The following is a 57,671-nucleotide window of genomic DNA, read 5'->3' as shown; positions in this document are numbered from 1 at the left end:
AGAAAGCTATGAAAGCTCGTGTCTCGGTGCATGTGCAATTGGGAGTCGCGCGATTGGCAAACATAATGACTATAGCATGATTGCTGATTGGGTAGGGAAAACACATGCACATGAACCAAACCAAGAATATGTTCAATGCTATCAGGAACTGGCATCTATTTTTATTCAAGTGAGTCGCGATTTGGTGGCATCTTACGAGTCGATTGCAAAATTTCAAAGAACGTATTATAAAGTTGAAGAATAGAGGGATAACATGATACATGAATTTTGGCCGATTATAAGTGTTGTATTAGGGATTTTAGTTTTACTTGTATTGATTATGGCATTTAAATTAAATACATTTGTGTCATTAATCGTAACAGCAATTGTGACAGGGCTGTTTCTGGGCATGCCATTCGACAGTATTATTAAAACGATTGAAACTGGAATGGGCGGTACATTAGGACATATCGCATTGATTTTTGGACTAGGTGCTATGTTGGGGAAACTACTTGCTGATGGTGGCGGTGCAACACAAATTGCAGATACACTGATCAAGCGATTAGGTGAACGTTACGTACAATGGGCAATGGTCATCGCATCATTTATTATTGGTGTGGCACTCTTTTTTGAAGTGGGACTTGTCTTATTAATTCCACTTGTATTTACAATTGCAAAGCGTATGAACATGTCACAGTTAAAAATTGGCTTACCAATGGTGACAGCATTATCAGTAACACATGGATTTTTACCGCCACATCCAGGTCCTGTTGTTATCGCGACAGAATTAAATGCGAGTATTGGTGAAGTGTTATTATACGGTTTCATTATTGCCGTTCCTGTTACATTACTTGCCGGTCCATTATTCGTGAAAATTGCACCTAAATTATCTCCAACAGCGTTCAATCGGGAAGGTGATATCTCAACATTAGGTGCAAGCAAAACATTTGAAAGAGATGCATTACCTAGCTTTGGATTGAGTACATTTACAGCATTATTACCAGTTATTTTGATGTTGTTTGCGACGGTATGGCAACTTGTTACTGGCCATACAGATGGCGCAACAAATGCTTTTGAAAGCTTCATTTATTTTATTGGAACAGCCGGAACAGCAATGTTAGTCGCAGTACTCTTTGCGATTTTCAGTATGGGATTAATGCGTGGTATCGCAATGAAAGATGTAATGGATACATTGACACAGGCGATTTACCCAATCGGTATGATGATCTTAATCATTGGTGGAGGCGGTGCCTTCAAACAAATTTTAATTGATGGTGGCGTTGGTAAAAGTATTGAGACATTTTTTACAGGTTCACATATCTCTCCATTATTACTCGCATGGCTCGTTGCAGCTGTTCTGCGTTTAGCATTAGGATCAGCGACTGTTGCAGCCATCTCAACAACAGGTATCGTATTACCTTTATTACAAACAGTGGATGTGAACTTAGCACTTGTCGTATTAGCTATCGGTGCAGGAAGTGTCTTCTGTTCACATGTCAATGACGCTGGTTTCTGGATGTTTAAAGAATACTTCGGCTTAACGATTAAGGAAACATTCTTAACATGGTCATTAGTTGAAACTATCATCTCAGTCAGCGGTCTTGTATTTGTTTATTTCTTGAGCTTATTTGTTTAAATGATCAAAAAACAACATGCTAAGGTTAGTAGTAGCGTAATCTTAGTATGTTTTTCTATATTACAAACAATTAATTATATGACATTTACAATACAAATGTGACTTAGATATTTTAATTCGTGTTCCTAGTAATTATAATGGAATATAAATTTATATAATTAAACTAGGTGTAAAAAATGGATAAAATTACTTTTTTGAATGAATTAGAATATCAATTACATAAGTTGCCACAAGATAAAATTGATGAAGTAATGACGAAGTATGAAAATCATTTTTATCAAGAAGCGCAAAAAGGACATTCGGATAAAGCAATTGTTGCGGCGTTAGATTCCCCAAAACAAATCGCTAAACGAAAGTATGCGAAATACGCACTTAATGATGCAGAGAGAAGACCTAATATCCCGCATATGATGCGAGCAGTTGTTGCGACAGTAGGTGTGAGTATTATAACGCTTTGTTTTATACTCATTCCATTGACCATTGTGTTAATCGTTATGGCAGCAGCGACTTTTGTCTCATTAGGGATGATACTAGCACCTTTAATATTGTTTATTTGGAATATGTGGGCGGGCATTCAAAATTTTTCACTTAGTAATTATCTATTCAGCTTTGCATACCTTGGATTGGGGACAATGTTTTTAGTGATTATTATCAAGTTACTCATAGCGATTCGTCATTTACTAATACGCTATATGAAGTGGAATGTTAATTTTATTAAAAAAGGAACAATGTAAAAATGAAGAAACTATTTATATTTGGCATGGGATGTTTCATTGTTTTTTTTATTTTAGGAACAGTTGTGTGGTTTTTTATAGAGGATCGAAAAACCGAGATGACGCAACTAAATCAAACTTTTGATGCAGCACATATCGAGCAGCTTGTGGTGAACACGGACAACATCAATGTGACTTTCAAATCAGGTGAACACTTGAATTTAAGTTACAAAGGCAAGGACAAGCTTAATGTGACACGTCAAGGTCATACATTGCAACTTACTGAGCAAATGTTATCCAAGCGCAAAATGCTTAATTTGAATCCTTTTGCATCGAAAGAAGGACACCTTACTGTGACGATTCCCGCTCACTCGATTCAAAACTTAAATGTGACAACACGTATTGCTAATATTGCATTAGAAGGGATTAAGTTAGATAACGTGATGCTTTGGAATGATTTGAATGGACAAGTGAGAATTCGTAATAGCCATTTTAAAAACACGCAGATTAAAGGCTATGAAACATTTGTTAATATTCATTGTAGTGAATTATCAGAGAGTGATATTCACGTCGAGAGAGGCATAATCAACACAAAAGATACAACAGTACAGAAAAGTTTATTCAAATTAGGAGAAGGCGATATGCACTTGTTGAACATGGCACCACATTGTGATCTTAAAGGTGTCGTGAATAAAGGGGATATAGAGATGTCATATGCCCAATTGCCACAAAATGTGCGCTTAAGCCTCCACCCATCGAATGGGAAAGCCATCATTAACCATCGACATTTAAAAGAAGGCGTTAATGGAAAAGGGAAGCACCAAATTGAACTGTATACGAATGATGGCAATATTGTCATCAATCCATAATAAAAAAGCCATCAAGCGTGCACAATCGTCCGTTTTGGTGGCTTTTTGTTGAGTCAATTTTCAGTTTGTTGTGAGGGAGTGGGTATCAGTAGCACCCATAACCATATAGCTGAAAGAGCTGTGATGAGGCATACTTTTTGCCGATATGACGATAATATTTTAAGATAGAGAGCCAGCTATATAACACCCATAACCATTTATGAGCTTTTACGATGCATAAAGATTATGTCATTACAAGTCCAAGTTTATATTCATTCCGACTTCTGTTATTTCCTGACATCGTCTTAATTTGAACATAGCTACCATTAGTTGGTGAAACAATCGATAACGACTATCGTATAGATAGGATGCTCATCATCATTGTGCACGACTGCAAATGCATTACACCACTATTAGAGAGGGTGGTAAAACAATAATATGTAAAGTTTAAGATGGCTTGTTACGTTGGAATATTCAGTGCATCTTGTATGCCTCGAATTTCATCCCAAATAGATGGTGCATATTGTTGAAAATTGAATGGCAATATCAAATTATAGTACGCGCTTAAGCCGCTCTTTTTCGCTGTTTTTGAGCATTTGTGTACTTTTGATCCAATGACTAACAGCGACAGCATAGTCATCATGCGTCCCTCTATATGTCTGATTTGACTTGCTATATGTTTTAACGTCTCCTCTGCAATCTAATCTACATAATTTGTTACGATGTTGTAACGCGAGGTTAATGGCTTTCTAACTTCTCCATCACTATAATAATTAATATCATTAAAAGAATGATAAAAATAAATGGGGTGTGAAGCACATGATGTATGAAGCTGTAATCAAAGTGAAAAACTGGTTTTACCGTAATTTCACATCGTAATCTAGTTGTTTTGATATGAGTATTATCATCTAGGGCAAAAGGGATGTATGGATGTGTATCGTATGCAGGTAAAATACGTTGATCAATAGCTATGCCTATAGACAATCATCTTGTTCAATTGCTTTCATGACTATATGATAGAGTTATTTCACGTATCAAATCGGTGAGAAGTCTCAGGTGATTAATTGTGGAAATCTTTGATGTGTGGTGTGATATGAATAGATTTGATTCGACCGATATTATTAGAAGTTCGAGAGTTAAAAGTCATCATAATCATCGTTTTTTCAGTCTCTTGATAGTTGGGATTTTCAGATGAGTACGTATAGAAAATAACAAGCTGTTTGTCATGAATGCGTGCGCGTTGAACGACCTCAAAATTCCACTGTAGATGTGTATCGGTTTCAATCTGTTTCATACGTTTACGGAGCATTTCAATCAACACAGGCTTGTTAAGCGCAACAGGTTCGCCCAATTCGTTAAAATAATATGCTGCCACGTGATCATCTATCATGTTTGATACGTTCTCAATATCATGGTTTTTCCAATAATTGAGTAATGAAATGAATGGCATGCAACTTACCTCTTTCTTAAATTATTTAATCATAATGTACCATATTTATTTGAATAATTGAATATTTTTTGATTAGACTGTTTGTACTTTGGGTATTTCTTTAACTGAGTGGCGAGTAGTTCACATAAATACGTTATTTATGTTATGATAATAATGTATATATTTCGTAAACAGAGGTGATTATTAATGTGGAACTTCATCAAAGGCGTATTTAAATTTATCTTTGCATTAACATTCTTTACTACTTTAGCAGTAGGTGTAGGTGCAGCAGTATTAGCGTATGTTTTCAAGAAAGACTTTGAAGAAATTGAAAGCAAGACAAAAGAAATCGTGTCAGATATTGAAAATAATATCGGATAATTAATGGGACTGAAGTAGGATATTTACTATTCTATGACAGTCCTTTTAACATAGAAGATTGGAGGCAATAGTATGGCGACAAAAGGTTACATAGGTTCATATACCAAAAAAGACGGGAAAGGTATTTATCGTTTTGAGTTAGACGAACAAACTGGGAAAGTTACGACAGTTGAAACAGCGTTTGAGTTGAATGCATCAACATATTTGAGCCAGTTTAAAAATACACTTCTAGCAATTACAAAAGATGATACGAATGCAGGTCTAGCCACATTCAACATTAAAGCCGATGATACTTTGGAAGAAACGGGGCGCTGTTTATCATCTGTCAAAGGTTCAGCTTGTTATGTATCTGTATCACCAGATGGCGAATTTGCTTTTGAGGCAGTTTATGGCGATGGCTTGGCACGTATTTATGAATTCGATGCAGATAAACAACAAATTGTTAAACTGATTGAAGAAGTCTATCATGAATATACACCGGGACCTAATGTTGCTCGACAAGAAGCACCACATGTGCATTATATAGAAGTAACACCGGAACAAAAATATGTTGTGGCGGTTGATTTAGGTGCAGACTTGCTCGTAACGTACCACTATGGCAATCAAGGCTTAGATGTGGCATATCGTACACAGCTACAACCAGGAGACGGACCGCGTCATATTGCTTACCATAAAACAGGTCGTTATGCTTACGTCGTGAATGAATTGTCGAATACTGTAGTTGTGATGGACTATGAAGATGGGCGTTTTACAGAACGTGAACGTCATTTAACGATTCCAAAAGACTTTTTACAACCGACAAAATTAGCAGCTGTTCATTTATCGCACGATCAACAATTTTTATATATTTCAAATAGAGGTCATGACAGTATTGCGATTTTTAAAGTATTAAATGATGGTGCCAAACTTGAATTAGTTGACATCGTACCATCTGGAGACGTATTTCCACGTGATTTCAATATCACGCCATCAGATGATTACCTCGTTGTTGCACATGAACAAGGGGACTCAAAAGTTGTTGTATTCAAACGTGATAAAGCAACCGGCTTGTTAACGTTAACAGATAATAGTCAACAAGCAGCTGAAGGCGTTTGTGTGAAATTTGAACAATAATGATAATAGCCACGGAGCGCTGTTTTGTACATGCTGCTTCGTGGCTTTTTATATGGCGCCATTTTCTGTTATCAAAAATTTTTATGTCCCTACTGGTATTACAACGATACTACGTGTTTGATACATCAATTTCGAAGTTGCATTTTTATAAAATAAATCTAAAAATAAACTAATAATAATAAACAAAGTTGACTATGTTTTTTGAAAACGATAACATTAATTATAGAAGTTGTAATTTTCTAAAAAAGAAAGGATTTTGATAATGATGAAAATGAAGTTATCTAAATATCAAGTACTAGTTCTGATATTTCTACTAGTTGTTTATACAGTTACAATTCAAATATCAACGAGATCCATTTTACAATCACAGATCAATAATATGCCAGGAGATATACATTTAGATGCTGATGTAGCATTGTTTTGGATGAATATTGTGATGATTGTTTTTGGGGTGTTCTTAGTCTTTTTTCAATCCATAATTTATAAATTTATAGTAGGATTTATCGGCGTACAGCGGTCGTTTTCTATTGGATTTAATTTATTTTTATTTACATTATCAATTCTTCCAAGTTCAATTGTCATAGCTTTGGTTACATACTTAAATAATGGAATAAGTGTCTCACAAAATATATGGATAAACATGTTTTCAATGTTAATTTCAGCTGTTTTATATGGAATGTTACTTGTCTTTTATTCAATAATAGAAAAGAGAAAAGCTTTAATTATAGTGCTGATTGTTATATTACTGAATACTATTATTAATATGTTGAAATTCTTTTAATGAGTTAAATTAAAAGCCGGGAGCAGAACAGGAAGCTCAATTTCTCAGGATGTTCAGCTTTTGAGATGGAAAGATAATAATAAGTACCTAGTTTTATTTATCATATAGTTCCAGCTAAGTTGCTGTTATCATTTAGCGTACAGTCCTTTGTGATTGGGCGCTTTTTGAATATCATTGTTTCACTTGTCAGTTGGATAGGGAGTAAGCACGAGGTATCTTTTGTCTTCAATCTATTGTCATGGATGATCACAGTATTAACTAGTCGTATCAGCGTCTTTCAAAATGTCTGGTTCAGTTTCTTCACAGTTATTTTATTAGCACCAGTATATGAATTACTGTTTGATATATTAGAGAAACAAAAAGTAATGCTCGTTATTAGTATACTAGATAATATTGTTAACTTTTTTTAGATTTTATAAATGACAAAGACAATGAATATAGCACTATCAAGGAAAAGTCCTGATTAAGCGTATCAATTGATTAATCAGGACTTTATTATATTCTATCTTCTTATGATAAATAATGTTATTGATTTTAAAAGGTAATATGATGGTATAGCACTCAACACTAAAATAATAATTAATATTTTATTTGCAATAATTATTGGGATTACGTGATCGTTATTAGCTAACAACGTTGTCATTCTAGAAGACCAAGAAAATGGAACAAGCAACCAAAAACTATTTCCTAAAGATGTCAATCCTACAATTGCAGTTAATAGTGATCCAGTAGCGGCTATAAGCATCATGGTCGTAAAACTAAAAAGGATGTTCATAAAATAAAATATTACAAAAGTGGTTAAGAATAGTGCCCAACAAATGAGATAGCCAAATATGAAATGTACGATAACATCAATACCGGTTTTCAATATAATAAAAATAATAATAGTAAAAAATAGGTTTACTAAATACATCAAAGTAATAGTAAGAAATGCAAAAATAAATTTTAAACTTATTAACTTTTGATGGTAGCCACCTAAACCCAAAATATTTTTTAGATTACTAGGTTCTTTTTCGATATCCCATAATAACGTCATTAAAAAGCATACTACTGCTGGGAGTAAGAAAGTTAGTATTGAAAAGTAATTAAAAAAAAACTTATCGTTAGTTATACTTTGCTTTGTTAAAAATATATAGCCTAGTATCAAAATATTAAATGATATTGGAAAAATAATTAGAAATCTTTTAAAGGAAGATCTTTTTATTTTAAGATATTCTGCGTGTATTGAATAGTTAATCATGATTGATCTCCTCGTTTCCCTTTTAATAACATGATTGCAGCAATTGTTAGTATGGAAAAAGCGAAAATTGCGAGAAAGCAACCAGGTAAAATGATTGTTGTATCATTTAGAACATCATTCTCGGGTAATAAAGTGCCGTTTGGTCTGGTTTTGACAATTGGTGTTATGATTCTTAGAGACCAAGACCAAGGTATGAAGTACCAGTATGAATTTGATACAGTAAACATTGATACACACATACCAATAACGTTAAAAATAATTATGGATAGTGGTCTAAATAATCTGCCAATCATCATCGACAACGGAATAATAAATAGTGTTGTAATCCATAAGACTAAAGATGCAAATAAAATGTTAAGTATCTGAACATTAGCACCGTATAGTACAAACTGGATAATAATTGAAAATATAGCTATATTTAAATTTCCAATCAAAGAATAAACAGATATTAGCAAAATTTTTGATAACCAGATTAGCCGTGTATCTAATAAAAAGAAATACTTGTCCGAAGATGCTTTGACTTCTTTATCTAAACTTTGATAAACCAATACACTTAAACCAATCGGAAGGAATAAAGTCGGCCACCAATTATAAATTAACGGAACAAAATAATTTATATCTGAATACATTAATTTAGTAAACGGAATACACAAAAGAGAAATTAGTAAAGGATAGATAATGATGAATTTATGACTAAAGGTTCTTTTCCCTTTTAAATGCTCTACAAAAATATAGTTAAACATTATTTTCACACGCCTCTCCGTACAATATATTTAGGAAGAAGTTTTCTAAGTCTAAATTCTCTGGGATTTGACCCTCGTATTTTAGGGTACCTTGATTGAGAATACCAACGAATTTTGTCATATGCTGAATTTCTGCTAAATTATGGCTGGATACGATAACTGTTATTCCGATTTCTGGAAAAGATTTTATGAGTTCTCGTAATTCTTTAATTCCAACTGGATCTAACCCATTTGTTGGCTCATCTAAAACTAATAATTTAGGACTAGTTAACAATGCCATAGCGATACCCAATCTCTGTTTCATTCCTAATGAAAATTGAGCAGTCTTTTTATTTTTAGTGTTTTTTAAATTAACTATTTTTAAAACTTCTTGAATTCTGTTTAATGGGACGTTAAAAAGTTTTGCAAAAACCATTAGATTTTCCTCGGCAGTTAAGTTTTTATAAATAGCAGGCTCTTCAATTAATGATCCAATAGTTATAGTTTTAATATTTTGTTTTCCCATGTAGAGAATGCTGCCGTGTGTGTGTTTAGTATTGCCTGTTATCATTTTTAAGATAGTAGACTTACCTGCACCATTAGGTCCTACTAAACCATATATGGTGTTCTCTTCTACATGAATATTAACATTGTTTACGACGAGTTCTTTGCCATATTGTTTTGAAATATTTTTTGCTTCTAATATATATCGCATAAAAATTCCCCTCATTTCTATTTTGGTAATATTCACTTTAAAGTAGAAAAATAAAGAATTTATAAATTGATAAGAAAATATAGGAATTCATTGTATATTTTCGAAAAATTCGCAATTACTTTATAAAAAGTTTATATTCAAATATTATTCTTAAACTGTAATCGATTACAAAAAAATTAAAGGAGAAGAGAATGATGCCAAAGTATGACGATTTTGATTTGGATTTAAGAACTAGTGATAATTCTAACAGTGAGGAAGAAGCTAAAAGAATAAAAGATATTGGTTGGACATATTATGATGATGAAATCCCTTTTGTTTTTTAATATTGAAAGTATTCTAGGTGAAAGTAAAAAGAATATTAATACAATTGGACTTTTAGATGGAGCAACTAGCATATCATTAGATTTACTAACCTTAGAAGAAAAAATTTAATGATTGAGACATACCATTATTGTTAAATTAGACTCTTTATTTTATCTTAAATATAACAGAGGAGGTGGAGGTTGAGATAAAAGAGACCGGCGTTTTGATTAGAACTGGATGATAAACGAAATCAATTTCTCAAGTTGCTGAATTTGAGCAGTTCTATCAAAATTTCTTCTTTTGGATATATTTGATTGGATCCTACACTAATTAGTTATGTCTCAGCCGCTTAATAATGAGTAATATTATTTATGTTGAAGATGATGATAGAATTTCGAGTGTTGTATCTGAGTATTTAGAGTCATTTGGTTACAAATTGACTATAGCACATTCATTTGAGGAATTTTGTAAGTATAAAAGTAAAAAAATTGATTTGATACTTTTAGATGTTATGTTGCCTGATATTAATGGTATTGATATATGTAAAAAAATAAGAGATAACACGAATATTCCAATTATTTTTGTGAGTGCTTTAGGGTTAGAGGATGACATAATTAATGCTTTGGAATGTGGTGTAGATGACTATATAACTAAGCCATTTAGTTTAAGGCAACTAAAAGTTAAAGTCGATGTTCATTTAAGAAGAGAAAAAAGAACTAATTACTCAAAAGGAACAAAGTTAATCACTGGAAATTTAGTTATCAATACTGAAAAAAAAGAAATAATGGTTAATGGTAAGGTATGTGAATTTACTAAAAAAGAGTATTTGATAATTGAAAAATTGGTAAGAAATAAAAGGCAATCAATTAGCAAAGAATTATTATTCGAAAGTATATGGGGATATAATAATGAAAGTAATATAAGCACTGTTACAGAGCATATAAAAAAAATAAGAAGAAAGTTATTAGTATCCGATCCCAATATGACATATATTCAAACTAAATATGGATTTGGCTATTTATGGGAGGCAAAGAATGAAAAATAGATCTTTAAGAAAACTATTTATTTTTAATACAATAAAAATCGTAATAATGACATTAATATCAATAGTTATATCTATACTATTATGGGTTTTATGGGTTAATATTTACCCGAGAGATTATTATGAGCGGATACATTATGAAAATATTAAAAAAGAAGTTGAAAAAAATAAAGATCTTATCAGACGAAATGAAGAAATAAAAATAAAACAAGAAGATTCTAAGTTCATCTATGCTATTTATTACAAAAACAAATTAATTAAAAATAGTAAGGGTTATGGAATAAAGAGTCATAAGGAACTAGAAAAAATTGGGACATCGAATTCCTTTGTTGATAAAAACATAAAATATAAAGTGGAAATTTTAGATAATGAAATAAAAATAATTGCTATTTACCCCGCATTTTCAACAGGAAATATGTACGTAGATAAATTTAATAGTATTGCTCAAAATTTGTTATTAATTACTCCAGTATTTTGGTTCACTGTATTTCTAGTGTATTATACTTCGCGATTGTATAGAGAAATAAGTAGTAACTTTTATGAAGTGACATCCTATCTAAAGTATATAGAAAAAGGGATTTTTGATAAGAATTTGAGAGAATTTAAAGAAGAGGAGTTTCAAGAATTAGCAAATAGAATTAATTTAATGAAAGATAAATTAAAAATTCTTTTAGATAAGCAAGTAGAAAAAATAGAGGTACAAAACAATTTATTTTCCTCTGTTGCGCATGACATAAAAACGCCGTTAACAATTATAAGCGCTGAAACGGAAATGATTATGTTATCTGAGTGCCAAAATATAAATATTCAGTCTCGTTCCAACATTATATTATCAGAGATTTCTAGAATAGATAATTTACTTACTGAATTATTAACAATATCAAAATTAAATCTACACAACTACTCGAGTACAATAGAACCTATAAATATACAGGATGTAATATTTTATCAATTGAAAGAATTTCAGTCTTTGATTGAGAAAAAAAATGCACAGGTAAAATTTCTTTATAGTAATGAAAATTACTATGTAAATGGTGATAATATGATGCTAAACAGAGTGCTACAAAATATTATTTCTAACGCATTAGAGCATATAGATGTGAGTGGTGAACTACAAATAGACTTGAAATCATACGATAATAAAATATCTTTACAAATAGCAAATACCGGTTCTCAGTTTCCTGATGACTATTTGAGACAAGAATTTATCCCGTTCTATTCAAAAAAAAATGAGAGAGATAAAAACCATTTTGGACTAGGGTTGTATATGTCTAATATTATGTTGAAAAAAATGAATTCCGAATTATTTATAGAAAATAAGGAAAATAAAGCATGTGTAACCATCTTTTTTAGAGGGGAAAATAATCCAGAAAATAAAAGGTGAAGAAATGAAAAAATTTTCACTTTTAACGGTCATATTTATTTTATTTGGGTCAGTGCCTTTATATGGCCATGGTCAAGAAATTCCTAGGGAAAAAAGTTATACGTTTTTGTTGGAAAATAATATAGAGTGGAAAGAAAAATTAAAAGATATAGAAAAAATTAGTAATAATAAAATTGAAACTTCTATAAAAGAGGTAAACTTAGTAGATGTAATAACTACTGAAAACAAAGCTAAGAAAATAGAGAATTTACCATTTGTTCAATCATATAATACGACGTCAATGGTTACACCTCCGAAAGTTAGTTGAAATGATGTTAAATCATTATTACCGAAAGCTTGGGATTTGCAATGGGATATGAAATTAGTGACTCATAATGGTGAATCATACGCTATTACAGAGGGAAATAAGAATACGATAGTAGCAATTATAGATTCTGGAATATATAGTGAGCATCAAGATCTTAAAGAGAACTTTCTATATGGTAAAAGTTTTGTTCCTAAAAAGGTATTGATGGTCAAGAAAGTGACGAGAGTGGTAATATAAATGATTTAACAGATAAATTAGGTCATGGTACTCTTGTTGCTGGTTAAGTGGCTGCAAATGGTAATATGAAGGGGGTTGCACCTAATATTGGTATTTCATCGTATAGGGTATTTGGCACTAAATCGGCTAAATCATCATGGATTATAAAAGCTATAATAACAGCTGCTAATGATGGTGCGATGTTATAAATTTAAGCTTGGGAGATTATTATATAAATAACAATGCTAATAATCAGATAGATAATAAGCCTGATTTAATTGCATACAGAAAAGCAGTAAACTATGCACACAAAAAAGGTTGTGTTATTGTTGCAGCAGTTGAAAATGATGGATTAAATGTAAAAAATAAGAAAGAGTGGACATTAGAATTCATGACAGAAGTAATATACACTTTAAATAAGGAGGATCTATGAGAGTTAGAGAAAGTTCTAGAGCTTTTATAATTAATGAAAAAGATGAAGTTTTATTGCAACAGTTTATTTTTAGAGAGGTCATTGATGAGAAAATTTTATGGGTTACTCCAGGGGGAGGGATTGAAATAGGGGAAAGCTCTGAAGAAGCATTGAAGAGAGAAATATATGAAGAATTAGGAATAGTAATAATTCCAGACAATACCGATATAAAATTAGAACTAGATGTTAAAATTAACGGAAAAAATGAAACGTTTATTAGTAGAGAAACATATTATAAGATTTTTTTGAACTCAGATACACCTATTAATATAGAGTTAATGTCTCAAAATGAAAAAAGTTCTTTTAAAAGCTGGAAGTGGTTCAATAAGAATGAAATACATGAACTAGAAAGTAAAAATATAGTAGCACCTAAAAATATAAGTAAGTATATTTGGGAAAAATGCTAGATTTTTATTAGAATGGAGCATTGGGATTTATGTCAATATTACGGACACAGTAAAAAAGAATTCTACCGTTCTTCGCTTGCCTTGTCACTTTGGTTGACAGGAAAAGTCGTTTTCTTCTAAGTTCTAAAGCCAAGAAGAAAGGTTCTACCTCTGTAAAAGACAAGATGATTTCCTGTCTTACGGGGCAACCTTGTCATTCAATTACACCTGATAGAGGGATGGAATTTGCAAAATATGCTGAAATTTCTGCTACACTCGAAAAAGTTAAGTTTTATTTTCCACTGCCCCATCATCCTTGGCAACGAGGAACGAATGAAAATACAAATGGACTTCTTAGAGAGTATTTTCCTAAGAGTTGTGACCTTGATGATTTGATGATGTATCAGAAGCGTATATACAAAGTAAAGTGGATGAAATGAACAAACGACCACGAAAATGCCTTGGGTTCAAAACATCCTATGAAGTATATTATTCAACTGTGTTGCACTTATCTTGACAATTCAAGATTATAAAAACGCTAATTAATGAAATTAATCCTGCTATAAGCATTAAATATTTTACATTTACATACAATGAAAGAAAAGCAGCAAGCAATGATCCTAAAGGGATTAATCCTCTCCCTGCCAGTCTCCATATAGAAGTGGTTCTTCCTAGTAATTCATTTGGAATAATTGTCTGTCTTATAGAAAGCACACAAACATTGTACAAAGGCAAAGCAAAACTTATTAGTGTTTGCCCAAAAAATATTAATAAATATGTAGTGTCCTTAGCTAGAAAATATAAAATGAATCCTAAAAAATAACAGAATAAAGATAATGCAATGGTAATTAAATCTCCTAATTTATTAGATATAAATTTAGATAAGAAAGCACTAAATATCATTCCAATATTTCCTAAAGATAAGATTAGCCCGATTGTAAACGTATTTAAATGCAAATCTTTTGATAAGTAATATATTTGTAACGACTGAAATACACCAATGGATAAAACGAGAACTGAGTAACTAATTAATAAAGTTTTTAATAATAAATTACTCCATACATATTTATAACCCCGTGAAATACTTTTAAAATAGCTTTCATTTTCTTTGTAATCAAGTACTTCTTTATTGCTTGGGATAAGAAAATGTAACAATCCACTTATCAAGAAGGAAATACCATCAATCAGTACTAAAATGGATGTTTTGAATAACACCGCAATTTGTCCACCTATGGCCGGACCAATTGATTGAATTATACTATTACTAATCTCAAGCTGATAATTTGCAGATTTAATATTATCTTTTTCAACAATAATAGGTACGTAAGAAAAGAATGCGATTCCGGAAAATATCATAACAGAACTTATAACAAAAATAAGTAAAAAAAATGCCATTATATTTATGTTATCAATAAAGACATACATAGATATAGCAATTAAAAAACATACAATATTCGAGTATATTAGAATATATTTTTTTCTATGTTTATCAACAAAAACACCAATATGAGAAGAGAAGAGTAAATTTGGTAAAAATATAAAAAGGGTAACTAAGCTAGTTAATGATGAATCAGCATTAAAGTATTCAATTGCAATCAAAGGAAAAGCAATTATCGAGAGTTGATTGCCCAATGCATTTATTATAGAAGAACTATAAAGAATCGAAAAATTGTTATCAAATAGATATTTTTTCTTCACAGTACTGATTCACCTCATTTATAACTAATTTTCCTTTTAAACCGAATAGATTGATATTAGACTTTAATACTGATAATAAATATGCAAAAAATTTTCTGCTTCGCGCATAGATTCATTGAAAAAGAAAAATATATCTTCTCTGTATCATCCAAAGTATTTAAAAGGCTTTTTCTAAATGAAATTAAATTAACATACACTACAGTAGCATGAAAAACTCTATCAATTTCCCAATCTTTATTTCTAGTTTCTTTTTGTTTTTGTCTCCAAGGAATAGTTATCTTTAGCTTTCATAAGTATATCCTCCTTATTTAGAGTAATCTAAATTATCAGATTATACAAAATATACCATGTAAATATTTTGAAATCAATGAAAATTTACACATTTTAATATTTAAAATAAATAACTAGTGCCACATAAGAATGTTTAAACTTTAGTTATCCTAAAATTTTCTGTAAATTAACTTCAAGCATAAAAAAATCCTTTATACTGGTTGGAGGTAGTAATATATCCAATCCAATACAAAGGAAAACACGTTATGGATAAAAGTTTTCCTAGTAAATCATCATTTGGACAATGGATTTCATCTATACATAAGGATAAATGAAAAGCCATTAAAACTCTATTTGTGAATTCTAATGGCTTTTCCCATATTATTTCTTCAATAGCTGTTTGACATAGTTCAATTTCCCTTTATATGGTGGGAATAATAATCCTGTTTCAAGTTTTGTTGTTTTGAAAATATATGATTTTTTATGTGTAAAGGTATCGAATGAGTATTTGCCGTGATAGTGGCCGATACCTGATGCGCCGACTCCGCCAAATGGTAGATTTGGATTGGCAAGGTGTAATAATGTATCGTTAATCGCGCCACCGCCAAAGGAGATTTCATTAAGAACACGGTTAGTAACGTTTTCATCTTCACTAAATAAATACAATGCCAACGGTTTGGGTCGTGATTGGACAAACTGAATCGCATCATCGAGTTGTGTATAAGTCATGATTGGCAGTAGGGGACCAAAGATTTCATCTTGCATCAGCGGCTCATCTGCTTTCACGTTGTCATATATGCTCGGAGCAATACGGCGCTGTGCCACATTACGTTCTCCACCGATTACACATTGTGGTTGTTGGGCGTCCATCATTGCTGCAAGGCGGTCAAAATGACGTTCATTGACGATGTGTCCTAAGTCTTCACTACTCAATGGATGTGCGCCATAAAATTCCTTCAGTGTCGTACGTAAGGCACGAATAAAGTCGTCTTTCACGGTCTCGTCAATTAAAATGTAGTCGGGTGCAACACACGTCTGTCCGGCATTGATGAACTTCCCGAAACAGATGCGTTCGCTAGCAACTTTCAGGTTAGCTGTGCGGTCAATCATAACAGGTGATTTACCACCCAATTCAAGTGTAACGGGAATCAGTTGCTCGGCTGCCGCTTGATACACGATCTTACCGACACGCTCACTACCTGTAAAGAAAATATGGTCGAAAGGTTGTTTGAGTAATGTTTGAATGGCGTCTGCACCACCTTGAACAACGGATACATATTTAGAGTCAAATGTTGCTGTAATGATGGCTTCAATGACTTTTGCGACATTTGGTGTGAGTTCAGATGGCTTTACAACGGCAGTGTTACCAGCTGCGATTGCACCAATCAGTGGTTCAAATACTAACTGAAAAGGATAGTTAAATGGCCCAATAATTAAAATAGTGCCCAGCGGTTCTTTCACGATAAAACTTTTTGCTGGGAATAACCATAGGGGCGTATCGACCGCTTCTTTTTTACTCCATTTTTGAATAGATTTCTGCATCTGTTTAATGCTGCTCAATGTATAGCCAATCTCAGTGGCATATGCTTCAACACCATTTTTGCCAAGGTCTGTCTTGAGTGCTTCTAACAGCTCAGATTCATGCTGCTTTATACTTTTAGCTAACTGCTTCAATTGCTTTTTCCGAAATTTAATTGACTTTGTTTCATGCGTTTGAAAATAGGCTTTCGATTGTTGGACTTGTTCAGGGATATTTGCCATGGATTCAGTCCTTTCTAATTGATTGTATAAAAGGACTGAGCGTTAAATGCCCAGTCCTTCAATATGTTACGCCTTCAGTGGCGAAAGTGATGAGTCTTTATCAAACTGTCGTTTTACATAGCTACATGTTGGAATGATTTTTAAATTTTCGCGTTGTGCTTTATCAATCACGCTGTTGAACAATTGTTTGGCAACACCGCCACCGCGTAACTCAGGGGACACATACGTATGATTAACATCAATTGTATGTGCGTCACGATAGATAAAGGTAATTTCTGCTTGTGGTGCACTTGCGTCTTCTCCGATATAGAACTTGTTATCCATTTCTTGAATATCGTATGACATACTCATTCACACCCTTTGAAATAAATTATTGTGTTAATGCTGTTGTAATAGGTGGTACGATTTGTTTTTTACGTGATACAACACCTGGTAAGAATGCTGTGTTATTTTCAAGTTTTGTATCAAATGCTGCTGCGACTGTATCTTTTTCTGCACCGACTACTAAGATTTTAGAGTCGCTGTTAATAATATCAGTAATGGCTAATACGAAAATGTCATAGCCGTTTTCCGCACTTGCTTTGTTCATCGCATTTTCAAGTGCTTCTTGACGTGCGAATACTTCGTCGATATCGACTGTGTTTACTTGACCGATACGAACTGTGTAATCACCCATGTTGAATGATTTAGCATCAGCATCTAATAATTGTTCTTCAGACTTGTCAGCTGTTGATGCACCTGCTTTTAACATATCAAGACCATATGCATCAAGGTCTACACCAGCGATTTCTGCTAATGCTTTTGCTGCATTCACGTCTTGTGATGTACATGTTGGTGATTTGAATAATAAGCTGTCAGAAATAATCGCTGAAATCATTAAACCTGCAATTTCAGGGCGAATTTCATAGCCTCTTTCTTTGTACATTTTGTAAAGAATTGTTGCTGTACAGCCTACAGGTTCTGCACGGTAGTACAATGGACCAGCTGTTTCAAAGTTTGCGATACGGTGGTGATCGATGACGTGTTTGACAGCTGCTTTGTCAATTGTTTCCGCACTTTGTTGGAATTCGTTGTGATCGACTAAAATAACATCTTGATCTGTTAAGTCGTCTGTTAATAATTCTGGCGCTGATACTTTGAAGTAATCTAAGGCATATTGTGTCTCAGGGCTTACATCGCCTAAACGATATGCTTTTGCTTCAGCGTTACCATTTTGTTGTTCAAAGTCTGCCATGATAATTGCTGATGAAATCGCGTCAGTATCTGGGTTTTGATGACCAAAAATATATGTTGTCATAGTTTCAATCTCCTTATATAGGTTTCTCACTCATATTTTAGCACGCACATGTAGTTTTATTCTACCTCTGCGCCTAAAGTATCTTTAAAGTGTGATAGTGCCCATTCGTGACCAGCTTGGTTAAAAGAAGCCACACCCGCTGATGGAATAATCATATGGTAGCCAAGATTGTATGCACTTGCAGCGGTATGCAAAATACAAATATCTGTACAAACACCTACAATTTCAACTGTATCGATATGACGTTCTCGTAGTAAGGCATCAAGTGGTGTGCCATAAAATGCATCGTAACGGCGCTTATCAACATAATGTACGTTGTCTTGTGTTTTGATAGTGTCATACAGTACTTTTACTTTGCCATATAATTCACGTCCATGTGTTCCAACGATATTATGAGGCGGGAAGTGTTTCGTTTCTGGATGATACGAGTCATTCTTAAAGTGTAAATCCATCAAGAAAAAAATATGGTCGCTATGTGCAACATAATCTTGAATACGTTGGACAATGTAAGATTCAATGTGTTGCCCAGCTTTTCCGCATGTTAACTTGCCATCATCAGCAATAAAATCATACGAATAATCTACAATTAACAATGCACGTTTTGTCATGTGGTTCCTCCTAAAATTTGGGTATATATAACAAAGAAGCTATTATTATGTATAGTATAACTTTTATATAGGAGGCGTCCACACAATTGGTTATAAATGTTTTAAATTTTGGTGCAACAACTCAAAATAAATGGCGAGATACGATAGGGATACAACGAGCCTTGAACCAAGCGAAGAAAGGGCCAGTTACGGTGTATATTCCTGCAGGGACATATCATATCGTTAAAGCGTTAAAAATATATGCGGGTACAACGCTATTGTTAGACAAAGAAACAACATTATTGCGTAAGGGGCGAGATGCGTTACTCAAAAATGGTTCAAGTTTGAGACGTTATCATCATTATGACGGACATGGCAATATTCGTATTATGGGTGGAACGTTTGATATGAACGGCAATCACTATCCTTACAATAATACTGCGATGTGTTTAGGTCATGCGCGAGAAGTAGAAGTGAGTGGTGTAACTATTAAGAATGTAGTAGGTGGTCACGGTATCGATGCTTGTGGGCTTGATGGTGTACATATTCATGGTTGTGAATTTCTCGGTTTTTACGATGTCAATGGTGACCGTTCTTTCTCAGAGGCGATCCAGCTGGATTTATTTGTAAAAGGTGCGTTTCCAAAGTTTGGATATAATGACGGAACAATTACACAACATGCGATAATTGAAAATTGTTATTTCGGAAATTCTCATGAAGGGCATATGCAGGCATGGAATCGTGCAATTGGTTCTCATGCGAGTCGTGTTGACCATTTTTATAACACAGTCGTCATTCAACACAATGTATTTGATGGTATGCAAGACTATGCGTTAACGCCACTAAAAGGGAAACATACGCTGATTCATCAAAATGTCTTTCGCAACTGTGCGGGTGGTATTCGCTACTTAGGTGTTTATCAAGGTAAAAATTCTTGGACGCTCGACGGCAATACACATGTGAAACAAGGGGGCAAAGACTTTTGTGTGCTAGATAATACATTTATTAATATTGGACCGAAAGACTCGCTTCACATTCGCAGTCATGCCGAGTCGCCACACGAAAAAGTGGAAATTTTAAAGAATGTATTTGAAGGACAATGTGCCCCGATTTCACTTACTGCTATCCGTGGTTTAACGCTACAAAGTGAGCTTTCAACACCTAAGTGCCGTGAGAAACATATTACGGACAAAAGCATGATATAAGCAAGATCCCCCTTGTCACAATCGTGTGGAAGGGGGATATGTTATGGTGTTATTTAAAACGACCGAGTGACTGTATATCAAAATCTAATGTTTTTAATATGGTAATAATTTTGTCTAGGTCTTGTTGATTTGGACAATCAGCTTGTACGAAAAAGCGATACATGCCTAGCTGTGTTTTCAACGGACGCGATTCAATCCAAGACAGGTTTACATGGAATAAGGCGAAAGTGTTCAACACACTTGCCAATAGCCCTGGTTGATCGCGCTGAGGGGTAATAACAAGTAAGCAGTGTTCACCCAGTTGTTCAGGTGCAAAATCTCTATGCTGTAAGACGAGAAAGCGTGTTTGATTATGTGTAAAGTCTTCAATATGTGTCGCTAGTGCTGTGAATCCATACATTTCACCACTGCCAAGCGGAATAATTGCTGCAGTTGTCTTGTCAATGTGTTCTAGTGCGGCAATCGTACTCGTTGTGAAGTCATATGTTAAATGATGCTGGCGAATAAAATTTTGCGTTTGGCTAATTGCTGGTCCGATAGAATATACTTTGTTAATATCGCTAAGCTGTTGTCCTTGTTGACCATAGAGCCCAAACGTAATGTCGAGTAAAACTTCGTCTACAACTGTAAAGGGTTGCTCAATTAATGTATCCGCTACAATATTAATGGTACCTTCAATCGCATTTTCAATAGGGACGATTGCAAGGCTCTGCGGATCATCCAATAGCGCTGTCATCACTTCATAAAGCTGTGTTTTAGCGACAAGAGTCGTTGATTCGTGTTCATCACAATATTGTTGTGCCGCAAGATATGAGAACGTACCTTGAGGACCGAGATAATACAATTTCATCCAATCACTCACTTTCAAGTCAACTTGCATCTATTGTACATGAAGTTAATGGAAAGGACACCCAGAAGATGTTTTTTCTTTATAAAAAAAATTGGGCTCACGAATTTCATTGTTATAGCCGTGATGATAGTTTGCAGTGAGTGTTGGTGAAAGGGGTGGTGCAAGCCATGACCATTTGCCAGTGACTGAACGACCACATTCAGCTTCATTGCGTTCAAATTGCTCGAATTGTTTAGCGGCAGTGAGATGGTCGACCATCGATACACCAGCTTTTTTGTAAGATTGGTAAACAGCATCATTGATTTCTACCATCACGCGGTCTTTGTTAAATGATGTGTTACGCAATGTTTCAAAGTTCATCGCTTTTGCAAATGTTTCTAACAAATTGTAACGATAGCTATCAGTAAAGTTACGCACTGCAATCTCATTGACCATATACCAACCGTTAAAAGGAACGGTCGGATATGTAATACCACCGATTTTCAAGTCCATGCTTGAGATGATTGGAACGGCATACCATTTTAACCCTAGATCTGCCACTTTTGGAAAGTTTGAGTGCTGAATCGGTACTTCCATAATGAGTGATTTAGGATACACATGATATGTCATTGGCTGTCCTGGAAGTTGATAAATGAGAGGCAAAATATCAAAATCTGTACCTTCTCCTTGCCACCCCAAATGTATTGCAAGTTGCGTTACGTCTCGTTCTCCCGGATCCCCTTTATCTTCATAACCAGCGTAACGAATTAATTGATTGTTAAAAATTTGAGGACCTGCTTCATCTGATTGAGCAAATATCGTTATGTAAGGTTTAATGCGTCCGCCGTTGGTTGCGGTTTGAATATGTTCATGAATCGTATCAATAAAAGTTGTTTCATCTTTTACATCACGGGCATCTTTAACAATCAACTTATCCCAGAATAAACGCCCAATACAGCGATTAGATTGGCGCCATGCTACTTGTGCGCCGTATGTTAATTCTTCTGTTGTATGACGATATGTGCCCGTGTCTTTAATTTCTTGTTCAATTTGTGCGATACGTTCAACACATGCTGTCTCTGATAGATTCAATTCTTTATACATGTCTGAAATAAATGTGCGTGCTTTTTGTAACATTTTCCCACCTCAACATTATTATAGTGAAATATTGGGGTTTATTGATAGTCATAACAGAGAATGTCATGATTTTGTTGTTAATTGGGAGCACTACAGGGAGTTGGACAGGAATCTCTGACTTTAGATTACATGTTTCTTTCAATGTTCAAGTCTCGTCATTCAGTTTCATTGTCCTGTTAACATGTATCTGTGATATGATGGGGATATCTAAACGCAAAATTAAAAAATGGTGAATAGAGGGAATATTATAATGTATCAATTTGATGATGATAGTTTAATGCTACACAATGATTTGTATCAAATTAATATGGCAGAATCGTATTGGTTTGACGGCATTCATGAACGTAAAGCGGTATTTGATTTGTACTTCAGGAAAATGCCGTTTGGGAGTGGTTATGCAGTATTCAATGGATTGCGTAGAGTGATTGATTTTGTTGAAAATTGTCGCTTTACACAAAGTGATATCGATTATTTAAAATCCATTGGTTATCAAGATGACTTTTTAGCGTATTTGAAAGAATTACGATTTACGGGCAATATCCGTTCAATGCAAGAAGGGGAGTTATGTTTTAATAACGAGCCATTATTACGTGTAGAGGCCCCATTAATTCAAGCACAATTGATTGAAACAGCACTATTAAATATTATTAACTTCCAAACATTAATCGCAACAAAAGCAAGCCTGATTAAGCAAGTTGCACCGAATGACACGTTGATGGAATTCGGGACACGTCGAGCACATGAGATGGATGCTGCTGTGTGGGGCGCACGTGCAGCAATTATTGGTGGCTTTGATTCAACAAGTAATGTTCGTGCTGGAAAATTATTTGATATTCCTGTTTCTGGGACACATGCGCATGCTTTTGTGCAAACATATGGCGATGAATATGAAGCGTTAAAAAAATATGCCGAGCGTCACAAAAATTGTGTCTTCTTAGTAGATACATTCCACACGTTGAAGTCAGGTGTACCCAATGCAATCCGTGTTGCCAAAGAATTGGGTGACAAGATTAATTTTATCGGTATTCGTTTGGATTCAGGCGACATTGCCTACCTATCTAAAGAAGCACGTAAAATGCTAGATGCCGCTGGTTTTCCAGATGCTAAAATCATCGCATCGAACGACCTTGATGAAGCAACGATTTCCAGCTTGAAAGGTCAAGGTGCAGCAGTGGACGTTTGGGGAGTTGGTACCAAATTAATTACGGCTTATCAACAACCAGCACTGGGGGCAGTATATAAAATGGTCGCTGTGGAAAATGCAGATGGTGACTATGTTGATCGCATTAAACTGTCAAATAATGCTGAAAAGGTAACAACACCAAGCATGAAGCGCGTGTATCGCATCATCAATACGAAAACAAACAAATCAGAAGGCGACTATATTACGTTAGAACATGAAGATCCGGCGTCTGAATCACCACTGAAAATGTTCCACCCTATTCACACATATAAAACGAAATTTATTAAGCAGTTTGAAGCGGTTGATTTACATCATGATATTTTTGTGGATGGGAAATGCGTATATGATTGTCCGTCTGAACAAGAGGCGAAAGCATACTTGGCAGACAACTTGAACTTGTTATGGGATGAAAATAAGCGTTATTTAAATCCGGAAGAGTATCCAGTCGACTTGAGCACGGCATGTTGGGAAAATAAACAGAAACGTATCTTTGAAGTGGCAGAAAAGGTTAAAGAGATGGAGGATTTCAATGAATAGCATGCAAGCAATGATTGTCAATGATATGAAAGTCGAGCCGACGATTGATAGTGCAGAAATGATTGAAACGATTAAAGATTTTATCAAGCAATACGTTAAAGCACATTCATTTATACGCACACTTGTATTAGGCATTTCAGGTGGGCAAGACTCGACATTGGCAGGAAAACTCGTACAACTCGCTGTCAATGAGTTAAATGAAACAGCCGAGTACCCATATACATTTATTGCGGTTAAACTGCCGTATGGTGTACAACGTGATGCAGATGATGTCGAAGATGCGTTGGCATTTATTGAACCCAATCGTACGATAACAGTAAATATTCAGCCTGCTGTTGACCAAAGTGTTGCAGCACTTAAAGCGGCTGGTATTACGTTGACTGATTTCCAAAAAGGGAATGAAAAAGCACGTGAACGTATGAAAGTACAATATGCCATTGCCGCAAATACAAGTGGTATTGTTGTTGGGACAGATCATTCAGCTGAAAATATCACAGGCTTTTTTACAAAACATGGTGATGGTGCTGCGGATATTGCGCCGTTATTTGGTTTGAATAAACGACAAGGGCGCCAGCTGCTTCAATATTTAGGCGCACCTGCACATTTATATGAGAAAGCACCGACTGCAGATTTGGAAGACGACAAACCACAACTCCCTGATGAAGTAGCGCTTGGTGTGACTTATGACGCGATCGATGACTATCTAGAAGGCAAGACTGTCACACCAGCAGATGCTGAAGTGATTGAAAAGCATTTTGTACGCAATGCGCATAAGCGTGAATTAGCCTATACACGTTTTACTTGGCCGAAACAATAAGTTAATGACAAACCCTCACCAACTTGGTAAAATAAGCTAGATTTTACTGAGAGTGAGGGAGTCTATGAGTATCATCAATGAAAATCCATGGCTGATGTTGATTGCCATCTTTTTGATTAACGTTGCCTATGTCACGGCGCTCACAATGCGTGTCATACTGACGTTGAAAGGCTATCGTTATGTTGCTGCAATCGTCAGCTTTGTAGAAGTACTTGTCTATGTAATTGGTTTAGGACTTGTTATGTCGAGTCTTGACCAGATTCAAAATATTATCGCATATGCATTAGGTTTTTCTGTTGGTATTATTGTTGGAATGAAGATAGAAGAGAAATTAGCGCTCGGCTATTCAGTTGTTAATGTAACGACTGTTAATTTAGATATGGATTTACCACGTCAATTACGTGACTTAGGCTACGGTGTGATACATTTTGGTGCGCATGGTCGTGATGGTGAACGCCTCGTAATGCAAATTCTCACACCGCGTCGTTTTGAACTTAAGCTGATGGACACGATTAAGCAGTTGGATCCAAAAGCCTTTGTCATTGCCTATGAACCACGTACTATTCATGGCGGTTTCTGGGTGAAAGGCGTACGAAGCAAAAAAGTAAAGGCGTATGATACAGATGAAATTTAGAGTAGAAGTGGATGAAACAATACAAGATTGTTTAGCACGCATGCGAGAAGCAGGCTACATGCCAGTGAAACGCTATGAAAAACCTGTATTTAAAGAGAATAAAGATGGTAGTGTTGAGGTTTTGAGGCAAGAGATTGTGTTTACAGGGAAAAAACTTGAACAATAACACACCACCCGTAAAAAGCTAAGGTTACAGTAATACCTTGGCTTTTTATATGCTTAAAATACGAACTTTAGTTGTTTTTATAACTTCATAATTCGTTTTAAAAGGTTTTGTTGGAAATATCATACAAATTAAATTGTTAATAGAAGCTTGATTCCGAACGATAAATTTGTTTGAATAGAGAATGGATAGATGTTGTAGGTTTGCTATAATAAAACTAATATTTGAGATAGGAGTTTATGACTAATGATTGAACGTTATTCAAGAGAAGAAATGTCACGTATTTGGACAGATCAAAACCGCTACGAAGCATGGTTGGAAGTTGAGATTTTAGCAAGTGAAGCATGGAGTGAATTGGGTTATATTCCTAAAGAAGACGTTAAAAAGATTCGTGAACATGCACGTGTAGATGTTGATCGTGCAAAAGAAATTGAACAAGAGACACGTCACGATGTTGTCGCATTTACAAGACAAGTATCTGAAACATTAGGCGAAGAACGTAAATGGGTACACTACGGCTTAACTTCAACAGATGTTGTTGATACAGCCTTGAGCTACCAAGTGAAACAAGCGAATGATATTATTGAAAAAGATTTAGAACGTTTTATTGAAGTGTTAGCAGCGAAAGCAAAAAAATATAAAACAACATTGATGATGGGACGTACACATGGTGTGCATGCAGAGCCAACAACATTCGGTGTCAAAATGGCATTATGGTATGCTGAAATGCAACGTAATATGGAACGTTTCAAACGTGTGCGTGAAGAAATCGAAGTAGGAAAAATGAGTGGTGCTGTAGGGACGTTTGCGAATATTCCACCAGAAATCGAAGCCTACGTATGTAAACATCTTGGTATCGGTACAGCACCTATTTCAACACAAACATTGCAACGTGATCGACATGCATATTATATTGCAACATTAAGCTTGATTGCGACATCTCTTGAAAAATTTGCAGTCGAAATCCGCAACCTACAAAAAACAGAAACACGAGAAGTGGAAGAAGCATTTGCGAAAGGGCAAAAAGGCTCTTCAGCAATGCCACATAAACGTAACCCAATCGGTTCAGAAAACATCACAGGTATTGCACGTGTGATTCGTGGTTATATTACAACAGCGTATGAGAACGTGCCACTATGGCATGAACGTGATATTTCACATTCATCAGCAGAGCGTATCATGTTACCAGATGTAACGATTGCATTAGATTATGCGTTGAATCGCTTTACAAACATTGTTGATCGTTTAACAGTGTACGAAGAAAATATGACAGAGAACATGAACAAAACATTTGGTCTTATTTATTCACAACGTGTGTTATTAGCATTAATCGACAAAGGGATGGTGCGCGAAGAAGCGTATGATACTGTGCAGCCAAAAGCAATGATGTCATGGCAAACGAAGACGCCATTTAGAGAATTAGTGGAAGCGGATCCAATAATTACAGAGAAACTTTCAAAAGAAGACTTAGATATGTGCTTTGACCCTAGACATCACCTTAACCAAGTTGATACAATATTTAAAAGAGTAGGTCTAGAATAGGACAACTACACTTTATCTGTTCGTTCGGTTGCGAATGAACAGATATTCTATAATATAGGGGTTGTTTGCATGCAAATTGAGAAACTACGTGGAAAAGCATTAGATGAATTGTTTGACGCGGTCCTAACTCTAGAAACGCGTGAAGAATGTTATCAATTTTTTGATGATTTGTGCACAGTGAATGAGATTCAATCGTTATCTCAACGTTTACAAGTTGCGAAAATGATTAAACAAGGATACACATATGCGACGATTGAGCAAGAATCGGGCGCATCGACAGCTACCATTTCGCGTGTGAAACGTTCGTTACAATGGGGAAATGACGCCTATACCATGATTTTAGAACGAATGAATATCGAAACAAAAAAATAAAGAGACGAAGATAACAGTGGAGATGTCTAGATAGAGACGTTGCCACTGTTATTTTGTGTTTTATAAATAAGGAACTAGTAAATTCTGATAGTAGCATTTTGGATAATTAATCATCTTATTTATTGAATATCAGCTTTTCAGCCTTATTTTGTAGTAGATTAGATTTTGGAAGCACACTATCAGAATTTGTGTAAATGTAAAGCGTTTTAGTGTGTTTACAAATTATATAGTAGTCCATTGTATAATTATATTTATATGTTGTAATGAAGTTGTTAAAAAGACGGTGGCTAATTTTACTTACTATGAAAAATAAGTGCCAATTGTCAAAAGCTATTGGCGGTTATATTTTTATGGACAATTTAATAATGCCGACGACTAAAACTAACAAGGAAAAGATTAAACTTCCGAATCCTATCATAAGTAGTAGCGCATTTCCCCACAGTTACTATAAGGGATTCTCCTTTTTAAAGATCATAGCCAGCATCCACTTAACTTGTGCGATAGCATACTATACATTCTAAAAATATTTCCAAACACATTTTATATTAATGGTTATTTAGTTTTAATATATGAAATGAATATTATGTTATGTCCTATGGTGTTGAATAAGCGATAAAACAGTCATATACTATTGTAGTGATGTATCAAGCTTTTGCTAAATGGGAGCGACAACAATGAAAAAATTATTACTAACAGCTGGCGTGTTTACGTTTGTGTTACCTGGATGTGGCGTACAAAAGGAAGCAAATGTTCAAGAAGCAACGACAGATGAAGAGACGCGTCAAGAAGAGACTAAAAAACAACATCAAGTGACGAAAAAAGATGGCGTGATGTATGTGGATGGACATGTTTTTGCGAATAAGAAAGTTAATTTACCGAACGATTATGCGCCGGGTGAAGATCCGAAAGCGAGGGCTGAATTAAATCGTATGATGCAAGATGCAAATACGAAAGACGGGACAAGTCTGGTATTTTGTAGTGGCTTTCGTTCATATGAGACGCAAACACAATTGTATAACAATTACGTTGCAAGAGATGGTGAAGCAGTCGCAAATAAATATAGTGCCAAACCAGGTAATTCTGAACATCAAACTGGGTTAGCGTTTGATGTGGGGTCAGCGAATGCGTCGGACGACTTCCAAATGTCATTTGTTGAGACGAAAGAAGGGCAATGGGTAAAAGCACATGCACACGAATATGGCTTTATCATCAGATACCCAGAAGGCAAGGAGAAAGTCACTGGCTATCAATACGAGCCATGGCATTTAAGATATGTCGGTAAAGATTTGGCGCAGAAAATTCATGACCAAAATACAACGTTAGAAGAATACTTTAATTATGGTATGTAAGAGGCGATAGATGTCGTCTCTTTTTTGATTTTGTGGTAAGGAATCTGTCAATGCGTCATGTAAAAAATCCTGTAAGAAATTGAGATGACACACGTGCGTTTTGTGTCACATACATAACAAAAATGCTATAATATGATGTACGAAAAATTCAAAGGAGCAGTGCGTGATGTACGATATTAAACAATGGCGTCATATTTTTAAATTAGACCCAGCGAAAACAATCTCAGATGCGGATTTAGAAGCACTTTGTATGTCTCAAACAGATGCCATCATGATTGGCGGAACGGACAATGTGACGGAAGATAACGTGATTCAGTTGATGAGTCGCGTACGTCGTTATCCTTTACCGCTTGTACTCGAAATTTCAAATCTTGAGAGCATAATGCCAGGATTTGATTTTTATTTTGTACCAAGTGTCTTGAATAGCACAGACGTAGCGTTCCATAATGGGTTACTACACCAAGCATTAAAGCAATATGGCCATATGATTAACTTTGAAGAACTTATTTTTGAAGGCTATGTTGTGTTAAATGATGACAGTAAAGTCGCAACGTTAACACGTGCAACGACAGACTTAGAGCTTGAAGATGTTGAAGCTTATGCACAAATGGCGAATGACGTGTATCGTTTGCCGGTGCTCTATCTTGAATATAGTGGACAGTATGGCGATCCTGAAATGGTACGTGCAGCGCGTGCGTATTTAACAGATACACAACTGTTCTATGGTGGCGGCATTGATTCATTATCACGGGCACAAGAGATGGCGAATATTGCAGATACGATTATTGTCGGCAATGTGGTCTATGACAATATGAAAGAAGCTTTAAAAACGACTCGAATAAAGGAGAGAACATAATGAATCCACTCTTAAAAAATATGAACACAGAGCAGAGTGAAGCGGTGCGTACGACTGAAGGCCCGCTTTTAATTATGGCAGGTGCTGGATCTGGTAAGACACGTGTGTTAACACATCGTATCGCATATTTATTAGATGAAAAAGAAGTATCTCCTTATAATATATTAGCGATTACTTTTACAAATAAAGCTGCTAAAGAGATGAAAGAACGTGTACAATCCCTTGTTGGAGACGCGGCTGAAGTGATATGGATGTCGACATTCCATGCGATGTGTGTCCGTATTTTGCGTCGTGATATTGACCGTATTGGTATTGAACGTAATTTTACAATTATTGATCCGACTGATCAAAAGTCAGTGATTAAAGATGTATTAAAGCGTGAAAATATTGATCCTAAGCAATACGAACCACGTTTCTTTATATCACAGATTAGTAATTTAAAAAATGAATTAAAAACGCCTGCAATGGCGATGGAAGATGCACATGATTTTAAGGCTATTATGGTAGCGAAAGTGTATGAAGGTTACCAAAAACAGCTCATTCGTAACCAAGCACTTGACTTTGATGACTTGATTATGACGACAATCAAACTGTTTGAACGTGTACCAGATGTGTTGGACTATTATCAAAATAAGTTTCAATATATTCACGTGGACGAGTACCAAGATACGAACAAAGCGCAATATACATTGGTTAACTTGATTGCGAAAAAATTTAAAAATTTGTGTGTTGTAGGGGATTCTGACCAATCGATTTACGGTTGGCGTGGTGCAGATATTCAAAATATCTTATCATTTGAGGAAGATTATCCGACTGCGAAGACGATTTATCTTGAACAAAATTACCGTTCAACAAAAAGAATTCTAACGGCAGCGAATGAAGTGATTCGTAATAATACTGAGCGCAAGCCAAAAGGATTATGGACATCGAATGCTGAAGGTGAGAGCATTCATTATTATGAGGCAACGAGTGAACGTGATGAAACACAATACGTTGTGAGAGAAATTTTAAAGCATCAAAGACAAGGTAAATCATTGAAGGATATGGCGGTACTTTATCGTACAAATGCGCAATCACGTGTGCTAGAAGAAACAATGATGAAATCTAATATTCCATACGTGATGGTTGGAGGTATGAAATTCTATGACCGCAAAGAGATTAAAGACTTGTTAAGTTATTTACGTTTAATTGCGAACAGTGCGGACGATATTAGTTTGGAACGTATTATTAATGTACCTAAACGTAGTATTGGACCATCATCTGTGCAAAAAATAAAAGATTATGCGAACAGCCACGAAATTAGTATGTTTGACGCATTATCAGAAGTGGACTTTATTGGTTTGTCTAAAAAAGTGACGCAAGCAGCTGCAGAATTTTATGAATTGATGTCAAACTTGATGAAAGAACAAGAATTTCTAGAGATTAGTGAAATTGTCGATGAAGTGCTTGAGAAGTCAGGCTATCGACGTACGCTTGAAAATGAAGATACACTTGAGTCACGCAGTCGGTTAGAAAACTTAGATGAGTTTATGTCAGTGCCAAAGGACTATGAAGAAAACACACCGCTAGAAGAACAATCATTAATTAACTTTTTAACAGATTTATCACTTGTAGCAGATGTGGATGAAGCAAACTTTGATGAAGGTGTCACGCTGATGACGATGCACTCGGCAAAAGGACTTGAATTTCCAGTTGTATTCATTATTGGTATGGAAGAAACATTGTTTCCGCACATTCGTGCTATCAAGAGTGATGATGACCACGAGATGGAAGAAGAGCGTCGTATCTGTTATGTAGCAATTACACGTGCAGAAGAAGTCTTATACTTGACGCATGCGACCTCTCGTCGATTGTTTGGGAAACCACAGTCTAATATGCGTTCTCGCTTTTTAAACGAGATTCCAGAAGACTTGTTAGAAACACCGAGAGCAAGTGTGCCGATTACACCGAATAAGCGGACAGCACCATCGAAGAAACGTGGTTTTAGTCAACGTACGACTGGGACAACGGTCGGCACTCAACAAGCTACTACTGATTGGAAGATTGGAGACAAAGTCATTCACAAATCGTGGGGGGAAGGTATGGTATCGAATGTTAATGTTAAGGGAGATGCAGTCGAGCTGGATATCATATTCCAAACTGAAGGACCTAAGCGTCTTCTTGCTCAGTTTGCACCGATACAAAAGAAGGGAGATTAAATGATGACGGAGCTCAAAGAAAGGGTTGCAACGTTGCATCAATTGTTGCATCAATATAATTATGAATACCATGTTCAAGACAATCCGAGTGTGCCAGATGCGGAGTATGACAAATTACTGGCTGAACTGATTGACATCGAGGACAAGCATCCAGAGTTACGGTCATCTGATTCGCCTACAGTGCGTGTCGGTGGACAAGCCCAAGCATCTTTTAACAAAATACGTCATGATACGCCAATGCTCAGTTTAGGGAATGCTTTTAACGAAGAAGATTTACGTCGCTTTGATCAACGTGTGCGAGAAGCGGTTGGCGATGTATCATACATGTGTGAACTAAAGATTGACGGCTTAGCAGTTTCATTGAAATACGTAGATGGTGTCTTTGTACAAGGACTAACTCGTGGCGACGGAACGACAGGCGAGGATATTACCGAAAATCTCAAGACAATCTATGCAATTCCACTAAAGCTTGAACGTCCTATTTCCTTTGAAGTACGTGGGGAAGCGTATATGCCACGTAAATCATTTTTAAAGTTGAACGAGATAAAAGAACAAAATGATGAGCAACCGTTTGCGAATCCACGCAATGCGGCAGCAGGTTCATTGAGACAGTTGGATTCTAAGTTAGCGGCTGAACGTAAACTCGACATCTTTTTATATAGTATTAATGACTTTACAGAGTTAGATGCGACGTCTCAAAGTGAGGCATTGGCTGAGTTAGATGATTTAGGCTTCAAAACCAATCAAGAGCGTCGAGAAGTTGCATCGATGGATGATGTATTGGCGTATATCGAATATTGGACAGAACATCGTGCTTCCTTGCCTTATGATATTGATGGTATTGTTATCAAAGTTAATGCCATCGAGCACCAAGAAGAGATGGGCTATACACAAAAGTCTCCACGCTGGGCAATCGCATATAAGTTCCCAGCAGAAGAAGTCGTTTCGACACTGTTAAATATCGAATTAAGCATTGGTCGTACAGGTGTCGTTACACCAACTGCTGTGTTAGAACCTGTGCGTGTTGCTGGAACGACTGTATCACGTGCGTCATTGCATAATGAAGATTTAATTCATGAGAAGGATATTCGTATTGGTGACAGTGTTGTTGTGAAAAAAGCTGGTGATATCATTCCAGAAGTTGTACGTGTGGTGCTGGATCGTCGCCCTGATGACACAGAAATATATCATATGCCGACACATTGTCCTAGTTGTAACCATGAACTTGTGCGTATAGAAGGAGAAGTGGCATTGCGATGTATTAATCCAAAATGCCAAGCACAACTTGTTGAAGGACTTATTCATTTCGTGTCACGTCAAGCGATGAATATTGATGGTCTGGGAACGAAAATCATCGAGCAACTTTATCATCACGAACTGATTCGAGATGTGGCGGATATTTTTTATCTTACAAAAGATGATTTGCTGCCGTTAGAGCGTATGGGTGATAAGAAGGTAGATAACTTGCTTACAGCGATTGAAGCGGCAAAACAACAATCTTTAGAACATTTGTTATTTGGCTTAGGTATCCGACACCTCGGCGTGAAAGCGAGTCATGTATTGGCTGAAAAATATGAGACAATGGCGCGCTTGGTAAATGTGACTGAAACAGAGCTAGTAGAAATTCATGATGTTGGTGAAAAATTGGCACAATCCTTTGTGACTTATATGGCTAACGAAGATATTCAAGCACTTCTTGAAAAACTACAAGCACGTGGTGTGAATATGACCTATACAGGACAGAAATTCTCACAAATTGAAGGGCATCCAGAATTTGCTGGTAAGACGATTGTATTAACAGGTAAGTTACAACAGATGACGCGTTCAGAAGCATCACAATGGCTAAAATTACAAGGTGCGAAAGTAACGAGCAGTGTCACGAAGTCAACAGATCTTGTCATTGCTGGAACGGATGCGGGTTCTAAGTTAACAAAAGCACAATCTCTCGGCACGCCTGTATGGCAAGAACAAGATTTTATCGATAAACAAAAAGCGATGAATGCAGAATGAGGGGGTAGGCAATGAAACGAACAATTGTGATGATGTTGGGGCTCAGTCTAGTATTAACTGCTTGTGCGCCAACAAATGATGAACAGCCGAAACAGAAGCAAGACAGTGAACAGAGCATGTCCAAAAAGCAAACAAAAGTAAAAGAAATGGCGACAGATCAAAATGTACAGGGCGATAATTACCGTACAATCTTGCCTTTTAAAGAGAGTCAAGCACGTGGACTGATTCAAGAAGAAATGGCGAATGGATATAATGGTGAAGACTTTGAAGATGGCTTGTTGAAGATTAGTCAAGAAGTGTTCCCAACGGATAAATATTTGTATCAAGACGGTCAATTTTTAAATAAAGAAACGATTCGTGCTTATCTAAAACCAAAATATACCAAAAAAGAAATTGATAATATGAGCGATGAAGAGAAAGAGAAAACGAATGCGAGTGAGAACTTAGGTTTGAATCCATCAGTTAATGGAGAGAAAGACCCTGAGAAAATCGCTAAAAATTCACCAGCACTATTGTCTAATATTTTGGAACAGGACTTTTATAGTACAAGAGATACACAAGGAAAAGAGATTAAAGGTATGACAATCGGTCTCGCAATGAACAGTGTGTATTACTATCAAAAAGAAAAGTATGGCGAAACGTATAGCCAAGAACTTGATACAAAAATGGTAAAACAAAAAGGACAAGAAATGGCTGAAGAGATGTTATCGCGTTTACGTGAAAATAATCAGTTGAAAGATATTCCAATTACTTTTGCGATATATATTCAATCAAGTGAAGAAGATATTACACCTGGTCATTTTGTGAGTTATGCTGTTTCAGAAAAAAATGGTGCGAAGTTGAACGAATGGAAAAAGATTGATGAGCAAACCGTTTTATTGCCATCTAGTGAAGCTGCAGATTTGGACGAGCATCTGAATAATAACTTCCAAGATTTTAATAGTAGCTTACAGTCATACTTCAACAATTTTACGCAAGCAGTAGGCAAAGCCAAGTTTGTGAATAAAAAAGTGAATCATCTTGTTGTCGACTTACCAATTGATTATTATGGTAAAGCCGAATTAATCGGAATCACACAATATGTGACGCAATTGGCTGAAAAAGACTTAAAAGATGTGCCAACTTATGAAATTCATATTAAAGACGGCAGTCAACCACGTGCATTGATTACAAAGAACGAAGAAGATTCAGAGCCACAAGTGCATATTTATAAATAAGTTAAAGTCATATATACGAGCAAAAATAGTCTCGTGTATATGACTTTATTCGCATTTCATGAACCTTTAATTGTATACACAAATCGGACGTACACGCTTTTCAACGCGACGTCCGATACCCCTTAATTAAGTAATTTTTAATTTTTCACTTCACGTAGTTGACGTTTGACCTCATTCAAATCTCGCTCAACAAAGTCACCAGGTTTTTTAGTGAACTTCGATACGACAATTGTGACAATCAAACTTGCTAAAAAGCCTGGCACAATTTCATAAAGTGTGAAGAATTCGTATGTTTCTCCAAGTGGATGTGCAAAGACAATCCATAAAATAACAGTTAAAGCACCAGCAATCATTCCGGCAATCGCACCATTTCTAGAAAGACCTTTCCAATAAAGTGTCAAAATTACAAGAGGTCCAAATGATGCACCGAAGCCAGCCCAAGCATTCCCAACTAAGTTTAAGATCGTATCGTTAGGTGACCATGCAATAGCGATAGCAACGATTGCAACAATAATAACGGATAAGCGACCAACTAGGACGAATTCCTTTTCATGTGCTGCAGCATTTGCTTTTTTACCACGAATCAACTTGTAGAAGTCTTCTGTTAAAGAACTTGAAGTTACGAGTAATTGTGATGAAATGGTACTCATAATGGCTGCTAAGATGGCTGCAAGTAAGAAACCGCCAACCAATGGGTGGAATAAAATTTGTCCCATTAAAATAAAGAGTGTTTCAGGGTCTTGTAGTTCAACACCTTGTGCAGGTACAAACGCAATACCTAATAATCCAATCATCACTGCGCCAATAAGACCAACTGCCATCCACGTAATACCAATACGGCGTGTTAATGGGAAGAGTTTAACCGATCTAATTGACATAAAACGCACAAGAATGTGTGGTTGACCGAAGTAACCAAGTCCCCATGCAAAGAATGAAATAATACCAATAACTGTTGTACCACGGAATAGGTCAAGATTCGTTGGCTTTAACTCAGCAATCGTATGGAATGTATCCAGACCATTGAGTTTTAGTAATACAACGATAGGTACCATGATCATCGCAATCAACATGATGACACCTTGGAAAAAGTCTGTAATCGAAACGGCTAAGTAACCACCAAAGAATGTGTATAGAATAACGATAACCGCAACGAGTACAAGTCCAACGCGATAATCAAGACCGAATGCACTGTCAAATAACTTACCACCTGATACGAATCCAGCGTGTGTATATAGCGTAAAGAAGATGACGATAATCGCACCTGAAATAATCTTGATCAGATTCGATTGGTCAGCGAGACGATTATTAAAAAAGTCTGGAAGTGTAATCGCATCACCAGCAAGTTCAGTATGTACACGTAAGCGAGGTGCGACAATCAAGTAGTTAATGTATGCACCTAATGTCAGACCAATCGTAATCCAAAGTGCAGAAAGCCCTGTTGAATACACTTCTCCAGGTAATCCCATAATCATCCAACCACTCATATCCGACGCACCTGCTGAAAGTGCAGTAACCCATGGACCAATATCACGGCCACCAAGCATATATTCACTTAGATTACTTGTAGCCTGTTTGTAGCCATAGTATCCAATCGCTAACAAAATAATAAAATAGAGTGCAATCATGATGTATGTTTGCCAGTTGAGATTGACTTGGCTAGATAATGTTGCCCCTAATAAAAACATGATAAGTTCCCCCTTTAGTTTTTTGTGGCTTAAGATTTATTATACAATAATCGATGGATAAGGGAAGCGCTTCTTTTATAGGAGCAAAATGTAAACATATCAAGTAGCTGCGTATATCGTTATGAACAGTGAACTGTTGCATGTCATTTCAACGTAACGATGAGCAGACAATGTTCTATTTGAATGTTAAATGTTTCTTTAATTACTTTCTCCAACAAATTTTTTAGATTTTTAGCGCAAAGTTTGATACAATTTGAAGATAAAAGAGTATTTTTAAGGAGGCTATAATTAAATGGCTGAAATTACACATGAACAAGTCGAACATATCGCTAATCTTGCGCGCTTGAATGTGACTGAAGAAGAGTCAATAGCTGTACAAGAAACATTAGCGGGTATTTTAGATTTTTGCCATCAAATTGATTCAGTAAACACAGAAGATGTCAATCCGACGAATCACGTTTTAGATTTGCAAAATGTATTGCGCGAAGATGTTGCAGTACCTGGATTGCCACAAGATAAAGCATTGGTGAATGCCAAAGAAGTTGAAGCGGGACAATTTAAAGTGCCTGCTGTTATGAATGAGGAGGACGCATAAAGATGAGCATCCGTTACGAATCAATTGAAAACTTACAACAAATGATTAAAGATCAAAAAATTAAGCCTTCAGAGATTGTAAAAGATATTTATGCAGCAATTGAGGAAATAGATCCAACAATCCAATCATTTTTAGCATTGGATAAAGAAAATGCCTTGAAAAAAGCTGCTGAACTTGATGAACTTCAAGCAAAAGGCGAAATGGACGGCAAGTTATTCGGTATTCCGATGGGTATTAAAGATAACATCATCACTGAAGGTTTAGAAACAACATGTGCGAGTAAGATGTTAGAAGGTTTTGTACCAATCTATGACGCTACAGTCATGAAAAAGTTATATAGCGAAAACGGTGTATTAATCGGTAAAGTGAACTTAGACGAGTTTGCGATGGGTGGTTCAACAGAAACATCTTATTTCAAAAAAACTGTGAACCCATTTGACCATGCAGCAGTGCCAGGCGGTTCTTCAGGTGGTTCAGCAGCAGCGGTAGCAGCCGGTCTTGTACCATTCACATTAGGTACTGACACAGGTGGTTCTATCCGTCAACCAGCTGCATACTGTGGTGTTGTCGGACTTAAACCTACATATGGACGTGTATCACGTTACGGTCTTGTTGCATTCGCATCATCATTAGATCAAATAGGGCCAATTACACGTAATGTTAAAGATAATGCACTTGTGTTAGAAGCAATTGCCGGCGAAGATGCAATGGATTCAACAAGTGCACCAGATGTTGCGCAAGACTTTACAGCGGACATTGGTAAAGACATTAAAGGAATGAAGATTGCCTTACCAAAAGAATATATTGGTGAAGGTATTGATAATGAAGTTAAAGCAGCTGTCTTAAAAGCTGCCGAAACATTTAAAGCTTTAGGAGCGACTGTTGAAGAAGTAAGCTTACCACGTACATCATCAGGTATCCCTTCATATTATGTGATTGCATCAGCAGAAGCGTCGTCTAACTTAGCACGTTTCGATGGTATTCGTTATGGTTATCATTCAAAAGACGCTCGTACTTTAGAAGAGCTTTACAAAATGTCTCGTAGTGAAGGTTTCGGTGAAGAAGTAAAACGCCGTATTTTCCTTGGTACATACGTATTAAGCTCAGGTTATTATGATGCATATTATAAAAAGGCACAAAAAGTACGTACATTAATCAAAAACGACTTTGAGAATGTCTTTAAAGCGTATGATGTTATTTTAGGTCCAACAACACCAACAGTTGCATTCGATCTTGGCGCTGAAATCAACGATCCGTTAACGATGTATGCCAATGACTTATTAACAACACCTGTTAACTTGGCAGGTCTCCCAGGTATTTCGGTACCATGTGGATTAGCAGAAAATGGACGTCCAATCGGCTTACAATTAATCGGTAAACCATTTGACGAAAAAACATTGTATCGTGTTGCGCACCAATATGAAACGCAGTTCAATCTACACGACCAATATCAAAACTTATAAGGAGTGGCAAAAATGCATTTTGAAACAGTAATCGGGCTTGAAGTCCACGTTGAATTGAAAACAGACTCAAAAATGTTTTCGAATGCGCCAGTCGCATATGGTGCTGAGCCAAATACAAACACAAGCGTTATCGATCTTGCATATCCAGGTGTTTTACCAACAGTGAATAAGCGAGCGGTAGATTGGTCAATGCGTGCAGCGATGGCGTTAAACATGGAGATTGCTACGGAGTCGAAGTTTGACCGTAAAAACTACTTCTATCCAGACAATCCGAAAGCATACCAAATCTCACAATTAGATCAACCAATCGGTGAACATGGTTACATCGACATCGAAGTGAATGGTGAAACAAAACGCATCGGTATTACACGCCTTCACATGGAAGAAGATGCAGGTAAATCAACACATAAAAATGGTTACTCTCTTGTTGACTTAAACCGTCAAGGAACACCACTTGTTGAGATCGTATCGGAACCTGACATCCGTTCACCAGAAGAAGCATACGCATATTTAGAAAAATTAAAATCAATCATCCAATATACAGGCGTTTCTGACTGTAAAATGGAAGAAGGTTCATTGCGTTGTGACGCTAACGTATCAATTCGCCCAGTTGGACAAAAAGAATTTGGTACAAAAGCGGAGTTGAAAAACTTAAACTCATTTAACAACGTACGTAAAGGTCTTGAGTATGAAGTGAAACGTCAAGAAGAAGAACTTTTAAATGGTGGCGAAATTCTTCAAGAAACACGCCGTTTTGACGAATCAACAGGGAAAACAATCTTGATGCGTGTGAAAGAAGCATCTGATGATTATCGTTACTTCCCAGAGCCAGATATCGTACCTTTATACATTGATGAAGAGTGGAAAGCACGTGTTAAAGCGTCTATTCCTGAATTACCAGATGCACGTAAAGCAAAATATGTTGAACAATTTGGTTTGCCTGCATACGATGCACATGTTCTGACATTGACAAAAGAAATGTCGGATTTCTTTGAAGAAGCAGTAGCTGAAGGGGCAGATGTTAAGTTAACGTCAAACTGGTTAATGGGTGGCGTAAACGAGTACTTGAATAAAAACCAAATTGATCTTCAAGATACAGGCTTAACACCGCAAAACTTAGCTGGTATGATTAAGTTGATTGAAGATGGCACAATGAGCAGTAAAATCGCGAAAAAAGTTTTCCCAGAACTTGCGAAAAATGGTGGCGATGCACAGCAAATCATGAAAGATAAAGGTCTTGTACAGATTTCTGATGAAGGTGCAGTGCTACAATTTGTACAAGATGCGATTGCGAACAACCCACAATCTGTTGAAGATTACAAAAATGGTAAAGGTAAAGCAATGGGCTTCTTAGTAGGACAAATTATGAAGTTATCAAAAGGTCAAGCTAATCCACAATTAGCGAATAAATTATTAAAACAAGAACTAGACAAGCAATAATTGTTTCATATAAAGCACGAACAACTGCGATTAAATACGTGGCTGTTCGTGTTTTTCGTTTCTTCAGCTTTTATATTGGATGAGATAGTTAGAATTAGTTATGCTTTGTTGTAATATGATATAAGTTGAAATAATTGGATTCAATCAGTGTACGTTTTATCAGTATGAGAGAAAGAGGAATCACGACAGAACTTTATGATTAGATAACAGTAGGAAGTACTATAGACTAAGATATTTAGAAGTGTGAGAGATATTAATAGAAAATGCTGTATATGCTTTTTCAATTTTGATAATCTGTTGGAATAAGCATGTGTAAGTTATAAAGCTGTTTAGTAAATTTCAAAGGAAAGAATGCAACATCGGCGTGCTAACAAACATATGAAACTTTCGATAATTTAATGTTTTTAGCTTTCATTACACCTAAGTTTGTTTTAATATTAATTGTGAGTATATCAAAATAATTGAGGGATATGAATGAGAAAACGTGCAAGGATTATTTACAATCCAACATCAGGTAAAGAACTATTCAAAAAAGCCTTGCCGGATGTGTTGGTGAAATTTGAACAAGCTGGTTATGAGACAAGTACGTATGCGACACAGAAGATTGGTGATGCAACTGAAGAAGCGGCGCGTGCAATTAATGCACAGTATGATTTACTTGTAGTAGCAGGTGGGGATGGGACACTGAATGAAGTAATTAACGGAATTGCTGAGAAACCTAATAGACCGAAGCTTGGTTTAATACCAATGGGAACGGTTAATGATTTTGGCCGTGCATTACATTTACCTACTGACATTTTTGAAGCTGTGGACGTGATATTGGATGGGAAAACGGTTCAAGTTGATATTGGAAAGATGAACAGTCGATACTTTATTAACTTAGCGGGTGGCGGTAAGATTACAGAAGTCTCTTATGAAGCTCCCAGCAAGTTGAAATCAATTGTTGGACCTTTTGCATATTACATCAAAGGATTCGAGATGTTGCCACAAATGCACCCAGTCGATGTACGCATTGAGTATGATGATAATGTATTTGAAGGTGAGATTACGTTATTTTTGCTAGGTTTAACGAATTCTATGGCTGGATTTGAGAAACTAGTACCCGATGCAAAACTTGATGATGGAATGTTCACCTTACTTATTGTGGAGAAAGCGAATTTAGCGGAACTTGGTCATATTATGACGTTAGCATCGCGTGGAGAACATATAGGACATCCTAAAGTGCATTACATTAAGGCGCAATCAGTGAATATCTCATCGTTTGCAGAAATGCCACTTAACGTTGATGGCGAGTATGGTGGTCAATTGCCAGCGAATTTTCTAAATTTAGTACGTCATATCGAAGTGTTTTCTCCAGCAGATGTGAATAACGAATTGTTGATAGATGAACCGACAAGAGCGACGAGTTTGTAAAAAGAGAGAGACTTGAAATCTAAAGGATATAAGCAGGTTTCAGCGTCTCTCTTTTGTCATGTAGCAATTAAAATGAAAAGAAAGAGTGAGACGGCGTGTCAGTTGTTGAAAAAAACGAAACATATACAGGGCGTGTCATTGACTTGACACATGAAGGTCATGGCGTGGTTAAAATAGACCAGTATCCAATCTTTGTTCCTCAAGCCTTAATCAATGAAACCATACGCTATAAAGTGATCAAAGTAAATAAAAAATTTGGATTCGGAAAGCTTCTTGATATTGTAGAAGAAAGCGAACAGCGTGTGATACCACCTTGTGATTATTATCAAAAATGTGGAGGTTGCCAGTTACAGCATTTGTCATATGAGGCGCAGCTTGAGATGAAAAAAGAACAGGTCGTGAACTTGTTCCATCGTAAAGGCAAAATGACAGAAGTACCGATTCTTCCAACAGTTGGCATGACTGAGCCTTGGCATTATCGCAATAAAACACAAATTCCAGTCGGTATATCAAAAGAAGGCGATATTCAAATGGGATTTTATCGCCAACGGAGTCACGACATTATTGATATGGATACATGTTTGATACAAGATGATATTCAAAATCAAATCATGCGTGAGATTAAACAACTGGTACAACAATATGAGATATCTACGTATAACGAACAACGCCATCAAGGATTGTTACGTCACGTGGTCATCCGATTAGGTCATTTCACGAATGAAGTTATGGTAATCTTTGTTGTCAATGGCAAGAAGTTACCGCATGCTGATGCGATCGTTGATACACTAATACAAACTTTTCCAATGATAAAAAGTATTAAAATTAATAGCCATCGAGAAAAAACAAATGTTATTATGGGTACAAAATCATATACACTTTTTGGGAAAGATTATATTGAAGATACGCTAAATGATGTTCATTTTGAAATTAGTGATTTATCATTCTATCAAATCAACGTGATGCAAACACAAAAACTTTATAATATTGCGGTAGATTATGCGCAATTAACGGGTAATGAAGTCGTGTTGGACGCTTATTGTGGTATTGGAACAATTGCATTGTCAATGGCAGATAAAGCCAAGCACGTCTATGGTGTGGAAGTTGTTCCTGAAGCTATTGCAGATGCCAAGCGCAATGCTAAAAATAATAGTTATGACAACACAACATTTGTCGCTGGTCCTGCAGAAAAAGTTATTTTAGATTGGCAGCGTGCGGGTATTCAGCCTGATGTAGTTACGGTTGATCCGCCAAGAAAAGGTTGCGATCCAACATTTATAGAGACATTGAAAACTTTAGCACCAGAACGTATTGTTTACGTATCGTGTAATCCAAGCACCCAATTGCGCGATATTAATTTATTGAAAGACCAGTATAGCGTAATAGAAGTTACACCCGTTGATATGTTTCCGCATACGGCTCATGTTGAATGTGTTGCTTTGTTACAACGAGTCAAAGGATAAAAAATCCTTTATTTAAACACTTTTTCAAGTTTTTCCCTCTACTCAGCTTTACTGGGGTGGGACAACGGAATCCTTTTAGAAAAATGAGATTCCTATCCCACTCCCTCTTTTTTTATTTCTATGAGAAACTCATGAAAAAGGAAGAACAGTCATCACGTTAAGTTAATAGGGATTGGCATAGATAATGGAACTCAATTGGTTACTGAAATAGGGAAGATGGGTTTAATCCAATTTGATGAATTGGGTAGTATAGCATCAAATTTGAAACAAAGTTAGTAATTCATCCTTCTACTCTGTATGCTTACCATATCGATAAAACGCTATCTCTCGTCTTAAAAGGAAAATGCTAGTACCCTTTTTTGCCTCTTGTTAGCCTTTAAAAAACAAATAAAAGTCTTGTTAAGGAGTTTAATTTATGATAAAGTTGTTCTTGTATCAGATACAAGATGAAGAGGGGGACGTATATGGACACTAAATTTTCAGTTGCTCTCCATATCTTGACTATGATTAGTGAAAGTAAGGAGAAACTAAGTTCACAGGCTTTGGCAGAAAGCGTTGGGACTAATGCTAGCTATATTCGTAAGGTAATCGCACTGTTGAAAAATGCAGGTCTAATTCAATCCTACCAAGGTAAGACTGGCTACCAACTCAGCAAGTCTCCAAAGGATATTTCTCTTAGAGAGATTTACTTTGCGACACAGGAGATTGATAAAATTAGTCTTTTTCCCATTCATCAGAATGCTAATCTGGATTGTCCAGTCGGAAAGTATATCGAAAGTGCTATGATTCCGATTTTCTCAAGTGTCGAGACATATTTGGAGCAGGAATTGTCCCAGAAGACTTTGGATGATCTCATTGACAATTTGTATCAAACTGCTAATAAACCTCGTATCTGACTTGTTAACAGGTCAGATTTTATTAGACAACAGATAGTCTTGTATCAGATACAAGAACAATATTATAGAAAAGAGAAAAAACATGAAAGCAGCACAACATACATCTTACAATAAAAACAATATTACACTCACATTGACTGACATTGCTAAACCGCAAATCGCAGCAAACCAAGTCTTGGTCAAGGTCACCGCAGCCGGTGTCAATCCTCTAGACAATATGATTTCTCGTGGCGAGGTTAAGATGATTGTTCCTTACAAACTGCCACAGACAGCTGGTAACGAAGTGGTGGGGATTGTTGAGCAGACAGGCACACAGGTCAAAAATGTCAAGGTAGGAGATCGTGTATTTGGCCGTTTGCCACTAGATGATATTGGAGCTTTTGCCGAGTATGTAGCGGTAGACAGCGCAGCCTTGGCTAAAGTTCCTGACTACCTGACAGATGTAGAGGCAGCAGCAGTTCCTCTTACTGCCCTCACTATCATACAGGCTCTTGACCTCATGGGGGCTCAGGCTGGTAAGACTATCTTCATCTCTGGTGGTACTGGAGGTGTTGGTGGTATGGCTATTCCTATCGCTAAGGCTAAGGGCTTGACGATCATTACTAACGGTGATGGAGCAAATGGTGAACGTGTCTTGAAACTTGGAGCAGATTACTTCATTGATTACAAAAAAGAAGATTACATCAAAACAGTCAGCAATGTGGATTATGTCCTAGACACTCTTGGTGGTGCAGAGACTGAAAAGCAAATGAGCATCATGAAAAAAGGTGGGCATCTGGTATCCTTACGTGCGATGCCAAATGGTGATTTTGCCAAACGAATGAACTTGCCGAAATGGAAGCAGTTCCTCTTTGGCATAGTGGGTCGTAAGTTTGACAAGATGGCAGCTAGCTATGGTGTCAACTATCACTTTATTTTCGTTGAAAGCAATGGTGCTCAACTACAAGAAGTTGCAGATATTTTCAGTAAGCTAGAAATCAAGCCATCTATCGATACCGTCTATCCATTTGAAGAGGTCAATGCTGCGCTGGACAAGGTAGCAAACGGTCGCTCTCGCGGTAAAACCGTCCTCAGCTTTTAAGGTTTGCTATTTTACAAAAGAAAGAAGAGAATTTATGTCGTATATCACAACTAAAAACATTTATGTTACTGTCGATGGTGCGGAAATTGCCTACCGTGAATTAGGCGAGGGAAAGTCAGAACTACCTTTGGTTATGCTAGTGCATCTGGGCGCAACCTTGGACAACTGGGATCCAAAGTTGTTGGACTTGATTGCTGAAAAACAACACGTCATCGTTTTAGATTTGCCTGGCGTCGGTGATAGTCAAGGGAAAGTGGCGGATACCATTCCAGGCATGGCTGTGCAAGCTATTGAAATCCTTCAGTCTCTTGACTATAGCAAAATTAACCTGTTGGGCTTGTCCATGGGAGGTATGATTGCTCAGGAGATGGTGCGTGTCAATAGTAGTTTAGTTAACCGTCTGATTTTGGCTGGTACGGGCCCACGGGGCGGTGTGGAAGTGGATAAGGTAACGGGCAAGACTTTCCGTTTTATGATGAAGGCGGGTCTGGAAAATGTAGACCCAAAGCGTTACATTTTCTACAATCATGATGAAGAAGGCGGTCGTGAAGCTCAAAAAGTTCTCAACCGTATGGGGAACCGTCCAAAAGCATTTTCGGATAAGAATATGAATGTCCCTGGATTCTTAATGCAGCTTAAAGCAATCAAGCGTTGGGGTAAGGCAGATATGGATGACCTAAAGTACATTACCCAGCCAACCTTGATTGTCAATGGAGATAATGATATGCAGGTACCTACGATTAATTCTTATAATATGCACGATAAGATTGCTAACAGTAAGCTTGTTATTTATCCAAATGCTGGTCATGGTTCAATATTCCAGTATGCTGATGAGTTTTCACAAGAATTGTTGAATTTTTTAGAGAGATAAAAGTGGTGGATTTTATAATCAACCTAGCCATCTATAAACGGAAAAACGCCATGTGAATTTCATGTTATTATTGAGGTTACCATACCAAATCAATAAAGGACTAAATTCACCTGACGTATACTCATTTTAACATGACAAATAAAACTAGGTATTTATAGCTATCTTTCCACTATATGAAGCTGAACAGCCTTAATTCGATGTACAGAAGAGAATACATAGTAAAGAAACCAGGTTCACGCTTGTAGTGGATCTAGTTTTTTTATGTAAATATGTTGAATACATAATAAGAATATGCACAATTTTTGGTGCAGATGACAATGATTTATGGTATGTCTTGAATATGGAGGGTTCACTATGATTGGAAAGAATATTAGTTCCTTACGAAAAACACATGATTTAACGCAGACAGAGTTTGCAAACATTATTGGTATTTCATGCAATAGTCTTAGTCGATATGAAAACGGCACAAGTCCTATTACAACAGAATTGATTGACACTATTTGTCAAAAGTTCAACGTGTCCTATGTTGATTTGGTTGGAAAAGATAAAATGCTTACGCCAGTAGAAGATTATCAGTTAACTTTAAAAATAGAGGTATTAAAAGAACGCGGTTCGGTCATTCTATCTCAGTTGTACCGTTATCAAGAAAAGAAAGGCATTCAGTTTGACGATGAGTTTAATCCATGGATTTTAATGAGTGATGACTTGTCTGATCTGCTGAACACTAAGATTTATTTTTTAGATACTTTTGACGAATTAGAACGTTATATTGGCTATTTAGACGGTATTGAGCGGATATTGGAGCTTGCCAGTCATCAGGTGGTCGCTTAATGACATTAGAAGAATTTAGTCGAGATGACTTTGATTTAGCTCTAAAACGCACCATTCGTATCTTAACCTGTGGTAAAAATCCTTCACCTGAACCACAGGCTATTTTACTTGGTGGCAAAGCGGTGCAGGTAAGACAACAGTTCATCGAATTAAACAAAAGGAATTTCAAGGGAATATCATTATTGTTGATGGGGATAGCTATTGCGCTCAGTGCCCGAATTATCTTGCTTTACAGGAAAGATACGGCAAAGATAGCGTTGAATATACCAAACAATTTGCAGGAAAAATGGTAGAACATCTAGTCAATGAGCTAAGCTTGTTGGGTTATCATTTGTTAGTTGAAGGGACGTTAAGAACCACGGAAGTCCCTCGAAAGACAGCTCAATTATTGAATTCAAAAGGTTATCAAGTCTCACTCGCCTTAATTGCGACAAAACCAGAACTTTCTTATTTAAGCACTATGATTCGTTATGAGGAACTTTACGCTATTGACCCAAATCAAGCTAGAGCAACACCCAAAGAACACCATGATTATAACGTGAATCATTTGGTCAAGAATGTCGAGAGTTAGAAAATGAACAACGCTTCAAACAGATTCAAATTTATCAAAGGGATAGAAATTGCATCTATGATTTCGAAGTGGATGAAGGTTCGGCTGCCGATGTTCTACAAGAATGCTTCTTTGGAAAATGGAGTAAGGTCGAGGAGGAGATGATGAAGATTGGGCAGAAACAGTTGAGGGAGTTGAAAATTAAAGGAGAGTACTGAAATGGCAGAAAAAAGAATAATGCGACATCTAGTTGGAGCGGTTATAATCATCAAGGACAGGTTGGTATTTTTCTCGCTTTGAAGGAGTTAAGTGAGTTGCTCCGCTCGTAAAAGCCTAGTATAAAAGGGGAGAAAGTTTTAGTGCCAAAGTTTTTCTTGATTGATGGGGCGTATCAAAAGAGAAAATGTGCTTGATAGTGTAGGTTGAAGCCAAAGCTATTTTCAGTAACCATCGGAATTTTTTTATTCGTAAATAATATATTTGTATGAATGAAATAGAGTCTAAAAGAAATAATTTCTCATTACATGTCAAAGCAATAGACTACTCAAGGTAAAATTTCTTATTTCAAGATTTTTCTGTTTTTGTTATTTTTACAAGAGGATTATTAATGTGACTATTCGTATTAAGAGCCTCTAAGTTGAGATAATTATTGAAATTTTAGTCATTATTATATGGAAGAGATGCAAATTATTCTAGCAAACAAGGCGTTTGTAGGAATGGATTTGTGTCTCTTTTTGTTTGAGGAATAGTTAAAAAATTTATGACTAAAAAGCCAGTTTACGTATTATTCTATTTCTTCTCATATCTTAAAGTTTTTCTTTAAAATGGCTAAAAATAATATGTTTTTTAAAAATTTTATAAGAAGGTAATGGGTAAATGAGAATGATATGAATAAATAACTTTACAAATATATATAACATGTCGATTGTTTTCTTAATAAATTAACAGAATTATCGAAATGCAGAATATACATATCTTAGTAAGAATTATGGAACTAAATTTATATTACATAAAATTAGTAAATAGTTAGCATGATAATGTCCAAATTATTAAATAAAACAATATTTTTACACTAAATTTTATTGATTTTTGAAAAATAAGTATAGTAAGAAAATATTATAAAAAAGAATTGACAAAGTAGGGGGTGGGGGTATACTGTTGTATGACAATTATTTTAGGAGGAATGCTAATGTTGCATGAAAAATATCATAAAAAGGATAGGTATGCTATCCGCAAATTTAAAGTGGGTGTCGGTTCGATTCTCTTAGGTTCGTTATTCCTAGTTGTACCCAGTTTGACAGATACATCAATAGCACAGGCTGATGAAATAACACCGAGTGAAAAAGCAGATGTACAAGCAAAAGAAGTTGTTGATTCTAGCCCTAATACAGAATTATCTACTCTAGAAAAAACAGAAAATTTAGCAAATGTTGAAGAAAAGGTAACAGAAGCTGTTGATTCTAGCCCAGTGGAAAAATTAGAATCGCCAAATGCAGATACCAACTCTGAACCTCTTTCAGCTGCTAAAGATACAGAAGCTGCTGAGCATAAGAATCCAACTGCTGTAACAGAGGAAGAAAAGAAAGTAGAAGAAAAACCAGCTACTCGTACAGCAGCTGTAAACTATAAGGTAACGTATACAGATGTTGCAACAAATGAAGTTGTACTTTCACAAAATCATACGACAGCTGAAACAACGGAACTTCCAAAAGATCAACCTGCAACGATCAATGTAAATGTAGATGCTCGTGTAGCGCTTAAATCTCAACCAGCTCTTGCAGGTTATAAATTGGCAGCTAATCAACCAGAAATTCAAGCCGCAGAAGTTGTAGAACGTGGTGGTCGTAAAAACATTGTGAATATCAATGTAAGTAAAGAACATCAAATCACTGCAAGAAGCAATGACGAATCTCGTACTGGATTTAGAACAGTTCCTGCCAATGGATCAACGCCTAATGACTATGCAGAACCATCAGCCTCTACCCTACGTGATGACTACGCCGTTTCATTTAAAGATATGGGAGCTTTGACTGGACGTCCTCAAGATCCAGGTTTAGTAAAATTGAGTGATTATGTATATGTCTACAAATACGCATTTAATGACAAAACGCCTTTTAATATCGATGATTTCCGCAAACGCCTAGTACTAACACCTAAAGATCCTGCTAATCCTAAGAAACTTAGAACTTTAGAAGGAACGGAAGTTTTTGACAAGACTAAATATACTAGTTCAAACAATATCTTGAAGTCCCCAGAAGGTGATAAAGACATTGATTTAGCAAAAGTCATCTATGGTTCACAAGGAGAAATTTCATCACTTACTCCAGTTGGAACAGCAACAGATGGTAATGGTGGTGAAAAAAGTTTTACGACAATTGGTACGGGGTTTGAAAATTCTAGCGTCTGGAAAACAAACAATGATGGAAATACAGTTAATACTGGGCCTGGAACGCCAACAGACTTCCGTTATGTGAATGGTGCGAGTTATACTTTGCAAGTGCATAAGAGCATATTCGATAAAACAAATGCTGCAGGCGATCCCGTATTAGCAGTAGACATTAAAAATGATAAATATCGTCAACAACGTGCAATTGTCTTTATTCAAGGGGTTGATATCGACAAACCAGTCATCAATGCTGATCAAACTCGTACAAACTTCAATAATTCAGATAAAGACAATCAAGGAAAAGATTGGACAAGTGTTCAAACAGAAGATGCTTTTGTAGGTAATCTTGAAGCACGTTTGAATGATTTAACAAAAAATCCAGCAAACGTTGTTGCAACAGATAATGTTCACCGCACGGATGACTTGAGCAAGGATAGTACTATCTTGGGTGAAAACCGTACACGATACAAATTTAGAGATGCAGAAGGAAAGCTTTTAACAAAAGAGGAGTTATTAGCAAAAGCTAAATCTGAGCCGATGGAAGCTGTCAAATATACGATGGTTGCTATCGTAACAGATGATTCTGGAAATGTTTCAGATCCTGTAGAACTTCGTACGTTCTCTATTACGAATGACACGGCTAAAAACAACCCAACTACAGAAGTGATTACTGTTGCAAATACAAATAATTTGTCAGATTCAGAGAAACAAGCTGTAAAAGATAAAATCAAGCAATTGAATAAGAATCTAACATCTAGTGGAAAACCATTGACCTTGACAGATGATATGATTACTGTTTCAGCAGATGGTACGGCAGTCATTACTTATCCAGATGGTACAACAGATACCTTTACGCCTGCTCAAACTGTAAAACAAATTAAAATCAATAACCCAGAACCGACTTTGATTAAAGATCCAACAAACTTGACAGACAAAGAAAAAGAAGCGGTTAAAGAAGCTGTTAAGAAGTCAAATCCAGATGTGGATCCAAACACAATCAAAGTTGAAAAAGATGGTACTGTAACATTCACAAAAGACGGTAAAGAGTTCAAAGTACCACAAGCAGAAACGACAGCGGTGAAACCATCACCAACGTTAGTGAAAGACCCAAACAACTTAACAGACAAAGAAAAAGAAGCGGTTAAAGAAGCTGTTAAGAAATCAAACCCAGATGTGGATCCGAACACAATCAAAGTTGAAAAAGATGGTAGCGTAACATTCACAAAAGACGGTAAAGCGTTCAAAGTACCACAAGCAGAAACGACAGCAGTGAAACCATCACCAACGTTAGTGAAAGATCCGAACAACTTAACAGACAAAGAAAAAGAAGCGGTTAAAGAAGCTGTTAAGAAATCAAATCCAGATGTGGATCCAAACACAATCAAAGTTGGAAAAGATGGCACTGTAACGTTCACAAAAGACGGTAAAGAATTCAAAGTGCCACAAGCAGAAACAACAGCAGTAAAACCGGAGCCAACGTTAGTGAAAGATCCAAACAACTTAACAGACAAAGAAAAAGAAGCGGTTAAAGAAGCTGTTAAGAAGGTTAATCCAGATGTAGATCCAAACACAATCAAAGTTGAAAAAGATGGTAGCGCAACGTTCACAAAAGACGGTAAAGAATTCAAAGTGCCACAAGCAGAAACAACAGCGGTGAAACCATCACCAACATTAGTAAAAGATCCGAACAACTTGACAGACAAAGAAAAAGAAGCTGTTAAGGAAGCCGTTAAGAAATCAAATCCAGGTGTGGATCCAAACACAATCAAAGTTGAAAAAGATGGTACGGTAACGTTCACAAAAGACGGTAAAAAATTCACAGTACCGCAAGCAGAAACAACAGCAGTGAAACCATCGCCAACGTTAGTGAAAGATCCGAACAACTTAACAGACAAAGAAAAAGAAGCGGTTAAAGAAGCTGTTAAGAAGGTTAATCCAGATGTAGATCCAAACACAATCAAAGTTGAAAAAGATGGTAGCGTAACGTTCACAAAAGATGGTAAAGAATTCAAAGTACCGCAAGCAGAAACAACGGCAGTGAAACCATCGCCAACATTAGTGAAAGATCCAAACAACTTAACAGATAAAGAAAAAGAAGCTGTTAAGAAGTCAAATCCAGATGTGGATCCAAACACAATCAAAGTTGGAAAAGATGGTACGGTAACGTTCACAAAAGACGGTAAAGAATTCAAAGTGCCACAAGCAGAAACAACAGTAGTAAAACCAGCACCAACGTTAGTGAAAGATCCGAACAACTTAACAGACAAAGAAAAAGAAGCAGTTAAGGAAGCTGTTAAGAAAGTTAATCCAGATGTGGATCCAAACACAATCAAAGTTGAAAAAGATGGTAGTGTAACGTTCACAAAAGACGGTAAAAAATTCACAGTACCACAAGCAGAAACAACAGCAGTGAAACCATCGCCAACATTAGTAAAAGATCCAAACAACTTGACAGACAAAGAAAAAGAAGCGATCAAAGAAGCTGTTAAGAAATCAAATCCAGATGTGGATCCAAACACGATTAAAGTTGAAAAAGATGGCACAGTAACATTTACAAAAGACGGTAAAGAGTTCAAAGTACCACAAGCAGAAACGACAGCAGTGAAACCGGAGCCAACGTTAGTGAAAGATCCAGCCAACTTGACAGACGAAGAAAAAGAAGCGATCAAAGAAGCTGTTAAGAAGTCAAATCCAGATGTAGATCCAAACACGATCAAAGTTGGAAACGATGGCACAGTAACATTTACAAAAGACGGTAAAGAACTCACAGTACCGCAAGCAGAAACAACGGCAGTGAAACCATCACCAACATTAGTGAAAGATCCAGCCAACTTGACAGACAAAGAAAAAGAAGCGATCAAAGAAGCTGTTAAGAAATCAAATCCAGATGTGGATCCAAACACGATTAAAGTTGAAAAAGATGGCACAGTAACATTTACAAAAGATGGTAAAGAATTCACAGTGCCACAAGCTGTAATGACAGTTGTTAAACCATCATTAACTTGGGTAAAAGACCCGCAAAACTTAACGTCAGCAGAAAAAGAAGAAGTTAAGAAGAAAGTAAAAGAGAAGAATCCAGATCTTCCAGAAAAAACAGAAATCACAGTAGGTAAAGACGGCACGGTTACGATCAAAGTACCAGGACAAGCTACGTCAGTAGAAGTGACTGACACAGTTGCAAGTGTGAAAGTGCCAGATAAAACTGTAGTGAAAGATCCACAAAACTTGACACCAGAAGAACGAGAAGAAATTAAGAAGAGAGTAAAAGAGAGTAATCCAGAACTCCCAGAAAAAACAGAAATCATAGTGGGCAAAGATGGCACAGTCACAATCAAAGTACCAGGGCAAGATGCGTCAATAGAACTTGCTAATACAGTTGTAAGCGTGAAAGTTCCAGGCAAGATTGTAGATAAAGATCCACAAAACTTGACGCCAGAACAACCGAAACAACCAGGTATGGTTCAACCATCTGACACAATGAAAGATAAGAAAGTTAAAGGTATGAAACAAGCTGATAAAGCGACGAAAAAAGATTTACCAGAAACTGGTAATACCAATAACCCATTTGTAGCAGCATTTGGTTTCTTAACATTGTTAGTCGGCGCAAGAATGACAAGACGTAAACGTCGAGAGGAAAACTAAGAAGCATTGTAAGTAAAGCGGTTAGTTTTTCAAGAATAAAGCAGTAAAGGGGCTAGTTAGACGAATGATGTAGAAGTTAGTAGCTGACTGGAGTGAAAATTCGCTTTTCATTTTTCACTCCTAATCAGCTTTGCAGGTTAGGACAATAAGAATCCTGTACTACTTCCATTGTTCTATATTATAAAATTAATTTTCTATTATATGATAAACATCTTAGGAGGAATTTCAGTGTTGCATAAAAATTATCGTAAAAAAGATAGATATTCGATTCGTAAGTTTAAGGCAGGGGTAGGTTCCATTTTCTTGGGTTCACTATTTATAGCGATACCCAACTTCATAGATACGCCAGTAGCATACGCTGATGAAGTAGCGCCTAGTGAAGCTGTAGGTGCAAAAGCAGAAGACGCAAAAGTTGAAGAAAAGAATGCAGAACCGCCAATTGCAGATACCAACTCTGAACCTCCTTCAGCTATTAAGGATACAGAAACTGCTGATCACAAGAATCCAACTGCTATTGGAGTAGGTGCAAATGACACTAAAGATGGGCGTAGTGTATCAACCATTCCGTGGAGAAATGCTTTTGATAAAGGTGATTTTGAGGGTGCAGAAGAAAAGACAGCTAAAAGAGAGCATGTAACACCAATTTATCCTCAAGGTACAACCGCTTCGCCTGCTTGGTCACCTGCTGATAACAATGGACCACGTGATTTAGGAACAGTTACTTACAAGTGGAAAGAAAAAGAATTTACTGGAGATAAATCTTATGAAGGCTGGAAACTGAAAACCGGAAAGAGTTTTACAGTTGTAGAGCCATTAACTCCAGAAATTACGGAACCAAACAAAAATTTTGTCGGTAAATACACAATGGATGATAAAGATAAGTCCAAAGTATATGAACTTCCAGGTTATTCTAAAGACAAGACTGATGTTAATGGTTACGGCTGGTTGCTTCGAGGAAATGTAAAGCCGGCGAGTCAAGCTGCAGAAACAAGTTCGAGATCTCAACAATACTATAGCAATACAAATTCATCTAGATTTGTAGAGTTGAATAATCCAGGTACAGAGATTGTTTCCGAAGCGTATACTGTAAACCCTGGCTCTATCGTTCGTTTCCATTACTCTTTTAGAAGTGCTTTTGGTACATTTAATGGTGGCGGAACAGGAGAAAGAGGAAGTGGTTACCTAATTGATCAAAACGGCAACGTCCTTACAACTCTTGATGGGACTACTAAAGAGCTGCATAATGTGAATGGACAAAATGTATTTGGCTATGGTTTAGGCGCAGCTTTTTATAAAATTCCAGACAATGTAACTTCTATTCGTATGGTTCTAAAAGCTGGCGATAAATCTACCGCACTTGGAGATGCTCAGCCTAAAGGGGCTATATTTTTGATAACGTTGGGATTGAACTAGGTGCAGCTTTAAAAGCAACTCAAACTCTGACTCGAACAGATGCAGATGGTACTGAAGCAAATTATTATGGAGATAAGAAAATTTATAAACGTGGTGACAAGCTCAATTATACATTAAAAGTTCAAAATGAAGGTGGTATTACAGCTGGCAGCATAGAAACAAAGATTGTTGTTCCGAAAGGCGTATCGATTGTTGATTTGCCAAAAGGTTTTACCTATGATGAAGCTACACGTACTATTACACTATCTCCTTATCCAGGAACGAATAATGTAGCAAATGGTGCGCAAGATTATTTGGGATCTGGTTTAGCACCAGGTGCTTCTCGTAGTGTTACATTGCAATTCAAGATTGATGATAATATTGAGGAAGATGGCGTAAACTTCAAGTCTTATACTAGATATAAAAACAGTGATTATATTTGGCAAAACCAAATCACAGCAAAAGGTTCTGTCAAAACACTTGAAACAGTTGATATAGGTGAAGATCAAAAGATTTATATTGATACGAAATCACCAGCAGCACCAAAAGTTGATGAAATAAATACAAGTGCTAAGGTTATCAAAGTGACGCCTCCAACTGATCCTGATGTTAAGACGATTGATGTTACTATTACAGGTAAAGATGGGACTACGACAACGGTCACTGTTACGAAAGATGAAAATAATGTTTGGAAAACGCCAGAAGGAACAAATGTAACTGTTACTGATGGTAAACTCCAAATTTCAATTCCATCTACTGTGAATCTAGTGGCTGGTGAAAACAAAATTTCTGCTATTGCTAAAGATCATGTTAATAACGCTTCTGTGCCAGGGACAGCTAATGTTACAAACAGCGCTCCAACTGTGGAAGTTCCAAAAACGCTAGAAACTTACACGAGAGGAACAAAAGTAAATGTGACAAAAGGTGTTACAGTTAAGGATACAGAAGATGATACGGATAAAAATGACGCCAAGAAAACATCTGTCAAATATGTCATTACAGCACCAGACAATACGACTGTAACTTATATTAAAAAAGGTGACGGCAGTGTTGTGAAAGTTGAAAATGGGGTAGAAACCGCAGTAGCCGAAACAGAATTGACACAATTTTCACCAACTACTTTAGGAGAATATACAGTTACTGTCACACCAACGGATAGTGATGGTCTTGAAGGAAAAGCAGCAAGTTACAAATTTAATGTTACGAATCCTGCTGTAGTGGCAAATGATAAGATTTTGGTAGCTAATAAAGATGCTTTAACTTCAGCAGAAAAAGATATTCTTAAAGCTGCAATTAAAGATAAGAATGTTTATGTTAGAGACAATGAAATTGTAGTTGCAAATAATGGAGATACTACAGTTACTCAAAACGGTAAAACTACTAAATTCACTCAGGATCAAACAGTAGAACAACTAGCAGATCCAGTGAAGACGACAGTTAAAGCCCCATCATCTTTGACAGTCGATGAAAAGGCTGCAGTCAAAGCGCAAGTTAGAGCAATTGCAAACCTACCTACTACGGTTACAGATAATAATATTGTAGTGAATGCAGATGGTTCAGCTGTGATTACAATTCCAGCAAAAGGGAACGTTCCATCTTATACTATTGAAGTACCAGCAACTAAGACGGTACAACAGTTAGGGGACCCAATTAAGACGGTAGTAAAAGATGCCTCAGCGTTAACAGAGGGAGAGAAAGCAGCAGTTAAAGCACAAGTGGAGAAGTCAGAGAACTTCCCAGCAGGAGCAACAGTAGTTGTAGATAAAACAGGAAAAGCAACAATTACAGTTCCAGCAAAAGGGAACGTTCCATCTTATACTATTGAAATTCCAGCAACTAAGACAGTACAACAATTAGGAGACCCAATTAAGACAGTAGTAAAAGATGCCTCAGCGTTAACAGAGGGAGAAAAAGCAGCAGTTAAAGCGCAAGTGGAGAAGTCAGAGAACTTCCCAGCAGGAGCAACAGTGGTTGTAGATAAAACAGGAAAAGCAACAATTACAGTTCCAGCAAAAGGAAATATTCCATCTTATACTATTGAAGTACCAGCAACGAAGACAGTACAACAATTAGGAGATCCAATTAAGACAGTAGTAAAAGATGTCTCAGCGTTAACAGAGGGAGAAAAAGCAGCAGTTAAAGCGCAAGTGGAGAAGTCAGAGAACTTCCCAGCAGGAGCAACAGTAGTTGTAGATAAAACAGGAAAAGCAACAATTACAGTTCCAGCAAAAGGAAATATTCCATCTTATACTATTGAAGTACCAGCAACTAAGACGGTACAACAGTTAGGGGACCCGATTAAGACGGTAGTAAAAGATGCCTCAGCGTTAACAGAGGGAGAGAAAGCAGCAGTTAAAGCACAAGTAGAGAAGTCAGAGAACTTCCCAGCAGGAGCAACAGTAGTTGTAGATAAAACAGGGAAAGCGACAATTACAGTTCCAGACAAAGAGGGTGTTCCAGGTTACACAATTGAAGTACCAGCAACGAAGACAGTACAACAGTTAGGAGACCCGATTAAGACGGTAGTAAAAGATGCCTCAGCGTTAACAGAGGGAGAGAAAGCAGCAGTTAAAGCACAAGTAGAGAAGTCAGAGAACTTCCCAGCAGGAGCAACAGTAGTTGTAGATAAAACAG

At 36.3% G+C, this 57,671-nt stretch carries 55 protein-coding genes (1 of these 55 running past the window's edge); 41 read left to right on the top strand and 14 right to left on the bottom strand.

Annotated features, from left to right (window positions below):
- From gntK to NXS11_RS08465, 4 genes are all read left to right on the top strand, one after another.
- Nucleotides 1-244 carry the 3' end of a gluconokinase gene (gntK, locus tag NXS11_RS08480; protein WP_259200538.1) on the top strand. 1,307 nt of this gene lie to the left of the window's left edge, so only the last 244 of its 1,551 coding nucleotides appear in the window; the start codon falls outside the window, past its left edge; the stop codon is at nucleotides 242-244.
- A 9-nt stretch (nucleotides 245-253) separates the two neighbouring features.
- Nucleotides 254-1,615 (top strand): gluconate:H+ symporter, encoded by a 1,362-nt coding sequence (locus NXS11_RS08475; RefSeq protein ID WP_259200536.1) that lies wholly within the window; start codon nucleotides 254-256, stop codon nucleotides 1,613-1,615.
- A gap of 176 nt (nucleotides 1,616-1,791) precedes the next feature.
- On the top strand, nucleotides 1,792-2,349 hold the full coding sequence (locus NXS11_RS08470; RefSeq protein ID WP_259200534.1) for an HAAS signaling domain-containing protein: 558 nt from the start codon (nucleotides 1,792-1,794) through the stop codon (nucleotides 2,347-2,349).
- Between the two features lie 98 nt (nucleotides 2,350-2,447).
- A complete protein-coding gene (locus tag NXS11_RS08465) occupies nucleotides 2,448-3,197 on the top strand; it encodes a DUF4097 family beta strand repeat-containing protein (protein WP_259200533.1) in 750 nt (249 codons plus the stop codon).
- A 439-nt stretch (nucleotides 3,198-3,636) separates the two neighbouring features.
- Here NXS11_RS08465 and NXS11_RS08460 read toward each other — a convergent pair whose 3' ends face one another.
- Together NXS11_RS08460 and NXS11_RS08455 are read right to left on the bottom strand one after the other, a co-directional pair.
- The gene (locus NXS11_RS08460) at nucleotides 3,637-3,819 is read right to left on the bottom strand and encodes a hypothetical protein (protein WP_259200532.1); all 183 of its coding nucleotides are present in this window, start codon (nucleotides 3,817-3,819) and stop codon (nucleotides 3,637-3,639) included.
- 417 nt (nucleotides 3,820-4,236) lie between these two features.
- Nucleotides 4,237-4,626, bottom strand: coding sequence for a hypothetical protein (locus NXS11_RS08455; RefSeq protein WP_259200530.1), 390 nt, complete (start codon nucleotides 4,624-4,626; stop codon nucleotides 4,237-4,239).
- 186 nt (nucleotides 4,627-4,812) lie between these two features.
- Here NXS11_RS08455 and NXS11_RS08450 point away from each other — a divergent pair, with 186 nt between their 5' ends.
- From NXS11_RS08450 to NXS11_RS08440, 3 genes are all read left to right on the top strand, one after another.
- Nucleotides 4,813-4,986 (top strand): hypothetical protein, encoded by a 174-nt coding sequence (locus tag NXS11_RS08450; protein ID WP_259200529.1) that lies wholly within the window; start codon nucleotides 4,813-4,815, stop codon nucleotides 4,984-4,986.
- A 72-nt stretch (nucleotides 4,987-5,058) separates the two neighbouring features.
- Nucleotides 5,059-6,099, top strand: a complete 1,041-nt coding sequence (pglS, locus tag NXS11_RS08445; RefSeq protein ID WP_259200527.1) for a 6-phosphogluconolactonase — start codon at nucleotides 5,059-5,061, stop codon at nucleotides 6,097-6,099.
- Between the two features lie 379 nt (nucleotides 6,100-6,478).
- Nucleotides 6,479-6,880, top strand: a complete 402-nt coding sequence (locus NXS11_RS08440; protein WP_259200525.1) for a hypothetical protein — start codon at nucleotides 6,479-6,481, stop codon at nucleotides 6,878-6,880.
- 502 nt (nucleotides 6,881-7,382) lie between these two features.
- On the opposite strand, the gene NXS11_RS08435 is transcribed toward NXS11_RS08440, so the two are convergent.
- Genes NXS11_RS08435 through NXS11_RS08425 form a run of 3 tightly spaced genes read right to left on the bottom strand, consistent with a single transcriptional unit; the run spans nucleotide 7,383 to nucleotide 9,557 of the window.
- Entirely contained in the window at nucleotides 7,383-8,120 is a 738-nt protein-coding gene (locus NXS11_RS08435) for an ABC transporter permease (RefSeq protein WP_259200524.1), read from the bottom strand.
- Entirely contained in the window at nucleotides 8,117-8,863 is a 747-nt protein-coding gene (locus NXS11_RS11125) for a lantibiotic immunity ABC transporter MutE/EpiE family permease subunit (RefSeq protein ID WP_373319400.1), read from the bottom strand. The genes NXS11_RS08435 and NXS11_RS11125 overlap by 4 nt, the downstream gene beginning before the upstream one ends.
- Entirely contained in the window at nucleotides 8,856-9,557 is a 702-nt protein-coding gene (locus tag NXS11_RS08425; RefSeq protein WP_259200521.1) for an ATP-binding cassette domain-containing protein, read from the bottom strand. The genes NXS11_RS11125 and NXS11_RS08425 overlap by 8 nt, the downstream gene beginning before the upstream one ends.
- Before the next feature lie 194 nt (nucleotides 9,558-9,751).
- Here NXS11_RS08425 and NXS11_RS08420 point away from each other — a divergent pair, with 194 nt between their 5' ends.
- The 8 genes from NXS11_RS08420 to NXS11_RS08390 all read left to right on the top strand — a co-directional run bounded on the left by NXS11_RS08420 (nucleotide 9,752) and on the right by NXS11_RS08390 (nucleotide 14,107).
- Nucleotides 9,752-9,880 (top strand): hypothetical protein, encoded by a 129-nt coding sequence (locus NXS11_RS08420; protein ID WP_259200519.1) that lies wholly within the window; start codon nucleotides 9,752-9,754, stop codon nucleotides 9,878-9,880.
- Nucleotides 9,881-10,215: 335 nt separating this feature from the next.
- Entirely contained in the window at nucleotides 10,216-10,905 is a 690-nt protein-coding gene (locus NXS11_RS08415) for a response regulator transcription factor (protein ID WP_259200517.1), read from the top strand.
- Nucleotides 10,895-12,286 carry a sensor histidine kinase gene (locus tag NXS11_RS08410; RefSeq protein WP_259200514.1) on the top strand — a complete coding sequence of 464 codons (1,392 nt, stop codon included), beginning with the start codon at nucleotides 10,895-10,897 and terminating at the stop codon, nucleotides 12,284-12,286. The genes NXS11_RS08415 and NXS11_RS08410 overlap by 11 nt, the downstream gene beginning before the upstream one ends.
- Before the next feature lie 4 nt (nucleotides 12,287-12,290).
- Nucleotides 12,291-12,593: a hypothetical protein gene (locus tag NXS11_RS08405; protein ID WP_259200511.1), complete on the top strand. Its 303-nt coding sequence runs from the start codon at nucleotides 12,291-12,293 to the stop codon at nucleotides 12,591-12,593.
- 284 nt (nucleotides 12,594-12,877) lie between these two features.
- On the top strand, nucleotides 12,878-13,018 hold the full coding sequence (locus NXS11_RS11120; RefSeq protein ID WP_373319399.1) for a S8 family serine peptidase: 141 nt from the start codon (nucleotides 12,878-12,880) through the stop codon (nucleotides 13,016-13,018).
- A gap of 8 nt (nucleotides 13,019-13,026) precedes the next feature.
- The gene (locus tag NXS11_RS08400) at nucleotides 13,027-13,242 is read left to right on the top strand and encodes a hypothetical protein (protein ID WP_373319398.1); all 216 of its coding nucleotides are present in this window, start codon (nucleotides 13,027-13,029) and stop codon (nucleotides 13,240-13,242) included.
- Nucleotides 13,239-13,688: an NUDIX domain-containing protein gene (locus tag NXS11_RS08395; protein WP_259200509.1), complete on the top strand. Its 450-nt coding sequence runs from the start codon at nucleotides 13,239-13,241 to the stop codon at nucleotides 13,686-13,688. Before NXS11_RS08400 ends, NXS11_RS08395 begins: the two co-directional genes overlap by 4 nt.
- Nucleotides 13,689-13,747: 59 nt before the next feature.
- The gene (locus NXS11_RS08390) at nucleotides 13,748-14,107 is read left to right on the top strand and encodes an IS30 family transposase (protein WP_259200603.1); all 360 of its coding nucleotides are present in this window, start codon (nucleotides 13,748-13,750) and stop codon (nucleotides 14,105-14,107) included.
- A gap of 49 nt (nucleotides 14,108-14,156) precedes the next feature.
- Here NXS11_RS08390 and NXS11_RS08385 read toward each other — a convergent pair whose 3' ends face one another.
- The 5 genes from NXS11_RS08385 to NXS11_RS08365 all read right to left on the bottom strand — a co-directional run bounded on the left by NXS11_RS08385 (nucleotide 14,157) and on the right by NXS11_RS08365 (nucleotide 19,301).
- On the bottom strand, nucleotides 14,157-15,365 hold the full coding sequence (locus tag NXS11_RS08385; RefSeq protein WP_259200508.1) for an MFS transporter: 1,209 nt from the start codon (nucleotides 15,363-15,365) through the stop codon (nucleotides 14,157-14,159).
- 651 nt (nucleotides 15,366-16,016) lie between these two features.
- Nucleotides 16,017-17,396, bottom strand: a complete 1,380-nt coding sequence (locus tag NXS11_RS08380) for an aldehyde dehydrogenase (RefSeq protein ID WP_259200506.1) — start codon at nucleotides 17,394-17,396, stop codon at nucleotides 16,017-16,019.
- A gap of 66 nt (nucleotides 17,397-17,462) precedes the next feature.
- Nucleotides 17,463-17,741 (bottom strand): GNAT family N-acetyltransferase, encoded by a 279-nt coding sequence (locus NXS11_RS08375; RefSeq protein ID WP_259200504.1) that lies wholly within the window; start codon nucleotides 17,739-17,741, stop codon nucleotides 17,463-17,465.
- Nucleotides 17,742-17,766: 25 nt separating this feature from the next.
- On the bottom strand, nucleotides 17,767-18,693 hold the full coding sequence (locus tag NXS11_RS08370) for a manganese-dependent inorganic pyrophosphatase (protein WP_259200503.1): 927 nt from the start codon (nucleotides 18,691-18,693) through the stop codon (nucleotides 17,767-17,769).
- A gap of 56 nt (nucleotides 18,694-18,749) precedes the next feature.
- Nucleotides 18,750-19,301 carry a cysteine hydrolase family protein gene (locus NXS11_RS08365; protein ID WP_259200502.1) on the bottom strand — a complete coding sequence of 184 codons (552 nt, stop codon included), beginning with the start codon at nucleotides 19,299-19,301 and terminating at the stop codon, nucleotides 18,750-18,752.
- Nucleotides 19,302-19,387: 86 nt separating this feature from the next.
- Here NXS11_RS08365 and NXS11_RS08360 point away from each other — a divergent pair, with 86 nt between their 5' ends.
- Entirely contained in the window at nucleotides 19,388-20,485 is a 1,098-nt protein-coding gene (locus NXS11_RS08360; RefSeq protein ID WP_259200501.1) for a glycosyl hydrolase family 28-related protein, read from the top strand.
- Nucleotides 20,486-20,534: 49 nt separating this feature from the next.
- On the opposite strand, the gene NXS11_RS08355 is transcribed toward NXS11_RS08360, so the two are convergent.
- The gene (locus NXS11_RS08355) at nucleotides 20,535-21,335 is read right to left on the bottom strand and encodes a prephenate dehydratase (protein WP_259200499.1); all 801 of its coding nucleotides are present in this window, start codon (nucleotides 21,333-21,335) and stop codon (nucleotides 20,535-20,537) included.
- Nucleotides 21,336-21,380: 45 nt separating this feature from the next.
- Nucleotides 21,381-22,451, bottom strand: coding sequence for a nitric oxide synthase oxygenase (locus NXS11_RS08350; protein ID WP_259200498.1), 1,071 nt, complete (start codon nucleotides 22,449-22,451; stop codon nucleotides 21,381-21,383).
- Nucleotides 22,452-22,701: 250 nt separating this feature from the next.
- Between NXS11_RS08350 and NXS11_RS08345 the strand changes: the two genes are divergently transcribed.
- The 6 genes from NXS11_RS08345 to NXS11_RS08320 all read left to right on the top strand — a co-directional run bounded on the left by NXS11_RS08345 (nucleotide 22,702) and on the right by NXS11_RS08320 (nucleotide 27,699).
- The gene (locus NXS11_RS08345) at nucleotides 22,702-24,171 is read left to right on the top strand and encodes a nicotinate phosphoribosyltransferase (protein WP_259200497.1); all 1,470 of its coding nucleotides are present in this window, start codon (nucleotides 22,702-22,704) and stop codon (nucleotides 24,169-24,171) included.
- Nucleotides 24,164-24,988 (top strand): NAD(+) synthase, encoded by an 825-nt coding sequence (gene nadE / locus NXS11_RS08340; protein WP_259200495.1) that lies wholly within the window; start codon nucleotides 24,164-24,166, stop codon nucleotides 24,986-24,988. Before NXS11_RS08345 ends, nadE begins: the two co-directional genes overlap by 8 nt.
- Nucleotides 24,989-25,052: 64 nt before the next feature.
- Complete coding sequence (locus NXS11_RS08335) at nucleotides 25,053-25,622, top strand: DUF2179 domain-containing protein (protein WP_259200493.1); 570 nt, start codon at nucleotides 25,053-25,055, stop codon at nucleotides 25,620-25,622.
- Nucleotides 25,612-25,788 (top strand): NETI motif-containing protein, encoded by a 177-nt coding sequence (locus NXS11_RS08330; RefSeq protein WP_259200492.1) that lies wholly within the window; start codon nucleotides 25,612-25,614, stop codon nucleotides 25,786-25,788. The genes NXS11_RS08335 and NXS11_RS08330 overlap by 11 nt, the downstream gene beginning before the upstream one ends.
- 243 nt (nucleotides 25,789-26,031) lie before the next feature.
- Complete coding sequence (gene purB, locus NXS11_RS08325) at nucleotides 26,032-27,327, top strand: adenylosuccinate lyase (protein ID WP_259200491.1); 1,296 nt, start codon at nucleotides 26,032-26,034, stop codon at nucleotides 27,325-27,327.
- A 69-nt stretch (nucleotides 27,328-27,396) separates the two neighbouring features.
- A complete protein-coding gene (locus NXS11_RS08320) occupies nucleotides 27,397-27,699 on the top strand; it encodes a YerC/YecD family TrpR-related protein (RefSeq protein WP_259200489.1) in 303 nt (100 codons plus the stop codon).
- A 340-nt stretch (nucleotides 27,700-28,039) separates the two neighbouring features.
- Here NXS11_RS08320 and NXS11_RS11115 read toward each other — a convergent pair whose 3' ends face one another.
- Nucleotides 28,040-28,141 (bottom strand): putative holin-like toxin, encoded by a 102-nt coding sequence (locus NXS11_RS11115; protein ID WP_373319402.1) that lies wholly within the window; start codon nucleotides 28,139-28,141, stop codon nucleotides 28,040-28,042.
- A 232-nt stretch (nucleotides 28,142-28,373) separates the two neighbouring features.
- On the opposite strand from NXS11_RS11115, the gene NXS11_RS08315 reads away from it, so the two are divergent.
- From NXS11_RS08315 to NXS11_RS08295, 5 genes are all read left to right on the top strand, one after another.
- Nucleotides 28,374-29,048, top strand: a complete 675-nt coding sequence (locus NXS11_RS08315; RefSeq protein WP_259200487.1) for a M15 family metallopeptidase — start codon at nucleotides 28,374-28,376, stop codon at nucleotides 29,046-29,048.
- A gap of 166 nt (nucleotides 29,049-29,214) precedes the next feature.
- Nucleotides 29,215-29,904: a heptaprenylglyceryl phosphate synthase gene (gene pcrB, locus NXS11_RS08310; protein ID WP_259200485.1), complete on the top strand. Its 690-nt coding sequence runs from the start codon at nucleotides 29,215-29,217 to the stop codon at nucleotides 29,902-29,904.
- Nucleotides 29,904-32,102 (top strand): DNA helicase PcrA, encoded by a 2,199-nt coding sequence (pcrA, locus tag NXS11_RS08305; RefSeq protein ID WP_259200484.1) that lies wholly within the window; start codon nucleotides 29,904-29,906, stop codon nucleotides 32,100-32,102. Before pcrB ends, pcrA begins: the two co-directional genes overlap by 1 nt.
- Before the next feature lie 3 nt (nucleotides 32,103-32,105).
- Nucleotides 32,106-34,112, top strand: a complete 2,007-nt coding sequence (gene ligA / locus NXS11_RS08300; protein WP_259200482.1) for an NAD-dependent DNA ligase LigA — start codon at nucleotides 32,106-32,108, stop codon at nucleotides 34,110-34,112.
- Nucleotides 34,113-34,123: 11 nt separating this feature from the next.
- Complete coding sequence (locus tag NXS11_RS08295) at nucleotides 34,124-35,329, top strand: CamS family sex pheromone protein (RefSeq protein WP_259200479.1); 1,206 nt, start codon at nucleotides 34,124-34,126, stop codon at nucleotides 35,327-35,329.
- Between the two features lie 137 nt (nucleotides 35,330-35,466).
- Here the strand turns inward: NXS11_RS08295 and putP are convergent, their stop codons facing one another.
- A complete protein-coding gene (gene putP, locus NXS11_RS08290; RefSeq protein ID WP_259200478.1) occupies nucleotides 35,467-37,014 on the bottom strand; it encodes a sodium/proline symporter PutP in 1,548 nt (515 codons plus the stop codon).
- Nucleotides 37,015-37,306: 292 nt separating this feature from the next.
- Between putP and gatC the strand changes: the two genes are divergently transcribed.
- The 14 genes from gatC to NXS11_RS08220 all read left to right on the top strand — a co-directional run.
- Entirely contained in the window at nucleotides 37,307-37,609 is a 303-nt protein-coding gene (gene gatC / locus NXS11_RS08285; protein ID WP_259200477.1) for an Asp-tRNA(Asn)/Glu-tRNA(Gln) amidotransferase subunit GatC, read from the top strand.
- A gap of 2 nt (nucleotides 37,610-37,611) precedes the next feature.
- Nucleotides 37,612-39,072: an Asp-tRNA(Asn)/Glu-tRNA(Gln) amidotransferase subunit GatA gene (gene gatA / locus NXS11_RS08280; protein WP_259200476.1), complete on the top strand. Its 1,461-nt coding sequence runs from the start codon at nucleotides 37,612-37,614 to the stop codon at nucleotides 39,070-39,072.
- 12 nt (nucleotides 39,073-39,084) lie between these two features.
- Nucleotides 39,085-40,512, top strand: coding sequence for an Asp-tRNA(Asn)/Glu-tRNA(Gln) amidotransferase subunit GatB (gatB, locus tag NXS11_RS08275; RefSeq protein WP_259200475.1), 1,428 nt, complete (start codon nucleotides 39,085-39,087; stop codon nucleotides 40,510-40,512).
- A 474-nt stretch (nucleotides 40,513-40,986) separates the two neighbouring features.
- Nucleotides 40,987-41,925, top strand: a complete 939-nt coding sequence (locus NXS11_RS08270) for a diacylglycerol kinase (protein WP_259200474.1) — start codon at nucleotides 40,987-40,989, stop codon at nucleotides 41,923-41,925.
- 95 nt (nucleotides 41,926-42,020) lie between these two features.
- Nucleotides 42,021-43,388, top strand: coding sequence for a 23S rRNA (uracil(1939)-C(5))-methyltransferase RlmD (gene rlmD / locus NXS11_RS08265; protein ID WP_259200473.1), 1,368 nt, complete (start codon nucleotides 42,021-42,023; stop codon nucleotides 43,386-43,388).
- A gap of 464 nt (nucleotides 43,389-43,852) precedes the next feature.
- Nucleotides 43,853-44,284, top strand: a complete 432-nt coding sequence (locus NXS11_RS08260; RefSeq protein WP_259200472.1) for an Rrf2 family transcriptional regulator — start codon at nucleotides 43,853-43,855, stop codon at nucleotides 44,282-44,284.
- An 82-nt stretch (nucleotides 44,285-44,366) separates the two neighbouring features.
- Nucleotides 44,367-45,365 (top strand): NADP-dependent oxidoreductase, encoded by a 999-nt coding sequence (locus NXS11_RS08255; protein WP_259200471.1) that lies wholly within the window; start codon nucleotides 44,367-44,369, stop codon nucleotides 45,363-45,365.
- Between the two features lie 34 nt (nucleotides 45,366-45,399).
- Nucleotides 45,400-46,236: an alpha/beta fold hydrolase gene (locus tag NXS11_RS08250; RefSeq protein WP_259200469.1), complete on the top strand. Its 837-nt coding sequence runs from the start codon at nucleotides 45,400-45,402 to the stop codon at nucleotides 46,234-46,236.
- A 354-nt stretch (nucleotides 46,237-46,590) separates the two neighbouring features.
- Nucleotides 46,591-47,067, top strand: a complete 477-nt coding sequence (locus NXS11_RS08245; RefSeq protein WP_259200467.1) for a helix-turn-helix domain-containing protein — start codon at nucleotides 46,591-46,593, stop codon at nucleotides 47,065-47,067.
- Nucleotides 47,067-47,360 (top strand): hypothetical protein, encoded by a 294-nt coding sequence (locus NXS11_RS08240; protein WP_259200466.1) that lies wholly within the window; start codon nucleotides 47,067-47,069, stop codon nucleotides 47,358-47,360. The genes NXS11_RS08245 and NXS11_RS08240 overlap by 1 nt, the downstream gene beginning before the upstream one ends.
- On the top strand, nucleotides 47,243-47,638 hold the full coding sequence (locus NXS11_RS08235; protein ID WP_259200600.1) for a zeta toxin family protein: 396 nt from the start codon (nucleotides 47,243-47,245) through the stop codon (nucleotides 47,636-47,638). Before NXS11_RS08240 ends, NXS11_RS08235 begins: the two co-directional genes overlap by 118 nt.
- Before the next feature lie 1,168 nt (nucleotides 47,639-48,806).
- Nucleotides 48,807-53,645 carry a MiiA motif-containing surface protein gene (locus NXS11_RS08230; protein ID WP_259200464.1) on the top strand — a complete coding sequence of 1,613 codons (4,839 nt, stop codon included), beginning with the start codon at nucleotides 48,807-48,809 and terminating at the stop codon, nucleotides 53,643-53,645.
- Nucleotides 53,646-53,873: 228 nt separating this feature from the next.
- Nucleotides 53,874-55,058: a YSIRK-type signal peptide-containing protein gene (locus NXS11_RS08225; protein WP_259200463.1), complete on the top strand. Its 1,185-nt coding sequence runs from the start codon at nucleotides 53,874-53,876 to the stop codon at nucleotides 55,056-55,058.
- Between the two features lie 197 nt (nucleotides 55,059-55,255).
- Nucleotides 55,256-57,671 (top strand): hypothetical protein (locus tag NXS11_RS08220; RefSeq protein ID WP_259200460.1); only part of this gene is annotated, 2,416 nt, incomplete at its 3' end.

The sequence above is a fragment of the Staphylococcus americanisciuri genome (assembly GCF_024814435.1).
Lineage (GTDB): Bacteria > Bacillota > Bacilli > Staphylococcales > Staphylococcaceae > Staphylococcus > Staphylococcus americanisciuri.
This window is presented reverse-complemented; position numbering and strand designations above follow the sequence as displayed.

Bases quoted from the DNA above. Each gene is read 5' to 3' on its own strand.
- NXS11_RS08475 (WP_259200536.1), top strand. From the start codon at position 254: ATGATACATGAATTTTGGCCGATTATAAGTGTTGTATTAGGGATTTTA.
- NXS11_RS08470 (WP_259200534.1), top strand. From the start codon at position 1,792: ATGGATAAAATTACTTTTTTGAATGAATTAGAATATCAATTACATAAG.
- NXS11_RS08465 (WP_259200533.1), top strand. From the start codon at position 2,448: ATGACGCAACTAAATCAAACTTTTGATGCAGCACATATCGAGCAGCTT.
- NXS11_RS08460 (WP_259200532.1), bottom strand. From the start codon at position 3,819: ATGATGACTATGCTGTCGCTGTTAGTCATTGGATCAAAAGTACACAAA.
- NXS11_RS08455 (WP_259200530.1), bottom strand. From the start codon at position 4,626: ATGCCATTCATTTCATTACTCAATTATTGGAAAAACCATGATATTGAG.
- NXS11_RS08450 (WP_259200529.1), top strand. From the start codon at position 4,813: ATGTGGAACTTCATCAAAGGCGTATTTAAATTTATCTTTGCATTAACA.
- pglS (WP_259200527.1), top strand. From the start codon at position 5,059: ATGGCGACAAAAGGTTACATAGGTTCATATACCAAAAAAGACGGGAAA.
- NXS11_RS08440 (WP_259200525.1), top strand. From the start codon at position 6,479: ATGCCAGGAGATATACATTTAGATGCTGATGTAGCATTGTTTTGGATG.
- NXS11_RS08435 (WP_259200524.1), bottom strand. From the start codon at position 8,120: ATGATTAACTATTCAATACACGCAGAATATCTTAAAATAAAAAGATCT.
- NXS11_RS11125 (WP_373319400.1), bottom strand. From the start codon at position 8,863: ATGTTTAACTATATTTTTGTAGAGCATTTAAAAGGGAAAAGAACCTTT.
- NXS11_RS08425 (WP_259200521.1), bottom strand. From the start codon at position 9,557: ATGCGATATATATTAGAAGCAAAAAATATTTCAAAACAATATGGCAAA.
- NXS11_RS08420 (WP_259200519.1), top strand. From the start codon at position 9,752: ATGCCAAAGTATGACGATTTTGATTTGGATTTAAGAACTAGTGATAAT.
- NXS11_RS08415 (WP_259200517.1), top strand. From the start codon at position 10,216: ATGAGTAATATTATTTATGTTGAAGATGATGATAGAATTTCGAGTGTT.
- NXS11_RS08410 (WP_259200514.1), top strand. From the start codon at position 10,895: ATGAAAAATAGATCTTTAAGAAAACTATTTATTTTTAATACAATAAAA.
- NXS11_RS08405 (WP_259200511.1), top strand. From the start codon at position 12,291: ATGAAAAAATTTTCACTTTTAACGGTCATATTTATTTTATTTGGGTCA.
- NXS11_RS08395 (WP_259200509.1), top strand. From the start codon at position 13,239: ATGAGAGTTAGAGAAAGTTCTAGAGCTTTTATAATTAATGAAAAAGAT.
- NXS11_RS08380 (WP_259200506.1), bottom strand. From the start codon at position 17,396: ATGGCAAATATCCCTGAACAAGTCCAACAATCGAAAGCCTATTTTCAA.
- NXS11_RS08375 (WP_259200504.1), bottom strand. From the start codon at position 17,741: ATGTCATACGATATTCAAGAAATGGATAACAAGTTCTATATCGGAGAA.
- NXS11_RS08370 (WP_259200503.1), bottom strand. From the start codon at position 18,693: ATGACAACATATATTTTTGGTCATCAAAACCCAGATACTGACGCGATT.
- NXS11_RS08365 (WP_259200502.1), bottom strand. From the start codon at position 19,301: ATGACAAAACGTGCATTGTTAATTGTAGATTATTCGTATGATTTTATT.
- NXS11_RS08355 (WP_259200499.1), bottom strand. From the start codon at position 21,335: ATGAAATTGTATTATCTCGGTCCTCAAGGTACGTTCTCATATCTTGCG.
- NXS11_RS08350 (WP_259200498.1), bottom strand. From the start codon at position 22,451: ATGTTACAAAAAGCACGCACATTTATTTCAGACATGTATAAAGAATTG.
- NXS11_RS08345 (WP_259200497.1), top strand. From the start codon at position 22,702: ATGTATCAATTTGATGATGATAGTTTAATGCTACACAATGATTTGTAT.
- nadE (WP_259200495.1), top strand. From the start codon at position 24,164: ATGAATAGCATGCAAGCAATGATTGTCAATGATATGAAAGTCGAGCCG.
- NXS11_RS08335 (WP_259200493.1), top strand. From the start codon at position 25,053: ATGAGTATCATCAATGAAAATCCATGGCTGATGTTGATTGCCATCTTT.
- NXS11_RS08330 (WP_259200492.1), top strand. From the start codon at position 25,612: ATGAAATTTAGAGTAGAAGTGGATGAAACAATACAAGATTGTTTAGCA.
- purB (WP_259200491.1), top strand. From the start codon at position 26,032: ATGATTGAACGTTATTCAAGAGAAGAAATGTCACGTATTTGGACAGAT.
- NXS11_RS08320 (WP_259200489.1), top strand. From the start codon at position 27,397: ATGCAAATTGAGAAACTACGTGGAAAAGCATTAGATGAATTGTTTGAC.
- NXS11_RS08315 (WP_259200487.1), top strand. From the start codon at position 28,374: ATGAAAAAATTATTACTAACAGCTGGCGTGTTTACGTTTGTGTTACCT.
- pcrB (WP_259200485.1), top strand. From the start codon at position 29,215: ATGTACGATATTAAACAATGGCGTCATATTTTTAAATTAGACCCAGCG.
- pcrA (WP_259200484.1), top strand. From the start codon at position 29,904: ATGAATCCACTCTTAAAAAATATGAACACAGAGCAGAGTGAAGCGGTG.
- ligA (WP_259200482.1), top strand. From the start codon at position 32,106: ATGACGGAGCTCAAAGAAAGGGTTGCAACGTTGCATCAATTGTTGCAT.
- NXS11_RS08295 (WP_259200479.1), top strand. From the start codon at position 34,124: ATGAAACGAACAATTGTGATGATGTTGGGGCTCAGTCTAGTATTAACT.
- putP (WP_259200478.1), bottom strand. From the start codon at position 37,014: ATGTTTTTATTAGGGGCAACATTATCTAGCCAAGTCAATCTCAACTGG.
- gatC (WP_259200477.1), top strand. From the start codon at position 37,307: ATGGCTGAAATTACACATGAACAAGTCGAACATATCGCTAATCTTGCG.
- gatA (WP_259200476.1), top strand. From the start codon at position 37,612: ATGAGCATCCGTTACGAATCAATTGAAAACTTACAACAAATGATTAAA.
- gatB (WP_259200475.1), top strand. From the start codon at position 39,085: ATGCATTTTGAAACAGTAATCGGGCTTGAAGTCCACGTTGAATTGAAA.
- NXS11_RS08270 (WP_259200474.1), top strand. From the start codon at position 40,987: ATGAGAAAACGTGCAAGGATTATTTACAATCCAACATCAGGTAAAGAA.
- NXS11_RS08260 (WP_259200472.1), top strand. From the start codon at position 43,853: ATGGACACTAAATTTTCAGTTGCTCTCCATATCTTGACTATGATTAGT.
- NXS11_RS08255 (WP_259200471.1), top strand. From the start codon at position 44,367: ATGAAAGCAGCACAACATACATCTTACAATAAAAACAATATTACACTC.
- NXS11_RS08250 (WP_259200469.1), top strand. From the start codon at position 45,400: ATGTCGTATATCACAACTAAAAACATTTATGTTACTGTCGATGGTGCG.
- NXS11_RS08245 (WP_259200467.1), top strand. From the start codon at position 46,591: ATGATTGGAAAGAATATTAGTTCCTTACGAAAAACACATGATTTAACG.
- NXS11_RS08240 (WP_259200466.1), top strand. From the start codon at position 47,067: ATGACATTAGAAGAATTTAGTCGAGATGACTTTGATTTAGCTCTAAAA.
- NXS11_RS08230 (WP_259200464.1), top strand. From the start codon at position 48,807: ATGTTGCATGAAAAATATCATAAAAAGGATAGGTATGCTATCCGCAAA.